Annotated in this window: 43 protein-coding genes, 1 tRNA gene and 3 pseudogenes; 23 read left to right on the top strand and 24 right to left on the bottom strand. The window is 64.2% G+C overall.

Annotated elements, in window-relative coordinates:
• Positions 1–104 precede the first annotated feature (104 nt).
• Positions 105–392 (top strand): GIY-YIG nuclease family protein, encoded by a 288-nt coding sequence (locus FJ546_RS24260; RefSeq protein ID WP_140891713.1) that lies wholly within the window; start codon positions 105–107, stop codon positions 390–392.
• A gap of 103 nt (positions 393–495) precedes the next feature.
• On the opposite strand, the gene FJ546_RS24255 is transcribed toward FJ546_RS24260, so the two are convergent.
• Positions 496–918, bottom strand: coding sequence for a metallopeptidase family protein (locus tag FJ546_RS24255; RefSeq protein WP_140891630.1), 423 nt, complete (start codon positions 916–918; stop codon positions 496–498).
• 134 nt (positions 919–1,052) lie between these two features.
• Between FJ546_RS24255 and FJ546_RS24250 the strand changes: the two genes are divergently transcribed.
• The 4 genes from FJ546_RS24250 (at position 1,053) to FJ546_RS24235 (ending at position 7,239) form a co-directional block, all read left to right on the top strand.
• Positions 1,053–1,328 (top strand): LysE family transporter, encoded by a 276-nt coding sequence (locus tag FJ546_RS24250; RefSeq protein ID WP_281405659.1) that lies wholly within the window; start codon positions 1,053–1,055, stop codon positions 1,326–1,328.
• A 109-nt stretch (positions 1,329–1,437) separates the two neighbouring features.
• Complete coding sequence (locus FJ546_RS31720) at positions 1,438–2,472, top strand: hypothetical protein (protein WP_140891629.1); 1,035 nt, start codon at positions 1,438–1,440, stop codon at positions 2,470–2,472.
• On the top strand, positions 2,414–3,889 hold the full coding sequence (locus tag FJ546_RS24240; RefSeq protein ID WP_140891628.1) for a DUF6504 family protein: 1,476 nt from the start codon (positions 2,414–2,416) through the stop codon (positions 3,887–3,889). The genes FJ546_RS31720 and FJ546_RS24240 overlap by 59 nt, the downstream gene beginning before the upstream one ends.
• Positions 3,886–7,239, top strand: coding sequence for an error-prone DNA polymerase (locus FJ546_RS24235; protein ID WP_140891627.1), 3,354 nt, complete (start codon positions 3,886–3,888; stop codon positions 7,237–7,239). Before FJ546_RS24240 ends, FJ546_RS24235 begins: the two co-directional genes overlap by 4 nt.
• A 185-nt stretch (positions 7,240–7,424) precedes the next feature.
• On the opposite strand, the gene FJ546_RS24230 is transcribed toward FJ546_RS24235, so the two are convergent.
• From FJ546_RS24230 to FJ546_RS24215, 4 genes are all read right to left on the bottom strand, one after another.
• Positions 7,425–7,667: a Trm112 family protein gene (locus FJ546_RS24230; RefSeq protein ID WP_140891626.1), complete on the bottom strand. Its 243-nt coding sequence runs from the start codon at positions 7,665–7,667 to the stop codon at positions 7,425–7,427.
• Between the two features lie 73 nt (positions 7,668–7,740).
• A complete protein-coding gene (locus FJ546_RS24225) occupies positions 7,741–8,412 on the bottom strand; it encodes an LON peptidase substrate-binding domain-containing protein (protein ID WP_027047556.1) in 672 nt (223 codons plus the stop codon).
• Between the two features lie 124 nt (positions 8,413–8,536).
• The gene (trxA, locus tag FJ546_RS24220) at positions 8,537–9,550 is read right to left on the bottom strand and encodes a thioredoxin (protein WP_140891625.1); all 1,014 of its coding nucleotides are present in this window, start codon (positions 9,548–9,550) and stop codon (positions 8,537–8,539) included.
• 81 nt (positions 9,551–9,631) lie between these two features.
• On the bottom strand, positions 9,632–10,129 hold the full coding sequence (locus FJ546_RS24215; RefSeq protein WP_140891624.1) for a prolyl-tRNA synthetase associated domain-containing protein: 498 nt from the start codon (positions 10,127–10,129) through the stop codon (positions 9,632–9,634).
• Between the two features lie 211 nt (positions 10,130–10,340).
• On the opposite strand from FJ546_RS24215, the gene FJ546_RS24210 reads away from it, so the two are divergent.
• Both FJ546_RS24210 and FJ546_RS24205 read left to right on the top strand, forming a co-directional pair.
• A tRNA-Gly gene (locus FJ546_RS24210) sits at positions 10,341–10,415 on the top strand.
• Positions 10,416–11,167: 752 nt separating this feature from the next.
• Positions 11,168–11,425, top strand: coding sequence for a hypothetical protein (locus FJ546_RS24205; protein ID WP_095773424.1), 258 nt, complete (start codon positions 11,168–11,170; stop codon positions 11,423–11,425).
• 43 nt (positions 11,426–11,468) lie between these two features.
• On the opposite strand, the gene FJ546_RS24200 is transcribed toward FJ546_RS24205, so the two are convergent.
• A complete protein-coding gene (locus FJ546_RS24200; protein ID WP_140891623.1) occupies positions 11,469–12,359 on the bottom strand; it encodes a LysR family transcriptional regulator in 891 nt (296 codons plus the stop codon).
• Positions 12,360–12,477: 118 nt separating this feature from the next.
• Between FJ546_RS24200 and FJ546_RS24195 the strand changes: the two genes are divergently transcribed.
• The 5 genes and pseudogenes from FJ546_RS24195 to FJ546_RS24175 all read left to right on the top strand — a co-directional run bounded on the left by FJ546_RS24195 (position 12,478) and on the right by FJ546_RS24175 (position 16,988).
• Entirely contained in the window at positions 12,478–13,434 is a 957-nt protein-coding gene (locus FJ546_RS24195) for an NmrA/HSCARG family protein (RefSeq protein WP_095790249.1), read from the top strand.
• 111 nt (positions 13,435–13,545) lie between these two features.
• A pseudogene (locus FJ546_RS24190) lies at positions 13,546–13,743 on the top strand (alpha/beta fold hydrolase); the annotation flags it as partial.
• A 70-nt stretch (positions 13,744–13,813) separates the two neighbouring features.
• Positions 13,814–14,001, top strand: a pseudogene (locus tag FJ546_RS24185) (NrsF family protein); the annotation flags it as partial.
• A gap of 137 nt (positions 14,002–14,138) precedes the next feature.
• A complete protein-coding gene (locus tag FJ546_RS24180; RefSeq protein ID WP_140891622.1) occupies positions 14,139–15,569 on the top strand; it encodes a pyridoxal-dependent decarboxylase in 1,431 nt (476 codons plus the stop codon).
• Positions 15,570–15,848: 279 nt separating this feature from the next.
• On the top strand, positions 15,849–16,988 hold the full coding sequence (locus FJ546_RS24175) for an epoxide hydrolase (RefSeq protein WP_140891621.1): 1,140 nt from the start codon (positions 15,849–15,851) through the stop codon (positions 16,986–16,988).
• Between the two features lie 782 nt (positions 16,989–17,770).
• Here the strand turns inward: FJ546_RS24175 and FJ546_RS24165 are convergent.
• The 3 genes and pseudogenes from FJ546_RS24165 to FJ546_RS24155 form a co-directional block, all read right to left on the bottom strand.
• Positions 17,771–18,064, bottom strand: a complete 294-nt coding sequence (locus FJ546_RS24165) for an adenylate cyclase (RefSeq protein ID WP_140891620.1) — start codon at positions 18,062–18,064, stop codon at positions 17,771–17,773.
• Positions 18,065–18,456: 392 nt separating this feature from the next.
• A pseudogene (locus FJ546_RS24160) lies at positions 18,457–19,059 on the bottom strand (serine protease); the annotation flags it as partial.
• Between the two features lie 564 nt (positions 19,060–19,623).
• Positions 19,624–20,421, bottom strand: a complete 798-nt coding sequence (locus FJ546_RS24155) for a SapC family protein (RefSeq protein ID WP_140891618.1) — start codon at positions 20,419–20,421, stop codon at positions 19,624–19,626.
• 365 nt (positions 20,422–20,786) lie between these two features.
• Here FJ546_RS24155 and FJ546_RS24150 point away from each other — a divergent pair, with 365 nt between their 5' ends.
• On the top strand, positions 20,787–21,056 hold the full coding sequence (locus tag FJ546_RS24150; RefSeq protein WP_140891617.1) for a hypothetical protein: 270 nt from the start codon (positions 20,787–20,789) through the stop codon (positions 21,054–21,056).
• Between the two features lie 343 nt (positions 21,057–21,399).
• Here the strand turns inward: FJ546_RS24150 and FJ546_RS24145 are convergent, their stop codons facing one another.
• The 6 genes from FJ546_RS24145 to FJ546_RS24120 all read right to left on the bottom strand — a co-directional run bounded on the left by FJ546_RS24145 (position 21,400) and on the right by FJ546_RS24120 (position 39,068).
• Positions 21,400–21,942, bottom strand: coding sequence for a GNAT family N-acetyltransferase (locus FJ546_RS24145; protein WP_140891616.1), 543 nt, complete (start codon positions 21,940–21,942; stop codon positions 21,400–21,402).
• Positions 21,943–21,954: 12 nt separating this feature from the next.
• Positions 21,955–23,235 carry a hypothetical protein gene (locus tag FJ546_RS24140; protein WP_140891615.1) on the bottom strand — a complete coding sequence of 427 codons (1,281 nt, stop codon included), beginning with the start codon at positions 23,233–23,235 and terminating at the stop codon, positions 21,955–21,957.
• A 23-nt stretch (positions 23,236–23,258) separates the two neighbouring features.
• Positions 23,259–23,786 carry a tail fiber protein gene (locus FJ546_RS24135; RefSeq protein ID WP_140891614.1) on the bottom strand — a complete coding sequence of 176 codons (528 nt, stop codon included), beginning with the start codon at positions 23,784–23,786 and terminating at the stop codon, positions 23,259–23,261.
• Between the two features lie 12 nt (positions 23,787–23,798).
• Entirely contained in the window at positions 23,799–24,302 is a 504-nt protein-coding gene (locus FJ546_RS24130) for a tail fiber protein (RefSeq protein ID WP_140891613.1), read from the bottom strand.
• 11 nt (positions 24,303–24,313) lie between these two features.
• Entirely contained in the window at positions 24,314–24,826 is a 513-nt protein-coding gene (locus FJ546_RS24125; protein WP_140891612.1) for a tail fiber protein, read from the bottom strand.
• Positions 24,827–25,028: 202 nt separating this feature from the next.
• A complete protein-coding gene (locus FJ546_RS24120) occupies positions 25,029–39,068 on the bottom strand; it encodes an S-layer family protein (RefSeq protein ID WP_181168065.1) in 14,040 nt (4,679 codons plus the stop codon).
• A 289-nt stretch (positions 39,069–39,357) separates the two neighbouring features.
• Between FJ546_RS24120 and FJ546_RS24115 the strand changes: the two genes are divergently transcribed.
• Positions 39,358–39,936 (top strand): invasion associated locus B family protein, encoded by a 579-nt coding sequence (locus FJ546_RS24115; protein ID WP_181168064.1) that lies wholly within the window; start codon positions 39,358–39,360, stop codon positions 39,934–39,936.
• 149 nt (positions 39,937–40,085) lie between these two features.
• Positions 40,086–41,342 (top strand): Xaa-Pro peptidase family protein, encoded by a 1,257-nt coding sequence (locus tag FJ546_RS24110; RefSeq protein ID WP_140891610.1) that lies wholly within the window; start codon positions 40,086–40,088, stop codon positions 41,340–41,342.
• A gap of 70 nt (positions 41,343–41,412) precedes the next feature.
• Here FJ546_RS24110 and FJ546_RS24105 read toward each other — a convergent pair whose 3' ends face one another.
• The 5 genes from FJ546_RS24105 to FJ546_RS24085 all read right to left on the bottom strand — a co-directional run bounded on the left by FJ546_RS24105 (position 41,413) and on the right by FJ546_RS24085 (position 47,109).
• Positions 41,413–42,849 carry an amidase gene (locus FJ546_RS24105; RefSeq protein WP_140891609.1) on the bottom strand — a complete coding sequence of 479 codons (1,437 nt, stop codon included), beginning with the start codon at positions 42,847–42,849 and terminating at the stop codon, positions 41,413–41,415.
• A 189-nt stretch (positions 42,850–43,038) separates the two neighbouring features.
• Positions 43,039–44,127: a Gfo/Idh/MocA family oxidoreductase gene (locus FJ546_RS24100; protein WP_140891608.1), complete on the bottom strand. Its 1,089-nt coding sequence runs from the start codon at positions 44,125–44,127 to the stop codon at positions 43,039–43,041.
• Positions 44,128–44,202: 75 nt separating this feature from the next.
• Positions 44,203–45,366 (bottom strand): ABC transporter substrate-binding protein, encoded by a 1,164-nt coding sequence (locus FJ546_RS24095; RefSeq protein ID WP_140891607.1) that lies wholly within the window; start codon positions 45,364–45,366, stop codon positions 44,203–44,205.
• Positions 45,367–45,436: 70 nt separating this feature from the next.
• Positions 45,437–46,279, bottom strand: coding sequence for an ABC transporter permease (locus FJ546_RS24090; RefSeq protein ID WP_140891606.1), 843 nt, complete (start codon positions 46,277–46,279; stop codon positions 45,437–45,439).
• Positions 46,276–47,109, bottom strand: coding sequence for an ABC transporter ATP-binding protein (locus FJ546_RS24085; protein ID WP_140891605.1), 834 nt, complete (start codon positions 47,107–47,109; stop codon positions 46,276–46,278). The genes FJ546_RS24090 and FJ546_RS24085 overlap by 4 nt, the downstream gene beginning before the upstream one ends.
• A 304-nt stretch (positions 47,110–47,413) precedes the next feature.
• On the opposite strand from FJ546_RS24085, the gene FJ546_RS24080 reads away from it, so the two are divergent.
• Complete coding sequence (locus FJ546_RS24080; RefSeq protein WP_140891604.1) at positions 47,414–48,355, top strand: MurR/RpiR family transcriptional regulator; 942 nt, start codon at positions 47,414–47,416, stop codon at positions 48,353–48,355.
• A 69-nt stretch (positions 48,356–48,424) separates the two neighbouring features.
• Positions 48,425–50,215: an NAD(P)/FAD-dependent oxidoreductase gene (locus FJ546_RS24075; protein ID WP_140891603.1), complete on the top strand. Its 1,791-nt coding sequence runs from the start codon at positions 48,425–48,427 to the stop codon at positions 50,213–50,215.
• A gap of 33 nt (positions 50,216–50,248) precedes the next feature.
• On the opposite strand, the gene FJ546_RS24070 is transcribed toward FJ546_RS24075, so the two are convergent.
• The gene (locus tag FJ546_RS24070; RefSeq protein ID WP_140891602.1) at positions 50,249–51,484 is read right to left on the bottom strand and encodes an amidohydrolase/deacetylase family metallohydrolase; all 1,236 of its coding nucleotides are present in this window, start codon (positions 51,482–51,484) and stop codon (positions 50,249–50,251) included.
• Positions 51,485–51,688: 204 nt separating this feature from the next.
• Complete coding sequence (locus FJ546_RS24065; protein WP_027047560.1) at positions 51,689–52,054, bottom strand: RidA family protein; 366 nt, start codon at positions 52,052–52,054, stop codon at positions 51,689–51,691.
• Between the two features lie 221 nt (positions 52,055–52,275).
• On the opposite strand from FJ546_RS24065, the gene FJ546_RS24060 reads away from it, so the two are divergent.
• Positions 52,276–52,761 (top strand): hypothetical protein, encoded by a 486-nt coding sequence (locus FJ546_RS24060; protein ID WP_140891601.1) that lies wholly within the window; start codon positions 52,276–52,278, stop codon positions 52,759–52,761.
• Here the strand turns inward: FJ546_RS24060 and FJ546_RS31715 are convergent.
• On the bottom strand, positions 52,758–53,348 hold the full coding sequence (locus FJ546_RS31715) for a peptidase C39 family protein (protein ID WP_246686941.1): 591 nt from the start codon (positions 53,346–53,348) through the stop codon (positions 52,758–52,760). The two genes, FJ546_RS24060 and FJ546_RS31715, sit on opposite strands and share 4 nt — an antisense overlap.
• A gap of 47 nt (positions 53,349–53,395) precedes the next feature.
• Here FJ546_RS31715 and FJ546_RS31710 point away from each other — a divergent pair, with 47 nt between their 5' ends.
• Complete coding sequence (locus FJ546_RS31710; protein ID WP_246686940.1) at positions 53,396–53,866, top strand: hypothetical protein; 471 nt, start codon at positions 53,396–53,398, stop codon at positions 53,864–53,866.
• Positions 53,867–53,881: 15 nt separating this feature from the next.
• Here the strand turns inward: FJ546_RS31710 and FJ546_RS24050 are convergent, their stop codons facing one another.
• The gene (locus FJ546_RS24050; RefSeq protein WP_140891600.1) at positions 53,882–54,517 is read right to left on the bottom strand and encodes an isoprenylcysteine carboxylmethyltransferase family protein; all 636 of its coding nucleotides are present in this window, start codon (positions 54,515–54,517) and stop codon (positions 53,882–53,884) included.
• Positions 54,518–54,875: 358 nt separating this feature from the next.
• On the opposite strand from FJ546_RS24050, the gene FJ546_RS32020 reads away from it, so the two are divergent.
• The 4 genes from FJ546_RS32020 to FJ546_RS24030 all read left to right on the top strand — a co-directional run.
• Positions 54,876–55,037 carry a hypothetical protein gene (locus FJ546_RS32020; protein WP_348641999.1) on the top strand — a complete coding sequence of 54 codons (162 nt, stop codon included), beginning with the start codon at positions 54,876–54,878 and terminating at the stop codon, positions 55,035–55,037.
• A 143-nt stretch (positions 55,038–55,180) separates the two neighbouring features.
• Entirely contained in the window at positions 55,181–55,975 is a 795-nt protein-coding gene (locus tag FJ546_RS24040; protein WP_140891599.1) for a hypothetical protein, read from the top strand.
• Between the two features lie 90 nt (positions 55,976–56,065).
• Positions 56,066–56,749, top strand: a complete 684-nt coding sequence (locus FJ546_RS24035; protein WP_140891598.1) for a winged helix-turn-helix domain-containing protein — start codon at positions 56,066–56,068, stop codon at positions 56,747–56,749.
• The coding region (locus FJ546_RS24030; RefSeq protein ID WP_140891597.1) for a histidine kinase dimerization/phospho-acceptor domain-containing protein at positions 56,746–57,671 on the top strand (926 nt) is incomplete at its 3' end. The genes FJ546_RS24035 and FJ546_RS24030, both read left to right, overlap by 4 nt.

The raw sequence follows: 57,671 nt of genomic DNA, 5'->3' as shown, positions 1-57,671 counted from the left end.
GCGACGCGGCGCAGACCCTAGGATCCATGCCGTGACGTTGGTCGTAGAATGCGGCAGATCAGAACGGCGCTTGTGCGCGCATCGACACTGGCTACGCTAGAATGATGACCGGCTATGTCTACATGACGGCGAGCCAGAAGCGCGGCACGATCTACATCGGCGTTACCAACGATCTTGGCCGTCGCGTGCCGGAGCACAAGGCTGGACAGGGCTCAAATTTCACCAGTCGCTACGGCGTGCAACGCCTTGTCTGGTACGAAGAGTATTTCGATATCACCGATGCGATCCAACGTGAGAAGTCCCTGAAACGTTGGCCACGCCTATGGAAGATCGAGCTGATCGAAAAAGCTAATCCTGAATGGTTCGAACTCTTTCGCGGAACTGGGTGGTGAGCGTTTTGCACCGTCGCAACGCGCCACAGTCACGGCATGGATCCTAGGGTCTGCGCGCGTCGCTTCGCTCCTTGCTTCGCCCTAGGATGACGAAGGTTCGAGGCTATTCCGCAGCTTCTTCGATCCGCTCCATATCATCATCCGACAGGCCGAAATGGTGGCCGATCTCGTGGATCAGCACATGGGTGACGATGTCGCCGAGCGTCTCCTCGTTTTCGGCCCAGTAGTCGAGCATGGCGCGGCGGTAGAGCGTGATGCGGTTCGGGCCTTCGCCGGTCTGCGGGTTCCAGCGCTCGGCGATGCCGCGGCCCTCGAACAGGCCGAGCAGGTCGAACGGCGTCTCCAGCGACAGGTCGTCCATGACCTCGTCGGTCGGGAACTCGGCAATCTGGATGACGATCTCGCCCGTCAGCTTGCGAAAATCCTCCGGCAGATGGGCGTAGGCCTCCAGCGCCAGGAATTCCATCTCCTCCATCGAGGGGGCGAGTTCGCCATGCCAGGTGCGGGTCTTGTAGATGCGGGCCATGCTTTGTCCTTTGACCCGGCATATAGGCTTTCGCACCGGGCGAGGCAATGAAGCGGCAATTCCTGCCGCGGCACCTTTGCCCATGCCGAGGAATCGCGTAGGGGTCGGTTCCGGCCGTCTCCTGGGGAGTTCTCATGCCGGACCTTTCCACCATCGGACTTTTCGTCATTGCCTGCCTCGCTCTGACCGCGACGCCAGGGCCGGACATGCTGCTGATCGCCTCCCGCAGCGCCAGCCAGGGGCGCGCCTCGGGCCTGGCGACCTATGCCGGCATCGCCGCCGGCACTTATTGCCACGCGCTGGCCGCCGCCTTCGGCCTGTGCACGCGGTTCCGGCGGGCGCCGCAGATCCTGCTCGGAACCGTATTCGCGGGCCTGGCTGCACGGCTGGCTTTCGGCGGCCAGCGCTAAAGCGCGCGTTCGCAGGAATAAATTCCTTGTGACTCTGCTTGACTCTTCCGTCACCCTCTGGAATCCTAGGGAACATAACAGGAACAATTGTGAGTGGACACTAACCGTCATGGCGATATCAGCCGTGGCGCGGGAGACTGTTTTTGCCCTGCGCCGCCAGATCGCGAAGATCGAGGGAACGCTGCCCGAACGCCTGCAGGCGCCGGCTGGCGCGCCGCTTGATGCCGACGCCAGCGCCGATCTCACGATCGTCCGGCGCGGTCTTGCCGCGGCCTTGCCGGATGCCTTCCTGCCGATCGGCATCGATCCCCTCGATGCCGCCCTGAGCGGTGGGCTGCCGAAAGCGGCGCTCAGCGAAATCCATGGCCTGGAAACCCGCGATGCCGGAGCCGTCGCCGGCTTTGCCCTGTCGCTCGCCAGCCTGATCCTCAAGCAGGCGCAAGGGCTGCCGGTGTTGTGGATCGGCACCACGGAGATCTTCCGCGAGGCGGGTTTTCCCTATGCCAGGGGACTGCAGGCCTCCTTCGGCATCGGGCCTGAGCAATTGCTGTTTTCCGAGGCGCCGAAACTCGTCGATGCGCTGTGGGTCGCCGAGGAAGCAGCGAGGATGACGGCGCTCGCCGCCGTCATCCTCGAAATCCGCGGCAACCCGCAGCGGCTCGACCTGACCGCGACGCGCCGGCTGCATGCGAGGGCGCAAAGTGCCGGCCGCCCCGTATTCCTGCTGCGGCAGGCGGCCGAGCCGGAACCGACGGCGGCGCCCGTCCGCCTCATCGTCTCGCCGGCGCTGGCCGTGCCGCGCGAAACCGTCGCCGGGCCGCTCGCCGGATCGATCGGCCGCCCGGCCTTCACCATCAGCATCGGCAAGAGCCGCACGGCCCTGCCTGGACAATTCACACTGGAGTGGAACCCCGATGAACGCGTATTCGACGAAAGAAGGGGCGAAGAAGGACGGACAGGCCGGGCAAAGAATCCTGTCTCTGTGGTTTCCCTATCTGGCGGCCGAAAGGATCCTGCGGCAGCGCCTGGGGCGGTCCTGGCGTTCCCGGCCCCAAGAGCACCCGACGCCATCTCACCCGCCACTGGTGATCAGCCACCGCCAGGGCAACGCGCAGCGCATCTCAGCCCTCGACGAGCGGGCTGAGGCGCTGCACCTGAAGCGCGACATGGGCATTGCCGACGCGCGTGCCATGCATCCGTCGATCGATATCGTCGAGGCCGATCCGGAGGCAGACCGGCGCCTGCTCGAAGGCCTTGCCGACTGGTGCGACCGCTACACCCCGCTGGTGGCGCTGGATGGGGCGGACGGCCTGTTTCTCGACGTCACCGGCTGCACCCATCTGTTCGGCGGCGAACGCGCCATGCTGGACGACATCCTGTCGCGCTTCTTGCACCAGGGGTTCGATGTCCGCGCCGGCCTTGCCCCGACGCCGGGCGCGGCCTGGGCGGCGGCGCGCTTTTGCGGCGACCGCATCGTCAATGGCGGCGAGGAGGAAGCGCTGCTGGCGCCTCTGCCGCTCGCCGCACTGCGCATAGCGCCGGAAACCCGCGCCAGCCTGGAAAGTGTCGGCCTGCGCACGGCGGGCGCCGTCATGGCCGCACCGCGCGCGCCGCTTGCCCGCCGCTTCGGCGCCACCTTGCTGCTGCGTCTCGACCAGGCGCTTGGCCGTCTCGACGAAGCGGTCTCGCCGCGCCTTCCCGTGGCGCCGCTTTCGGTCGAGCGGCATCTCGCCGAGCCCGTCACCCTGACCGAGGACATCGAGCGGCTGGTCGGCCTGCTGGCGACGACGTTGAAGAGCGATCTCGAACGCCGCGGCGAGGGCGCGCGGACGCTGGCGCTGCTGCTCTTCCGCGTCGACGGCGCCGTCAGCCGCATCGCGCTCGGCACCTCGCGGCCGATGCGCGATCCCCGGCTGATCCAGAAACTGTTCCATGAAAGGCTGGCCGCCCTCGATCAGGACATCGACGCCGGCTACGGTTTCGATCTGGTGCGGCTTTCGGTGCTGGCGGCCGCCGCCTTCGACATGGCGCAGGCCGATCTGACGGGCGAGGTGACCGATGACGGCGCCGACATCGCGCTGTTCGCCGACCGCATCCGCGCCCGGCTCGGCGAGGGCGCCGTGCTGCAGCCGGTCGCGGTTGAAAGCCATCTGCCGGAGCGCGCCGTCGCCATCGTCCCCTTCAGCGAAGCGCCGCGCCGGACCACGCCGCCGAAGAGACCAGACAGGGTGCGGGCGCCCACAACCATCTTTCCGCCGGAACGGCCGATCCGGCTGTTTCGCGCGCCCGAGCCCATCGAGGTGCCGGCCACCGAAATGCCGGAGGGTCCGCCGCTGCATTTCCGCTGGCGGCGCGCGCTCTACCGCGTCACCCGCGCCGAGGGTCCCGAACGCATCGCCGCCGAATGGTGGCGCCAGGCGCCAGGCGACGCCGCGGCATCGACACGCGACTATTTCCGCATCGAGGATGCCGACGGCCGCCGCTACTGGCTCTACCGGCAAGGGCTTTACGGCGGCTCGCAAGCCGCGCCGCGCTGGTTCATGCACGGGGTCTTCGCATGAACGCGCTGACCGTCATTCCCTATGCCGAGTTCGGCATCCAGTCGAATTTTTCCTTCCTGCGCGGCGCCTCCAAGCCGGAGGAGCTGGTTGTCGCGGCCAAGCTCATGGGTTTCTCGGCGATCGGCCTTGCCGACCGCAACACGGTGGCCGGCGTGGTGCGCGCCTGGCAGCAGGCCAAGGTCGAAAAGCTTGCCTATCACCCTGGCTGCCGGCTGGTTTTTGGCGACGGCACGCCTGACATTCTCGCCTATCCCAGGAACCGGGCGGGCTGGGGGCATCTGTGCCGCATGCTCACCCAGGCCAATCTGCGCGACGAGACCGAAAAGGGCGCCACCCTTCTCCAGCGCGGCGACCTGCTCGAATGGGGGGATCTGATGTCGCTGGCGGTCATGCCCGATCTGGCGGCGGGCGCGCAGGACTGTCTTGCCTTGCTTGGCCAGATCAAGGACCGTTTCGGCAGGGCCCTGCGCCTTGGCGTCTCGCCCTGTTATGCGGGCAATGACCGTTTCCGGATCGAGCAGGCAGCGGCGTTTGCCCAGAGCACCGGCATCCCGCTGATGGCGACCAACGATGTCCTCTACCACACCGCCGAACGCCGCCCGCTGCAGGACGTGCTGACCGCGATCCGCCTCAACACGCCGGTCGCCGAGGTCGGGCTGGAACTCAGCGCCAATGCCGAACGCCATCTGAAGCCGCCGCTGGAAATGGCCCGCCTGTTCCGCAGGCATCCGCAGGCGCTGGCCGAGACTTTGCTGTTCGCGCAAGAGCTGACCTTCTCGCTCAGCGATCTCCAGTACAATTACCCCGACGAGCCGACGGAATCCGGCCTCGGGCCGCAGGCAGAGCTGGAAAGGCTGGCGCGGGAGGGGGCGGCCAGGCGCTATCCCTCAGGCGTGCCTCACGCGGTGATCAAGCGCATCGAGGAAGAGCTCGCCCTGATCGAGCGCCTCAACTACGCCCGCTATTTCCTGACGGTTTACGACATCGTCAAATACGCCCGCAGCCAGGACATTCTCTGCCAGGGGCGCGGTTCGGCCGCCAATTCGATCGTCTGTTTCTGCATCGGCATCACCGAAGTCGGGCCCGATCGGATCGACACGCTGTTCGAGCGCTTCATTTCCGAGGAGAGGAACGAGCCGCCCGACATCGATGTCGACTTCGAGCATGAGAAGCGCGAGACCGTCATCCAGTACATCTACGAGAAATACAGTTCCAAGCGCACCGCGCTCGCCGCCGCCGTCATCAGCTATCGCGGCCGTTCGGCGCTGCGCGAAGTGTCGAAGGCGATGGGCCTGTCGGAGGATGTCCGGGCGTCCCTGTCCGGCTCGATCTGGGGCTGGTCGACCTCGGAACTCGGCGAGAAGGAAGCCCGCGCCGGCGGCCTCGACCGGAGCGACCCCACATCGCGCCATGTGATGGAACGGGCCAATGAGATCATGGGCTTCCCCCGCCACCTCTCCCAGCATGTCGGCGGCTTCGTCATCACCAGGGACCGGCTCGACGAGATCGTCCCCATCGTCAAGACGGCGATGGACGAGCGCAAGATGGTCGAATGGGACAAGGACGATCTCGACGCGGTGAAGATCCTGAAAGTGGATGTGCTGGCGCTCGGCATGCTGACCTGCCTGCAGCGCGCCTTCACTCTGCTTAAGGACCACTATCCAAAAGCCCTGGATCCCTATGGCCAACCCTATGTGCTCGCCACCTTGCCGCCGGAAGACAGGCGCGTCTACGACATGATCGGCCGCGCCGACACGCTCGGCGTCTTCCAGATCGAATCGCGCGCCCAGATGTCGATGCTGCCGCGCCTGCAGCCGAAAACCTTTTATGACCTCGTCATCGAGGTGGCGATCGTGAGGCCGGGCCCGATCCAGGGCGATATGGTGCACCCCTACCTGCGCCGCCGGCAAGGCAAGGAGGAGGCCGAATATCCAAAGCCGGAGCTGAAAGAAATCCTCGGCAAGACGCTCGGCGTGCCGCTGTTCCAGGAACAGGCGATGAAGATCGCCATCGTCGCCGGCGGCTTCAGGCCGGGCGAGGCCGACGAACTGCGCCGCGCCATGGCCACCTTCAAGCGCACCGGCACCATCGGCAATTACCGCCAGCGCATGATCGACGGCATGGTCGGCAAGGGCTACACCAAGGACTTCGCCGAGCGCTGCTTCAAGCAGATCGAGGGTTTTGGCGAATACGGCTTTCCCGAAAGCCACGCCGCCTCCTTCGCCTTGCTCGTCTATGCCTCCTGCTGGTTCAAGACCTTCTATCCCGACGTGTTCTGCGCCGCGATCCTGAATTCGCAGCCGATGGGGTTTTACCAGCCGGCGCAGCTGGTGCGCGACGCGCGCGACCATGGCGTCGACATCCGCGAGGTCGACGTCAATTATTCCGTCTGGGACTGCACCCTGGAAAAAGCGCCGTTCGATCCGGCCCGCATCCTGCCGCGCCATGGCGATATGCGTGGTGTTATCGAGACGAACCATGCGGTGCGGCTCGGCTTCCGGCAGATCAAGGGTCTTTCCAAGGAACGCATGGGGGATTTCGTAAAGCGGCGGGGTTCAGGTTACGAAACCGTCCGTGACCTCTGGCTGCGCTCCGGCCTCGATGTCGACGAGATCGAGCGGCTGGCGCAGGCCGATGCCTTTCGTTCGGTCGGCCTCGACCGCCGTGCCGCGCTTTGGGAAGTGCGCGCGCTGGGCGCCAGGAGTGCGGCCGAAAAGCTGCCGCTGTTCGACCAGCCGGCACTGCGCCTGCGCGAGCTGGAGCCGGAGACGAAGCTGCCGAAGATGCCGCTCGGCGAGCATGTCATCCACGACTACCGCTCGCTCGGCCTGTCGCTGAAGGCGCATCCGATCGCCTTCCTGCGCGAGCGGCTCGACCGCGCCGGCGTCACGCCCAATGCCAACCTGCCTTCGGTACGCGACGGCAGGCGGGTTTCCGTCGCCGGCCTCGTGCTGGTGCGGCAGCGTCCCGGCAAGGGCAATGCGATCTTCCTGACGCTGGAGGACGACAAGGCGGTCGCCAACGTCATCTTCTGGGAGCGGACCTTTAACCGCTTTCGGCCGATCGTCATGGGCGCGCGCTTCGTCAAGGTCACCGGCAAATTGCAGTCGGAATCCGGTGTCATCCATATCGTCGCCGAAAAGATCGAGGATCTGACGCCTTGGCTGACCGTGCTTCTGGAGAAGGTCAGCGGGGCCGGAGCGCCGGGCGCTTCCCCTCCAGCCGCGAAAGCAGAGGCTCCGGATCGCGACAGCCGACCCGCGATACGCAACACGCCGGTCGGACAGGACCTCGCAACGCTGTCGGAAGAGGCGGAAAGCGTCATGCCCAAGGGGCGTAATTTTCAGTAGGGCTGTCGCACTTGGCGATTCGTCGGCATTTTGGCGGCGGGCCAGGGTATGTCGAGATTCAGGTCAGGCCGAGTCGAAAACGGTGGGTTGCGAGAACCGGAGCGGAGCATACTTTTCGTACGTGAGCCCCGGAAGCGCAGCAACCCATTGTTTGCAGGCCGGCATCACCTGAATATCGATATACCCTAAGAAGGCCCACCCAACTTCGGCGGCGCCAGCACATCCTCCGCCGACAGCGTCCGCGCCTCGGAGGGCAGCATGATCGGGATGCCGTCGCGCACCGGATAGGCGAGCTTGGCGACCCGCGAGATCAGTTCGCCGCGCTCCGGATCCCAGGCCAGCGGCCCCTTGGTCAGCGGGCAGGCCAGGAGTTCCAGCAGCTTGGGATCGACACCGATCTTCTTTCCGTCACGCCCATCCGCCGCCACTCTATTGCCTCCTGACCAACTATCGAAGATGTGCTGATATTCAGGTGATGCCTGACCTGAATCTCAACACATCTTACTGCAAGCTCGAGCCGAAATCCTCATTCTCGCGCGCCAGCGCCATTTCGGTGATGGCGATCAGCGTTTCGGCGCGCGTCTTCAGGTCGGCGGCTTCGAGCAGCGCCTGTTTCTCGGCCGGACCGTAGGGCGCCATCATCGACAGCGCGTTGACCAGCATGGCATTTTCGGCGCGGCTGACGCTTTCCCAGTCGGCCTCGAGGTCATTGGCCTGCAAATAGGCGCGAAACGCCTTGAGCAGAGCCGGCCGGTCGATCTCGTTGGCCGCCGGATCGTCGTCGAGATCGGCGAGGAAGGGCGCCGGCTTTGCCTGGCGAAACGGCGTCTTGACCGTCAGTTCATGGGCGATGCGGAAGCGGAACACGCCCTGCAGCGAAATCAGGTAACGGCCGTCGCCGGTTTCGGAGAAGGCGATGATGCGGCCGGCGCAGCCGACATTGCACAGCTCAGGCTCGCCATCCTCGCGCAGCGCGCCGTCCAGACGGGGCTGGATGACGCCGATCAGCCGCGAGCCGGCGACCGCTTCGTCCACCATCTGCAGATAGCGCGGTTCGAAGATGTTGAGCGGCATGCGGCCACCCGGCAGCAAAAGCGCGCCCTCGAGCGGAAAGATCGGGATCGTCGACGGCAGATCCTTGGCCAGCCGGTAATGCGCGTTTCCCGCTTGCACCACATTCCTCCGATCGACTTCATTCACCGCCCGCCGCCGGGATCGTCGGCTTGGCCGAAGTCAGCTTCCTAATCTGGCGCGGTCGCCGCCGACCACAAGCCCGTGCGACGAAACAGCCGCCGGCTCAGGAAAACAGCAGCGCCGACAATTTGCGCCGCGCGGCCAGCGTCGCCTCGTCGGTCATGCCCCAGGCTTCGAAAAACTGCAGCAATTGCGTCCTGGCGCCATCCTCGTTCCAGCCGCGGTCGGCCTTGATGATGGCCAGCAGGTTGTCGGCTGCCGCCGTGCGTTCGCCCCTGGCATTCTGGATCATGGCCAGGTCGAAACGCGCCTGATGGTCCTTGGGGTTTTCGGCCAGGCGGCGCTCGAACTCGGCCGGATTGCCCAGTTCCGCTGCTTGCGCGGCCAGCGCCATCTTGGCGCGCAGCGCGGCGAGAACAGGCGCGTCCTTCTTGGCCTCGGGCGCCGTTGCCAGCAAAGCCTCGGCGCCTTGCGCGTCGCCGGCCTCGAACAGCAGATCGCCCAGCCCGGCGATCGCCTCGATCGTCTCCGGCGCCTGCGCCAGGATGGCGTCAAAAATCTCGGCGGCGGTCTGCATGTCGCCGGCCTCGCGCGCTTCCGTCGCGGCCGCCAGCGCCTCGGCCACGGCCGGGGCGCCATTGCCCTTGCCGCCGACCTTGGTGATGAATTCGGTGATCTGGCTTTCGGGGATGGCGCCCATGAAGCCGTCGACCGGCTGGCCGTCCTTGAAGGCGATGACGGCCGGAATCGACTGGATGCCGAGCTGGCCGGCGATCGAGGGGTGATCGTCGATGTTCATCTTGACCAGCTTGACCTTGCCGCCTGCGGCCCGGACCGCCTTTTCCAGCTGCGGCGTCAGCTGCTTGCAGGGACCGCACCACGGCGCCCAGAAATCGACGAGCACCGGCTGGCGGCGCGATTCCTGGATGACGTCGGCGGCGAAGGCGGCGGTCGTGGTGTCCTTGATGACATCGCCAGTGGCAGCGGGGGCGGGAGGCGCGGCATCGCCAAGCGCGACCTTTGCCGGCGCGGCTGCGGTTCCGCCATACTGAACGGTGGTGGCATATTGGCCGCCACTGCTGCCGAATGACCCGCCAAACGGCTTGTTGTCGCTCATCTCGTCACCCTTTCGGTCGCGCCGCCGGCCCGGGGGTCGGCGCCATGTCATTGGAAGTCGGTTTCGCCATGCATGTGGCGATCATGCCGAGACTTTCAAGATAGCAGCATCATGCCCGGTTGCCTCGACGAATCTGATGAGATCGGCCGACGCGATCGAGGTCGTCGCCTCATTGGTCAGCGGATGGGCGTTGATGACGGCATGCGCCATCAAATCCTCGCCGAGCACCAGCTTGACCCGGTGCGCCGTGTCGTTGATGACGCCGAAGACCGTGACGGCGCCCGGCGAGACGCCCAAAAGCTCCATCAGCATCTCCGGCTTGCCGAAGGAAACCCGGCTGGCGGCGCCGATCAGCTGGTGGATCTGCTTGAGATCGACGACCGCGTCCTCGTCGACGGTGACCAGGAAGAAATTGTCCTTCTTGTCCTTCAGGAACAGGTTTTTGGTGTGCCCGCCGGCGATTTCGCCGCGCAGCGCCTGCGAATCGGCGACCGTATAGAGCGGCGGGTGGCGTTTCGTCGAAACGGCGATGCCGAGTTCGGCGAGAAAGGCAAAAAGTTCGGCTTCGGTCTTCGGCATCGATCGTCTTCTTCGTCGTTTTCCGCCTTGCCGTTTACGGCCAATGCGGTGGCCGACACAAGGCCATCGCACGGCAGGCCGATGAAATCCCCGCGCCGCGGGCGGTTTGCCGGCATCGTTTGGCATGTGGAAAAAAGCCTGCGATTTCCCTGTTGCAATCGCCGCGCTCTTCAGCCATATAGGCGCGGCTTGCGGCCAAGACGCCGTGTGAGCGGGTGTAGCTCAGGGGTAGAGCACAACCTTGCCAAGGTTGGGGTCGAGCGTTCGAATCGCTTCACCCGCTCCAGTTTCCTTCAGGAAGCCAAGTGTCGAAAAGCCGCGGAACTCCGCGGCTTTTTCGCGTACTGGAACCGAGATGGGCGGAGGTAACAGCGACCTGTGTGGGCGCAGTTTTACAGTCAGTTTTACAGCAGCCGTTCATTCTTTGGTCCTGTCGAGCTGGCGAACAATCGCTTGTGTGGCCGCTGAACGCGAGACATATCGACGAATGATCTTTTCCACTCGATCCTCCTCCCAAGCTAGGATTTCGGCGATGACCCTGAACGAGCGCCCCGCCAATAAAATGTAGGAGCCGCCGTTGCTCTTAAATCGTGGAAGCGGCGCAAATCATCATGCAGCCCTGCGTCCGCGGTAAGGATTCAAACTAACCTCGTTCACCTCTGGCAAGGATCTGCTTGCGTCAGGTGCTGACCTTCGGAACGTGCCCCTGTAAGCGACAGCTTTTGGGCCGATTTCCAGACCGTCCGCTTCTGTTCGGATTTGACGATTAGCTGCCGTTTGGCTTGCCTGTAGAACGCTGCGTGCCCGTTAGAGGTGCTCCGCCGTTTGGCATTGCCGTCAGTCTGCGTAGAGGGTGTTCCGGGCTGGAACCCGACCGCTAAACGACATCGGCACCCCTTCGTAAGGAACTCGGCACGAATGGACCTGGCGCGCTCCGACTATGCGCGGCGCCGTAGGATCGAATAATAAACCCGCTCTTGGCCGCACGTGCTGAAAGCGTGCTATCTAACGATCACAGCCTATCAAGCGGAGCGAAACATGCTGAAGACGGACACCCGCCAGGCCAACTGGCGACGGGCCAATCCCGGCAAATACGAAGCCCATCTCGCGGTTCAGCGAGCCCTAAAGGCAGGCGAGATTGATAGGCAAACTTGTGAAGTTTGCGGTGTCGAAGCCGTCGACGCCCATCACGATCAATACGAGGAGCCGTTGACGGTCCGATGGTTGTGCCGCCGCCATCACACCCGGCTCCATCACTACGGTGAAGACATGTTTCCAGTCAGGGAGTGCCGTTGAACGAATACCCGAGACATCTGTCTTTCGCTCGAAATGGCGTGGGTCAGCGGGAGGCGAGATGGATCTGCTCGCGGATCCATTGCTGTCCCTGATGCGCGTGAGTGCGCTCGTGCCAAATGAGCTCCACTTGAAACCGCTCCGAAAGCCAAGGGACGTCTATCCACGCGACTTCAGCTAAACGGTCGCTCATCAGGCGGCGCGGCACCAGTGCAACGAGCTCGCTGCTGGCGACAATGCTCGGAACAACAAGGAATGAGGCAGCGGACGCGACAATGGCGCGGGAGTGACCGAGGGCCTCCAGGGTGGCGTCGACGGGGGTCGTAAATCCGCCTCCAGAAGGCGAGACTATCACCTGTTCAAGCGCGGCAAACCCCGCTGCGGTCGCCCCTTCATTGATACGTGGGTGGCCGGGACGGCCGATAAGGATATAGCTCTCCTCAAACAGGTGCCAGGTCCTCAGGTAAGCTTTCCCGGTGTCTGGCGTGGCGATGGCCAGGTCGACATCGCCATCCGCCAGTTGCTGCGTTAACTTTGCCGGGGCCAAGCGGTGCACCGCAACCCGTATTTTGGGCGCCTTGTCGCGCAGCGCCACGATCAGAGGCGCCACCACCACAGCCTCGACGTAGTCGGTGCAGGCGATCGAGATGGTTAGCTCGGCTGTCGCGGGGGAAAAGCTGTCATGGCCCTGGAGGGTTCCGCGGAGCTGATCCAGGGAAGCTCTGAGCGGTCTGATCAGCTCCAGGGCCTTGGCGGTCGGCACCATGCCACGATGCGCCGGCACGAGCAGGGGATCCTTGAACAGGTCACGAAGGCGGTTCAGTTGGGCGCTGAGCGCCGGCTGGCTCATATGTAGCCGGGCTGCGGCCCTTGTGACGTTGCGCTCGACAAGCAGAGCTTCGAGACTGACGAGTAGGTTGAGGTCGATACGCTTCATATCCATGACATGGATACTAGCGCATAAATCAATCGATTTCACATATGGTCTACAGGGTGCGATTTAATCTCCAGGGAGTGCCGTGCTGCGCTGCTCCAGGAAAGTGATGGAGATACACATGTCGATCGATCAAAAGCCTACCATTGTCGTCGCAGGCAGCCTGAGCAAGCAGGGCCGGAGCGTGACGGAGTCGTTGTTGGGGAGTGGACGGTATCACGTTCGTGCGCTGACAAGTCGTCCAGACTCGCCTGCGGCCCTCAAGCTGGCCGAGCAGGGCGCTGAGCTCATCGCCGTGCCGCTTGCGATCAACCACAGGAGCGATTTTGTGAAAGCGTTTCGGGGAGCGCAGGGCGCCTTCCTGATGACTCCAGTCGTCGCCCCGCCGGAAACCTACGAGTTCGATATCGGTAGGGATCTCGCAGATGCCGCGGTCGAGGCAGGTGTCGAGCACATCGTCTTCAGCACGCTGGAAAACGTCGATGAGATCACCGGAGGTTCGAAGTTCGCGCCGCATTTCACGGACAAGGCGCGCGTCGGGACTTATATCCAGGGTCTTCCTGTTCGCAGCTCATTCGTCGAGCTCGCGTTCTTCTACACGAACCTTCTCGAATATTATACGCCGCGTAAGGAGGGCGACACGCTCGTCTTTCCGATCTATCTGCCGGAGCATTTCCGAGCACCCTTCGTCGATCCGCTGACGGCGACAGGACCAGCCGTTCTGGAAATCTTCGACCATCCCGACATCTATGCCGGGCAAACGCTACCGATCATCGGGGACGTTCTATCACCGGCCGAGATGATCGAGACCTTCAAGCGCGTCACGGGCCGGAAGGCTGTGTATGCATCAGCCTACACCCCTGATGAGCTGGTTCGTCATTTTCCGGAGTTCGGGGAAAATCCCGAGCTCGTTCGAGAAAACATCGGCATGGCGGAATACGCGGTCGAATACGGATATTTCCGGAAAGACCGGGATCTCTCGTGGAGCAGGCGGATCAATCCCTCCAGTCTCACCTGGGAGCAGTTCCTGATCAAGACCGGTTGGGACGGCGAAAAAAGGGCGTTCGGTCTCAGCTAGTGAACCTCGGTCGCTCGCCGCTCGTTTACTCGCACGTCGAGCGCCGGAACCATTATCGGCAAGAGGGATTTCGAACACAGATCCATCTGAAAATCCCGAAAAACGTACTCGATGTTCACAGGCTTCGAGCTCACAACCATCCAAACATCACGCGGTCAGATCCGGCTGAGGAAGGGAGGGGAGGGGCCGCCCGTCCTTCTCCTCCACGGTTATCCGCGGACACACATGCCATGGCGGCAGGTGGCAGATCGGCTGGCTCCGTCGCTCACCGTAATCTGCCCGGACCTACCGGGCTTCGGGCAGTCGTATACCTTCGGCCTTCGTCGAAGCCACTGTGAACGCCGTCATCAGCAAGCGTTTCTTGTGGCCCTTCGGCAATGGAGCGCCGGCTCGGCCGGGAATTGCGGGGGCCGCAGCGGGCCTAGCGTCAGCCGGGATAGCGGCGACGTTCTATGCCGCAAATTGCAACGACGACAGCCCGCTCTTCGTCCTCCTCTGGTATCCGATCGCCATATCGTTGTTACAGGAATTGGCGCTCTGGCCGGCCATAAACTACTGCGGTGGTAGATCTTTGAATTGGTGGCATCACAGTGTTCTGCCCCCTATCCGGCGCGGCCTCGTTTCACTGATTGCCATTCGAGACACGTTCTCCCATAGCTTGGAACATCCAGCCAACTCCGAAGTAAACAACCATAGAGGTCTAAATGACGCCCGAGGAATTCCGACAACGAGGTCACGAAATCATCGACTGGCTCGCGGACTATCATGCGAAGATATCCGACTACCCGGTCCAACCTGCGACACGGCCGGGCGACGTGAAAGCGATGCTTCCGGCCGTCCCGCCGGTGGAAGCTGAGGGTTTCGATCAGATCATCGCCGATCTCGATTCGGTCGTTCTTCCGAATATCTCGCATTGGCAGCACCCGCGCTTTTTCGGCTACTTTCCCTCAAACTCGCTTGGCTCAGGTATCCTGGGCGACCTGGTGAGCGGCGGACTGGGGGTGCTGGGTCTGTCCTGGCAGTCATCGCCCGCTGTAACGGAGATTGAGGAGGTCACGTTGGACTGGTTCCGGCAAATGGTTGGCCTGTCTTCCGCCTGGTTCGGCGTTATCAACGACACGGCATCGACAAGCACCTTGGTCGCCCTGCTGTGTGCCCGGGAGAAAACAACGGGGTTTTCGCTTGCTCGCCAAGGCCTGCAAGCGGAACTTAAGCCATTGACGATCTACACATCGACAAGCGCTCACTCGTCGGTGGAAAAAGCGGCGCTGCTGGCAGGCTTCGGTCGTGAGAATGTCCGCATGGTCGATGTCGACGTCAATTTTGCAATGCATCCAGCGGCGCTCCAGGATGCCATCGATGCGGATATCCGCTCCGGATTCACCCCTTGTGCGATCGTCGCGGCCGTGGGCGGGACCGCTACCGTGTCCATTGATCCGGTATCCAAGATCGCCGACATAGCGCGCAGACACGGTCTGTGGCTCCACATCGACGCTGCCATGGCCGGAAATGCGATGATCCTGCCGGAGCTGCGATGGATGTGGGAAGGCATCGAAGAGGCAGACAGCGTAGTCATCAACGCGCACAAATGGCTCGGCGTGCCTTTTGACTGCTCGCTCTATTTCGTGCGTGATGAGCCCCACCTGCTTCGGGTTATGTCTGCTGATCCAAGCTTCCTCCAATCCCAGGCCGACGAGAAGGTGCGCAATCTGCGCAACACCGGTATTCCCCTCGGGCGAAGATTCAGGGCGTTGAAACTGTGGTTCGCCATACGGGAGCAGGGGGTCTCCGGGCTACAAGCCAGGTTGCGGCGAGACATCGGCCTGGCCCAAGATCTCCGCTCGAAAGTCGAAGCAACACCGGATTGGGAGGTCGTCGCACCCGTCGTTCTGCAAACCGTATGTCTTGTGTATCGTCCGAAGTCTGTGCCGTCCCATCGTTTCGATGATTTCACGCGCGCATGGGCGAATGCGGTGAATGCGTCGGGCCAAGCCTATGTCACGCCCGCCACCGCGGCCGGGCATTGGATGGTTCGTGTATCGGTCGGCACGATATCGACGGATGCACACGATACCGAGGCGGTCTGGGGCGCGATGCAAAAAGCGGCAGCCGCGCTCGTTCCGGAATTTTCGTGAAGGGCCGACGAGGCTCGCCATGGCCGTTGTCTACCGGACGAGCGACGTTCGATGGGCTGATTGAAATTACGATGTGATCGCGAAGCTGCGGAGGTGCGTCCGTCTCCTCCATCTGTCTCCCTGAAGTGGAGAGCATGAGGAATTGTGTGGCAATCAGGCCGCTGCGGAATTGTTGCTGGGTTCGTGATTGTCGTTTGCCATGCCTGGATACCAATTCTCGAAGCAGATCGGTGGACGCCCTTTCCATCGAACCGCATCCCAGCTTAAGCGGAGAACATCATGATTTCACCCTACACGATCAACATCCCTGACGAACGGCTCGCCACGATCAGAGCCAAGGTCGAGGCTTATGACTGGAGCCAGCTGCCGGATGCGGGAGGCTGGTCGGCGGGGGTCGGGGTTGATGACCTCAAGCGGCTCGCCGCTTATTGGCGAGACAGCTACGACTGGCGGGCGGTCGAACGGCGCCTTAACGCACTCCCCAACTTCACGGCCGACGTGGAAGGCGAGCACCTCCACTTCGTTCATGTGAAGGGCGACGGCTCCAAGCCGCCCATCCTGCTTCTCCACGGCTGGCCGGGCTCGTATCTCGAATTCGAGCGGCTCTTGGAGCCACTCGCCGCAGACGGGCACGATGTTGTCGTCCCCTCGCTTCCTGGCTTCGCGTTCTCCAACCCGATCACGGGCCCGATCGGCCCGCGGCGGGCTGCTGCGCTCGTGCATCGGCTGATGATCCAACTGTTCGGCGACGCGCCGTATTTCATTCAAGGGGGCGATTGGGGCCACGCCCTCGCGGTCTGGGCGGCGCATGATCGACCGGACGCTCTGCTCGGCATCCATATCAACATGATGACCGTGCATGCGGAGGATGCCGCTCCGACGACCGACGAGGAGAAGTCCTTCGCCGCCAAGCGGGCCGCGATTGCCGATCGGGAGAGCGCCTACTTTCACGAGCAAGCAACCCGTCCGCAAACGCTCGGCGTCGCGATGGCCGACAGCCCGGTCGGAGCGGCGGGCTGGATACTCGAAAAGTTCGGCAAGTGGGCCGATCTTCCGACAACCGCCGATGGCGCCCCCGACATCTGGAGCAAGTTTTCCGAGGAGGAACTCCTCACCAACATCATGCTCTACATGGCGCCGGCATCGTTCGTGACTGCAACCTGGATCTACTACGGCAGCCGGCTTGAGAAGTCGCGGATGCTTCCGGCCGGCACCCGCATCCAGGTGCCGACCGGCGTTGCGGCCTTCCCCGATCCGGTGTTCTTGCCGTCGCCGCGCTCGTTCGTGGAGAAGACCTACAACGTCGTGCATTGGACCGACATGCCGCGGGGCGGGCATTTCGCCGCGCTGGAAGAGCCGGAACTGATGCTGGCCGACCTGCGCGGCTTTATCGCGACGGTGTCGGGATCGCGCTCCTGAAGGTGGAGATCTCCGTTTCCGAAGCGCGGCGCGTGGCGCTGGCGGCGAAGGGCTTCAATGCCCTGCGTCGTCAAGACCGCATCGGCGCAGGCCAGCTGTGAAGGGCGATCGACCGTCTTGGCCTGCTACCAATCTACAGCGCCAAGACCTGCGTTAACTAACCCGTAACGCCATCTATACGCCGCGACGGCAGGCGTGGCGCGTGCGACAGGTTATGGTGGAACTGTGGCGCTGCAAAGGGCTCTTGGTCGAGTTCTTACTCGCATTCGTCCTGTAGAAAGCAAACTCTCTTGAATACCGCTTTTTGGCGCAATCGCGACCTATAACGCAATCGCCGCCATGTCCGCTTTCGGGAAATCGCAACGCCGGCCTTCGCGACCGAGATTGGGCGCATTGCGGTCCGGCAGCAACGCTCGCGCGATTGGCGAGGGATTCCGCCTTTAGGCCAAAAGGTTTGCTGTGGAAGATCCTCCAGCGCAGTGCACGTCGACCAAGGACTCATTTTTGACGCGGCCGGCAGGCCGAGTCCTGGTCTTAAATGTGCTAGATAGTTTTACACCTGCACGGTATTCATTGAGATATTTCGCGCGGGAATGAAGCGGTTTTGGAGCTAACCGCTTGATTTCAGCGGAAAAGAGCGACCTTGCCAAGGTTGGGGTCGAGCGTTCGAATCGCTTCACCCGCTCCAGTTTCCTCAAGGGGAATCAAGCATCGAAAAGCCGCGGTCCGCCGCGGCTTTTTCGTTTTAGCGGATTGAACCTCGACCGCCCAAGAGCTGGACGTCACTTATGGGACTGCTGGAAGCCGGCAACGTCGTACTGAGATACGCTCTTCGGGTTCTTGGAGTTCTGCGGCTGGGTGCCTGCGTAATGTATTCCCGCATTTCCGTCCGGGTTGAAGGCTGAGCCTGGGGCGGTGCTGGCATTGCCCGGCGTGACACTTCCTGTCTGAGCGGTGCCGATCGTTTGATCGGGTTGACCTTTCGTCCCCGTTACTGAGTGGACGTTGCCTGCCGAAGCCAGGCCGGCGGAGGTCATCAGCAAGCCCAGCGCCATGGGGATGAGGCGATGTTTCATCGTTGTTCTCCCAAAATCGGTTTGATTTCAGGGCGCTCGCGGTCTCAGGAGCACCCGGCGAACAAAGACTGAAACGCTTTTCGGGCCGCCATTCATCCCGAGCATCACGAACCTGTGATGTCGGGCGCCGCCGGCGTGGCCTGTCGCACAGGCTAACCCACGCTTTCCGTTGGGTGCACGTAACATCCGGAATTCCTGCACCGACTTGAGATCGCGCACGAAAACCGATGTTCAGGCGGCGCTGTGCCGGCCTGTCGGCAAGCCGGGGTTCGCCTCGGCTTTTTTCGTTTTGGGCGGGTGGAACCTCTACCGCCAGTTACAAAAGCTTCTCGAGGCCAGGGGTACCGCAGGATACTTGTCTATCATGCGCCCACTGGGATGGCAGTTGAGGGCTATTCTGCAAAAGAGTCGAAATCGGTACCGCTCATATCTAGGCTCCTCGCCAGCCTACCGTCCACCGAGCCTAGCTCATCGATGAACGGGACTATAGCGTCGGTCGGAACTACCGTTCCGTAACCTAGATTGTCGTACTGATGAATCGCGCTGTCCAAGCTATCGCCGTGCTGATGCGCGGAGTCCCTCGAGACAACACCCACATAGTTCCCTCGATTGTCTAGAACCGGGCCGCCTGAGAAGCCGCCGCGCACGCGAGCTGTGATAAGCAGAAGTTCAGTCTTGGCGAATATCTCGAACGGGTTGCTAGCTACCGTGCCACGAGTGGCGGTCAACCGCGATGAAATTGCGGCCTTCTCGGCTGCCAAGGTCGGTACAAATCCGGCAATGTCAGGATACCCAATGGCCATCACCTCCTGAAGAATAGTCGGACGTCCAGCAGTTATTTGCGGTAACGAGGCAAACACCGGTTCCGCAAACCAGACGAAACCGAGATCAAGGGCTTCGTTCGAACTCACGAAAAACCGAGCGCCTCGCAACTGTTCAGGCGTCAGACCCCGGATTGCCAGCCGAGAGGCATTTTCGAGGCAATGGGCGGCTGTTAAGAGCCCCCCGGGGACCTACAACAAATGCCGTACCTATAGACGTTCTGTCAGTGCCTACCGCGACGTGAGAAATTGGCAAAATCGACGGTGTGAAGACGTCGTAGATGCACGGAAACCCGTAGACCGCACAGTCAAGAAGTCTTGAAATGGGGCCAGGGTCCAGTTCAGCTCTTATCAAACAGAAGTATGTGTTCCCGGCGCCATCAACGTTTGCGGGGCGGCTTGTGCCCATGAAGCTGAGGTACCCCATGCCACACAGCCGCTGACAGATCGCATCAACGGCGCCAGGCTGTGGAATGCCGCCTTTGTCTTTAGGAAAGGTTTCGATGAACTCCCAGACAGAATGAGCCTTCAGCGTTCCGTCCGGTTGCTTCGCATTGCTGTGATCAAAAAACTGGATCGCTCTCCAAGGCAGTCCCGGAAAGCGCTTGTAGTAAGTCTCAGTGTCGCGGTGCGCCATCAACCATCGTCCCACGCCATACGCCACGATCCGCTCGCAGACTCGTCGAAAAGCCCGCTGCGGCCTTTCTGCATTTTAGGGTCAGAACCTGCCCTCCAAGCCTATTTCGTCCCATCCGCCTTGCGCAGCGATGCCTGGTGCACCAGCGATGTCCAGCTGTTGGTCGAGGCGAGGTGGCAGTAGAGCAGGCCGAGCGCGCCTGACTTTCTGAGGTCGAGGAAGGCTTCGTCGCTCAGCTTGTTGAAGGCCGGCTCGTCGATCACCTGGAAATCGGTGAGGTTGAGCACTTCGCCGCCTTCCAGCGTCACCTTGCTCTGGCGCGGCGCGAACAGGCCATGCGCGTCGATCCTGTCGATCATCTCGCGCGTGGCTCTGAAGTCGATCTGGAACTGGTCGCAGAAGGCGAGCGCCTGCCTGGTTGCTTCGGTCGGCTCGCCGCCGCTGAAGAACGGCGCGATCTTGTCTTCGCGGAACGGCGCCATGAGCTGGTCGATGACCCGCTCGCTTGCCCTGTCCACGCACAGCGTCAGCCGGCCTGCCGCAGTCGGGTCCTCGGCAAGGATGAAGGGATAGCGGCGGACATAGGCGGGGACGTAATGCGGCGCGGTCCACCGGCCGTCGGCATCGACGAACAGGTTCTCGCCCTGGCGCACGCCGGTGATGATGACAGGGGATTTGGCCGGGCCGATGAAGACGATCGGGTAAGACCGCATCGCCGCCGGCATTTCCGACGCCACCACCGGAATGGCATGCGCGGTGCGCGCGAAGGCAAAGTCGCCGCGCGCGGTCAGCCCCAGCGAGCCGTGCCGCACCGGGTTGAGCGCTTCGGGCCTGGAATAGAACAGCGGCATGGCAGCATCCGCCGGCGCCGCTTGCGTCTTCGCCCCGATATCAGTCATGGTCCCGTCCCTTTCTCCCGCCGGCCGATCAGGCCGGCTCCTCCACATCAGACCCCAGGACTGGCATCTGCTCTTGTTGCGCTGATCTTGGTCGGGCCAAGACTCCGGCGCAGGGACAAAGTACTACAGTGTCCGTGGCGCGCATAAAAGCACGGCCGCCGTGGTATTTTGCGGTTTGCCCCGACGAATTTGTCTCGCCGGCGCTTGGGCTGCTGCCGGCCTATGGACAGCCTGCCGCGAAGCGGCGAGACTGCGCCCGCAAAGCAATTCCAGGAAGTGCTTGGCTGTTTTTCCCGGGAAAAGCGCATGGCGCTTTCCCAAGGGAAGCGCGTTAAACAAGAAGCAAGTGGATTGAGGCGGATGGCATGGCGTTGGTAGCGGATTTCGAACAGGGGCAAGTGTTCACCGTCGAGGCCGGTGCAGGGACGGTCTCGATGGAACTGAGCGCGGTCACCCCCATCGCCGCCAGCCCGCGTCCGGGCGGCGGCTTTTCATTGATGTTCCGCGGCCCGCGCGAAACGCCGCTGCCGCAGGCGACCTATCGCTTCACCGGCGCAAGCGGGGTGCACGACATCTTCATCGTGCCGGTCGCAGCCGACGCGACCGGGCGGCTTTACGAGGCGGTGTTCAATTAGGGTCGCTGGCGTTCAGCGGACCATCGGAAACCCCGAGATTTACCGGAGCCCCCGCCTCGTCATCCCGCAGGGCGGAGCCGGCGCGAAGCGGCGTCGCGGAGAACCTGGGATCCATTCCGTGACGTCTAATCGAAGTGTGCGGCGGGAGCGGAATTCCGCACCGTGGCGGCGCTCGGGAGTCCCGGCATGGATCCCTTGGGCTGCGGAGCAGCTCCAGGGGGTCTGCGCAGCGGCGCTTCGCTCCTTGCTCCGCCATAGGATCACGAAGCGATTGATGTTCGCGCCAGTCGCCAGTATGGGTCCGTCAGCGAACGGTGCTCCCTGCCCTCGGTTCCCCTGCCTGTCACGAACCGACCACACCGCCCCCAGGCGGCGCACGGGCCATCAGATCGTAGACACCCTTGTCCGCGATCACCGCGAAGCCGAGCTCGACATAGAGCCGCCGCGCCGGATTGTTCTTCTCGACATGGATCGAAGCTGATTTGCCGGCTAACCATGCTTCGTCGATGAGGTCGCGCAACAGTGCCGAGCCATAGCCCCTGCGGCGATGCTCCGGCATAAAAGCGATGTCGATGATGCGGTGTTGGCTTGGCCAGCGCTCGATATAGAGGCGGCCAATGTCCTGCCCGGCCCGGCCCACCACCAGCCAGTCGGCTTCGGGATAGTGCTTGCGGTAGTGGGCATGCTGCGCCTGGAACTGCATGGCGAGGAAGGCCGCCTTCTGCGCCTCGCTCCACGAGGTCACGGCGAGTTCTTCCAGGCGCGTCGAGGCGTAGAGAAGCGACAGGAACGGCAAATCCGCCGCGGCCGACGCACGAAAGATGAGCCCGGCCTTGCGCGACCGGGACCAGACCGGAGAAAACGGTTCCAGGCCGGAGTCCGCCACGCTGCCGGCGCGTCAGACCGGCGGCGTCAGGTCGCGCACGACGACGATCTGCTTGAGGTTGTCTTCGGTCAGCAATGTCCAGTTATACTCCCATTCGGAGCTGTCGATAGCCATCTGGCTCACCGTCCCGAGCGAGTTGGTGCCGTTCGGCATGACCATCAGGCTGAACAGAGCGAGCCGGCCGTCGGCATTGTAGTTGAGCGTCAGGCGCGTCGCGAAAAGGGACACGCCGAAATCGCGCCATCCTGACCAATTCTGGGTGGCGGCGTCCCACTGCGCATTGAATGCGAGGACACGCTGCTGGTCGGACGAGACCAGGACGATGTCGCCATCGCCCTGGATGCCGGCGGCAAGCCCGGATTTGGGCACCCTGGAGTAGCCTGTAGTTGCCCATTGCGTCCATGTATCGGAGCCGGCGGGCTTCTGGCGCGTGTGCAGCACCTGGCCATTCTGGGTCAGGGCGAACAGGTTGGTGGCGCCGAGCGGGCCGACCACGGGTGCCATCTCGATGAAACCACCGGTTTGCCCGGTATCGATCTGCGCCCATTGCGTCCAGTCGGCGGCCTTGAGCGCCTGCGCCTTGGTCTGCTGGCAGCGGTAGAGGTGCAGCCCCGAATTGATGCCGAACAGCGCGATGCGGCCGTCGGCCTGGCGGATGGCCGTGATTGCCACCAGCCCGCCGGGAATCTGGATCCAGTCGCTCCACGGCTTGGCGGGCGGCGCAAGCTGATCGACCGTGACGACGATTGGGGTCGTGGTGCCGGGCGGGGTGATGGTTTTCTGCACCTGCGCGATCTGGTCCGGATTCTGGTAGATCCACCAGATGCGGCCCTGGTTGTCGGTGAGGAAGATTTCGATGCGGCCGTCGGCATCGTTGGCCATCGTCAGTTTCTGGTAGCTGGCGACGCCGGGCGGCGCGCCGATGCCGACCGGAGGATTCCATTTTTCGATCGGGCCGATCTGGTTGGCGTCCTCGGTGATGAAGGACAGATTGGTGGTGCCCGAGGGCTGCCCGACCACGGCCACGCGGCCGTCCTTGGTCAGGCCGGCGGTCATGATGATCCAGGCGCCGGGCGCGATGATCGACCAGGCGGAGGGCCACGACCCGTTGGGCGCGGCTTGAGCTTTCTGGATCAGCCGTCCCGCGGCGGAATCGATGCCGACCACCATCAGCCGCGACAGTTCGAAGAACGGTGTGCTGGCCGTCACCTGCTGGGAGGGCGCGGGAGACGCCGCGGCGTCGGCCTTCTTGCCACTGGCCGCTTTCGACTTTGGAGCTGCCGTCTTGGCCATTTGATTGGTCCCGTGGCTCGGCATCAGGTTCTCGGTGGGAAAACGCCTTGCAGCGCGATGCAGAAATAGCAGGTGAGATAGGGTTGCAGATTGTTGTGCGGCTGATCTCCGCCGGCGGGGGCGAGCGCGTTGCCGCTCATGGGCGCTAGATTGGCGTTGGTGGTCGTTTGGTACGCAGCCCCGCCGATCGAGGTGGCCAGGGTGATGTTGGGGGTCAGGGTGCCTTGCGTTCCATCTTCAACGGTTCCCCGCATCGCATGGTTGTGCATGGGCATCTCGGACTCCAGCAGGGACACGGTCTCGGAGCCGCCGGTCTCACCAAGATCGTGGAGGGAGAGTCCCGGCCCTTGCCCCGGATGCATCGGTGAACGACCCTGGAGATCGGGCAAGGCAAAATTCGACTTGCCGTTGCCCCCATAAGTGGTGCCAAGCAGTGAGAACAAAGCCGTGTTCTGCGAAAGCGGCAGCAACTGACCGTCGCACCACGCCCAGCCCGTGGGCGCGAAGTTGAACGGGAAGATACGAATTTCGGCGACGAACGGATCGGCCATGACGGTCCCTCTTCAAGTCTGCGACGGGAAAATGCCGAACAGCGAGATGATGAAATTGACGCAGAGATAAGGTTGGAAATTCGTATGCGGCTGACTGCCGCCGACAGAGGAAATGGCGGATGTTGCCATCACCGCGTCTGCCGTTTCAAGCGCGTAGAGTTTGACCAATGTCGAACTTGCCAGAACATTGTTTTGCGGCGAGGCTTGTGATCCGTTGCCGATATTTCCCAGAAACGGATGGGAATGCGCCGGAATCTGTTGGATTGTCAGCGTGATTTCCTCGGCCCCGCCCGTCTCGGCGAGAATGAAGCCATTGCCCTGGTGAAGCGGCAGACGCCCGCGCAGGTCGGGCAGCGCGAAGGTGCTTTCGCCGTCGCCGCCATAGGTGGTGCCGATCAGTTGGAACAGCGTCTCGTTCTCCGAGATCGGCAGGATCTGCCCTTCGCAGAACATCCAGCCTGCCGGCGCGAAATTGCCGGCAAACATCCGAACTTCGCCAACATAGGGTTGTGCCATGATCGCGTTCCTCAGTTCGGCGAGGGAAAAATGCCCTGCAGGGCGATACAGAAACTGAGCGTCAGGAAGGGTTGCATGTTGAGATGCGCCTGGCTGCCCCCGATACTGGACACGCTTCCCGCATTCAGTGCCGCCAGATTGTTGGCGGGGCCGTAAATATTTCCCGGGTCCTTCGCCAGGACGTTGCCCACATTTGAGAAATTCGGGTTGGTCGAGTTGCCCTGCGTGATGGACGCGTTCGCGACATGCGTATGTTGGGGCAGTTCGCCTATCGAAAGCGTATGCGCCTGCTCCCCACCCCGCTCGCCCAGTGTATGGCCGTTGCCGACATGGGTCGGAATACGGCCCCGAAAGTCAGGCAGGCCGAAGTTCACACGGCCATCACCGCCAAAAGTGGTGCCGAGCAGCGAGAAAAGGCCCTGGTTCTGATTGATTGGCAGAAGCTGGCCGTTGCACAGGGCCCAACCCTTCGGCGCGAACACGAATGACATGATTCTAATTTCGGAAAGAAATGGTTCCGCCATCGCCGCTACCTCGCCTGTCGGTAAGCACAGACAAGCCATATCGCAAGATAGTCTTGCGGCGCGGCATGTCAGTGCTTAAATTTTTCTGCTTGTTAGAAACAACTCGCCTCTTACGCTTATAGAACAACCGATTTTACTACTTTGCAAGCCGATTTTTAGCTTGCTCTACTGTACCCGATTTCGATAGAGATTCGGCCTCGATTCAAGGCAAAGGATTGGTCGTTGGCAATGGCGCGGTACCGGCCGAGAATGTCACCGTTCCAGAGATGCTGAACTTGGTCGGGTCGGTTGAGCCGTTGGCATTGTCCAATTCCGTGGCGGTGTTGCCGGCAGTCGGCGAATCCTGTGTCACCCTCACCGTACCGGCAAGCTGTCTAATGCGCATGAACTGGCCATTGCCGGCCTGCCCTGCCACGTTCGCAAACGAATTACCCTGAACATTGGCCCAGATGGTCGGGAATGGTCCGAAGCCTGGATCCTGGTTGTCCTGGATGGTGATCGCCCGGCTGCCGTTGATATGGTCGAACGTATTGTTGATGATGGTAACGTCGGTCTCGCCGCCGCCGGTGGCTTGACCACCAAGGCCGACATTGACGCTGATGCCGGGGGCAGTCGCGATCTGATAGATCTGATTGCCGTCGATCAGATACTTGCCGTTAATGGCGCCTTCGTTCTGGATGCTGATGCCGTTGCCGAGGGCCGAGCCGGAATTGGTGACCGCATTGTTGCCGATGATGTTGTTCTTGATCGTTCCGTTGACCGTTCTGTTGAAGGGCCCGTTGCCATTGTCGAAATGGTTGATGGCCGTCGACCGCTGCCCAATGAACGTATTGTTCTCGATGTCGAAGGTAAGCGAGGTCGCAGCCGGGTCGGTCGACACGTCGATGCCGGCATTGTTGTTGGTGAATGTCGCTCCCGACACGTTCACCGTCATGCTGGTGCCGCCGGAATTGGCGAACAGACCTGTGCCGGTGATCGTCGCAGGCGGAGAGGCGGCATTCCAATCTCCGGTGAAGCTGCCGCCCGTGACCGTGATCCCCATCGTGGACGTCCCCGTGCCAAGGAAGTTGACAAGGTTGCCATGGGGTGAACTGGCATTGCCGTTGATCGGCTGGCCATCGCTGGAGATCGTGTTGTTGGTGAACTGCAGGTTGGTCAACGTTCCAGACGAATTCGAGATCTGAATTTCGAACTCGTTGTTGTTGCTGATCACCGAATTGCTGATCGACGTCGCATGCGCGCCGTTCGAGGCCGTGCCGGTCAATTGCGTTATGTTGATGCCGGACTCGTCCGTCGCCGCATCATTGCCATTGCCGGAGATGTTAAGCCGGTTCAGCACGAACCCATTGATGCCCGAGCCGCCGATGCCGTCGCCCAGATTGTTGGTGAGGTTCATGTAGGCGAGACGGACATCCTGGGTCGACGCCAGGCTGATGCCGTCGCCGGTAGAATTCTGGATCGTGCCGCCCGAACCATTGTTCGCACCGCCGCCGTCGCCGATGACCGTCAGGCCGCCGCTGGCGCCGGTGTTGTTGAGCACGATGCCGTTGACGGCGCCGTTGGAAGAGATGCTCCGGAACGCCAGGCCCGAGGCACCGATCGTGGTGTTGGCGACGTTGAGCGCGGTCGCGGTGCCTGAATTGATGACGCTGCCCGTGCCGGTAGCGCTGACCGTGCCGCCGCCCGTGGCGCTGAAGCCGGCGACGTTGGTGCCGGTCAGCGTCAGGGTGTTGGTGAAGTTGATGGTCGAGCCGGTGTTGCTGGATAGCGCTATGCCGCCGCTCGAGCCGGTCGCCGAAACCGTGCCGCTGAAGGTCGCCGTACCGCCGGTACGGCCCGAAATGGCGACAACGTTGCCGGCGCTCGTCTTGGCGATCGAACCGCTATAGGTGATGGCCGCCGTGCCGCCGCTGACATTGAATGCCGTGCCAGAGGCGCCGCTCAGCGCGCCGGAGCCCAGGCCCACAGTGCCAGTGACATTGGTCAGGCTGACATTGCTGGTGCCGCCACCCGAGGTGGTCGAGGTGAAATTGATGCCGGCGGCGATGCCATTGAGGTTGACCGCCTGGGCGGCAGTCGCGCTGATCGAACCGGTGGTGACATTGACCGTGCCGCCATTGGTCGCGGTGAAGGCCGTGTTGGCGCCACTCGTCGTGATGGCGAGGTTGGCGAAGCTGATGGTCGAGGCCAGGCCCCCATTGTTGATCGACACGGCGGTGCCGGCGGCGTTGTAATTGACTGCGCCGGTGAAGCTCACCGTGTTTACTCCGGTCGCGCCGGAGATGGCGATACCGCTGCCACCAATGGTGGACGTGACCGTGCCGGCAAAACCGAAGCTGCCGCCGGAGCGGTTGGTGATGCTGACGGCGGTGCCGGCGAGGTTGGCGATCGAGCTCAAGTTATCGAAGCTGAACGCCGCATCGCCGCCGCCGACGGACATACCGCCGCCCCCCGAGAAGTCGACATTGCTGGCGGTGACCGTTCCAGAGGCAGCGCCGAACTTGATGCCCATCCCGGCCGCCCCTGTTGAGAAGAGCGAGAGATTGGTCAGCGTCGTCGTGCCGGTGGCGCCGGCGCCGAAGTCGATATCGGTGGCAGTGACGTTCCTGATCGTCATGTTTCTGATCGTGGCGCCCGATGTCGCGCCGCTGATGCCGATCGCGGCATTGGCAGCGCCGAGGCCATCGTTACCGTTGATGGTAAAGCCGTCGATGATGTTGCCACTGGCGCCGAGCGTGATGGCGGTGCTGCCGTCGGTCGTCGTCAGCGTGGTGGTGCCGCCGGGTGTCTGGTCGGCGATCGAGACGGTGTTGCTGGCGAGCTGGATGGTCGACGGCACCGTCAGCGCCAGATTGATGTTGCCGTTGTCGAAGCCGCGTACCTGCTCGTTGGCCTGCAGCACCAGCGTGTCGTCGCCATTGGTGCTCTGCGCGGTGATGACGCCTTGATCGTTGACCAAGACGATGACGTCGCTTGCGACAGCGTTGAATTCGGCGTCGGCCAGCGTCGCCAGGTTGCTCTGGTCACGGCCACTGCCGTCGCCGGTCGACGTCGCGCCGACGAAATAGACTTTGCCGAGGCCGAAGCCGAGGCCGGGGCTCGACTGGAAGTTGACGTCCCGGACGTTGTAGGTGCCGGCGATCGGCGCGCTGGAGGCGTCGATGCCGACATTGGCGCTGATGGTCGAAAGCTGGTCGGCCGCCGATTCGCCGTCGCCATAGATGAAGGCAAGGTCCGTCGTCGAGCTCAGGTAGACGCCGGTGTTGACGCCGGCAATGCTGGAGCTGGCGCCGCCGGCTACGGCGTCACCAAGCCGTACCGTCTGGCCGCCGGTAGCGCCGCGCAGGTCGACGCCGACCGATGTGCCGGCGGCGGCTGCGTTGGTGACGTCGAAGTCGTTGGCCGTGATCGCCGCGTTGATCGTCGCGCCATTGAGGTCGAAGGCGGTGCCCGTTGTGCTGTTCAGGCCGATATCGAGATCGTTGAAGGACAGCGCGGCGCCAAGCGTGCCGGAAACATCGACGCCGCGCGTGGTGATGCCTTGCAAATTGACCGTGCCAAGCGCGATGGCGCCGCCGCCGGACGGGGCGACGTTGTGCAGCACCATGCCGACTGACGCGCCATTGGCTGAAACGGAGCTGAAATTGATGCCGCCGGTGCCGACGGTCATGCCGTCGAGGCCGAACGCGGTGCCGCTGCCGGTGGAAATCGTGTTGCCCGCGCCGGTGACCGAGACCGTGCCGCCGGCGGTACCGCTGAAGCCGGTGCCGGACGTAGTGGTGATCGCCAATCCACCGGCGAAATTGACGGTGGCGCCGGTGTTGGCCACCAGGCCGACTGCCCTGTTGGCGCCGGTGGAGAGCGTCATGGCCCCGTTGAAATTGAACGTGCCGCCGGTGTTGGTGTGGACATTGATGCCGTTGTCGAAGCCGCCGGTGGCGCTGAGGTTGCCCGACAGCGTGACCGTGCCGCCGGCGACGCTGGAGATGTCGACGATATTGCCGGCGGTGGCCTTGGTGATCGTGCCGCCATAGCTGACGGTCGCGCCGCCGCCGCCGAGCAGGAACCCGACGCCCGCCGCACCGCTCAGCGCGCCGGAGCCGAGGTCGACCGTGCCGCTTACATTGGTCAGGCCGACATTGTTGGTGCCGCCGCCCGACGAGGTCGAATCGAGCGCGATGGTGGCGGCGACGCCCGAGAGGCTGATCGCCTGGCCGCCGGTGGAATTCACGGTCTCGGCGCCGCCGGTGGCGGCGATGGTCATCGCGCCGGCGGTGCCGGTGAGGGCGGTGCCGGTGGTGGTGTCTACGGTCAGCCCGCCGGTGAAGCCGGTCGTGCCGCCGCTCTGCGTAATGCCGGCGCCGCTTGTCGTGTCTATGTTGGCGAGGCCGCTGACATTGAGCGTGCCGCTGGCCCAGCCGATGCCGCCACCCAACGAGGTGAAATTGTTCACTGTCACCGTGTTGAAATTGAACGTGCCGGTGTTGGCGTTGATGGCGCTGATGCCAGTGCCCGACGTGCCGGTTACGGTGGTGGCACCGGTGACGGTGAAGGTGCCGGCGACGCCGGCGAAGATGATGCCGCTCGCGCCACCGGTGGCCGTGACGCTTCCTACCGTCATGTTGACGGTCAATGGGTCGAGATTGACCGCCGTGCCGTTGGTGGTGTCGACCGAGCCGCCGCTGCTGTTCAGCGTGAAATTGGTATTCGCGCCCTTCGTGTCGACCAGGAGACCGGTGCCGCCATTGCCGGCGACGGTGAAGGTGCCGAGATCGAGCGTGCCGCTGGTGTTGGTGAAGGCCAGGCCGTTGCCCTGGACGCGTGCGCCAGTCGTGCCGACATCGAGCGTGCCGACGCTGACCGTGCCGCCGGCTCCAGTGGAATCGAACGTAACGTTGTTGAAGGCAATGCCGCCTCCGGTGCCGCCGGTGACCGTATTGCCGGAGAAGGACCTGACGGCGATCGAGTTGCTTGCCGGGCCGATGTTCTGGCCGGCGAAGGACGCGGCCAGCGCGGCTCCGGTCGACTGCAGCGTGTTGCCATCGATCGAGAGGAGCAGCGTGTTGGCCGGCGCGCCGGTGGTGATGAAATCGAGCGCCCGGCCGCCGGCGGCGATGTCGTTGTCCCTGACGAAGAAACTGGAGGTGGCCGATGCGTTGCCGGAAATGCCGGCGCCGGTGCCGGTATTGCGGATGATGAGGTTCTGGATGCCGCCGGTGATCGTCCCGGCGCCCGATGTCGCCAGGTTGATGACCGAGGTGGCGTTGTTGGTCTGCAGGATGGGCCGCAGCGTATCGATGCCCGCCGGCGCCGAGACGACCGTCGAATTCTGCACCGTGGTGAAATGGAACGCGCTCGACGCGCCGGCGGCGGAAGAGACGCCGAGATCGGCAACGTCGATGGCGGCGTCGCCGCTCTTGAAGGCGAGCAGCACTTGCCCGTCGTCGAGGTTGAACGTGGTGCCGCTCATGTCGATCGTCGACTGGCTGCCGCCGGTGGTCTTGTCGATCAGCACGACGACATTGGCGGTGGACGCCTGGGCACCCGCATAGCTGCCCGGATTGGCGAGGCTGCCATCGCCGGTTCCACCCTCGACGACGTAGTAGACGTGGATCGTCGACAGGTTCGACGTGTCGCCGGTGAAGTTGACATCGTTGAAATTGTAGTCGCCCACCGTCGGCAAGGTGTCGGTGGCATGGATGACCTGGCCGCCGGTGGTCGCGATCGTCGATTCGGCCGGGCCCTGGCCGTCGCCGAACACCAGCTTGGCGTTGGTGGCGCTGGAGAACTGGACGCCATAGCCGACATTGCCGATGGTCGAGGTCTGGGCGCCGCCGGGATTGACCGTGTCGCCGAGCTGGATGATGCCGGTGCCGGTCGTGCCGGCCATGTCGATGCCGATCGTGCCGGCGAAGCTGCCGCCATCGACGTCGAAATCGCCCGCCGTGATGTTGCTGGTGCCGAGCGATGCGCCGTTGAGGTCGAAGCCGACCGCGTTCGCGGCGCCGAGGCCGACATTGATGCTGGTAGCGCTCAACGATGCGCCGAGGGTGCCGGAAATGTCGATGCCGCGAGAGGTGATGCCCTGCAGGTCTACCGCGCCTAGATTGAGCGTGCCGCCGCTGACATTGTTCAGCGCAATGCCGGTCGCGGCGCCATTGGCCGAGATGGAATCGAAGGCGATGCCGCCGGCGCCGATCGTCGCGCCGTCGAGGTTGAGCCCGGTGCCGGTCGTCGTGGTGATGGTGTTGCCGCTGCCGCTGACGCTGATCGTGCCCGCGCCGAAGGTGCTGGCCATGAAGCCGGTACCGCTCGAGGTGGTGATGGCCAGGCCGCCATTGGTGAAGGCCAGAGTGCCCGTGCCTTCGCCCGGCCCGATGCTGGGCGCCTTGACGATGGCACCGTTGGCGCCGCTGCTGGTGTTGAAGATCTTCGACGTGCCGGAGAAAGTGGCCGTTCCCTCGGACGATCCGTCAAACAGGACGCCGATGCCCGTGCCTGTATGATTGATCGTGCTCGAAATCGTGTAGACGCCGTTGGCGTTGCCGCTGAAGGTGAAGGCCGCTGTCCCCAGCGCCGCTGCCGCCGTGGTCGAGTTGACCGAACCGCTCATGTTGAGCACGGTCCAGTCGCCGCCGCCGGCCTGCAAGACGCTGCCGGTGTCGACCTTGATCGAGCCGTTGTAATTCACCGTAGCGTGGACGAGGTCGTTGCCGCCGTTGAGGGCGATGGCCGAACCGGTGGTGCTTGTCGTCTCCCCGATCTTGGCGATGCCGCCATTGCCGCCGACGTTGATGATCCCGCCCTGCAGGCCGGTCGTGACTATGCCGGCCTCGCCGCCATCGATGGCCAGGGTGGATCCCGCGGCATTGGCTATGTTTATGGTGCCGACTAGCGGTCCGCTGATGTCGAAGCCTCTGTGGCTGACGTCGAGATCGGTCGTGCCGGTGAAATTGACCACGCCGGTGCCGCTCAGGCCGCCCAGTGAAGCGCCGATGTAGCCGATATCCCGGAGCCCGCCAATGTTGACGTCGCCGGTAAGGACGGCGGCCTGCAGCAACACGCCGGCGGCATTGACTGTCGATACCGCCGCGACGCTGTCGAAGGTGATGCCGCCAGCGCCGACATTGGCGCCGAACACCACCAACCCGTCCGCGCCGGAATTGATCTTGTTGCCGCTGCCGGTGACCGTGACGGAGCCTGAAGTGAAATCGCCAAGCGCGGCGAAGCCCATGCCGCCTGTCGTCGTTATGTCCAGGCCGCCATTGGTGAAGGCGATGGCGGAGTTCGTGTTGGGGCTCGGCGTGCCGGACGGGTATCCACCGGGGAAGCCGATGTTGACGCCGTCGGTCGCGCCCGAGCTGATCCGCTTGGTGGTGCCCGAGAAGGTGATCGTGGCCGAATCGTTGCCGGCAATGAGGATGTTGCCGCCCGCCGCCGCGTTGCTGTCGGTAAGGTTGCCCGACAGCGTCACCGATCCGCCGGTCAGGCCCTGGATCGAAACGGCGGCACCCGCGCCGTTGGTGGCGATCGTGCCGCCATAGGTGATATCGGCGTTGCCGCCGCTCGCGGCGGTCGCCGAGCCGATATTGAACGACGTGCCCGTGCCGGTGTTGGCCAGCGAGCCAATGCCGAAGTCGGCCGTGCCGGCGAGATTCTGCAGGTCGATGCCGCTGCCGGAGCTGAATGTCGCGCTGGTCGCGGCCAGCGTGATGTTGGCGGTGATGCCGTCGAGCGCAATCGCCTGGCCGTTCGTGTTTGTCACGGTGCCGGTCGTGGTATTGACCGTGCCGCCACCAGTGGCGGTGAAGGCTGTCGCGCCCGATGTGGAAACATCCAGATCCGCGAAGCTGACAATGGAGCCGGTGTTGTTGGTGAGCGAGACGCCATTGCCGCCGATCGTCACCTGGTCGTTGAAATTGACCGCGCCGCCGGTGCGGCCGGTGATCGAGATGCCGCCGCCGGTCAGGGTGCCGGGGCCGGGCGTGACGAGATCCGGCAAGGCGCCGCGCAGGACGGAGATCGTGCCGGTGCCGCCGCTGACGTCGAGCAGCGTGCCGACGACGTCGATGTTGTTGTTGCCGATCGACAGGCTGCTGTCGAGGTTGGTGACCTCGAACGCCGTCAGGCCGACGCCGACATTGCGCACGGTGACGCCCTCGATGCTGACGCCGCCGACATTGTTGTAGCCGCCCGCCGCACCGTCGATGAAGAACACCGAGCTGCCGGCGCCGCCGCCGGTCAGGTCGAAGGTGGTGTCGCGCACACTGTTGTTGCCGAACAGCTGCAGCAGACCGCCGGGGCCGGTGACGACGCCGGCATCGCCGGTAATGGCCGAACCGCCGAGATTGCCGAGGTTGCCATGCACATTGGCCGGCTGGACGGTGCCCGCCGATACCGCATTGTGGTTGCCGAAGCCGGCGATCGACTGGTCGGCATCGAGGCTGAAGCTGCCGCCCAGCGCGGTGAGATCGACCGTGCCGACGAAGGCGAAGGTCCGCGTGCCGGCCAGGGCGTCGGCGGCCGCCACCGAAATCGTGTCGACGTCGGTGCTGAGGTTGCCGGCGGTGTGGGCTGATATGATGCCGCCGTTCTGCGACACCAGCGTGAGCGCGCCGGGCGCCGCCGCGAATTTGCCTTTGCCGGTGAAGGCGACATCGTCGAAATCGTAGTCGCCCGTCGCCGCGAGGCCCACCGTGTTGACGGTGAAATTGCCCACCGCCGCGGTGATCGTCGAGTTGCGGCCGTTGGCGTCGGCGAATTCGCCGTCGCCGAAGGTGAAGCTGGCGTTGGCGCTGGTCGCCGTCGTCTGGCCGGACGACAGGTCGACGCCGATGCCGGCGCCGGAGATCGACGACCCGGTCAGGAGGTTGATCGTGCGGTTGCCTGTTGTCGAGGACAGGTCGATGCCGCGCGAGCTCGCATTGTCGTTTCCGGTGATCGTCGTCAGGCCGAAATCGGCCGTCGTGGCCGAGCCGGAGAAGTCGATGGCGGTCTGGTTGGCGCCAGCGCCCAGGCCGCTGACGGTGGTCGTGCCGAAGGTGACATCGTTGTTGGTGCCGGAGAAATTGATGCCGGCCGTGCTGGCCGCGCCCATGGTCACATTGGTCGTGCCGAAGCTCACCCGGCCGGCATTGCCGGAAATGTCGATGCCGTTGCCGCCGGCGCCGGTGATCGTGACCGCGCCGAAGGCCGCGCTGGCGGTGCTGGTGACGCCCGCGACCGAAAGGCCGCTGCCGGCCGCATTGGTGACCGACAGCCCTCCGGTGGCGCTGAAGGTGGTGTTGGCGCCAAGTCCGCCGATCACCGCGCCGCCGCCGCCGGTCGCCGTCAGCGGACCGGTGAAGCTGATCGTGCCGTTGGTGGGCGCCGTTGCCGTTCCGATGGCGAGAAGGTCGCCGGTTCCGGTCGAGGTGATGCTGCCGCCGAATGCGACCAGGCCGCCGGTCGTGCCGTTGATCGCGACCGCGCTCGCGGCGCCGGCCTGGTTGATCGTACCGTCATAGGTGACGTTGGCCGTCGCGCCGATGATGGAAAAGGCGCCATTGCCGGCCCCCGAAAGCGAACTCCCGGCTCCGAAGGAAAAGGTTCCGCTCGACCCGTTCCGGATGGCGATGCCATAGCCGTTGACGCCGCTGATGTCGAGATCGTCGAAGCTGGCGGAGCCATCGAAATCATTGGCGAACAGCGCGACATTGCTGGCGTTGGCAATCTTGGTGTTGCCGGTGAAAGCGATGGCCGCGTTCGAATTGGCGAGCGCGATGCCGGTTTGACTCGCGGCCTGGACGGTCAGATTGTTGACGGCGATCGTGCCCGAGGCGCCGTCGAACAGGAGGCCGATTGTGCCGCCCAGGACCGTCACGCCGGTGCTGGTGAAGCCGTTGATCGACGCCGCGCCGTCGATCGCCACGGCGGAACTGCTGACGCTGAGATTCGAGGCGATGTTGCCGTTGGCGAGGACAATGGCGTTGCCGGCGCCGTTGTTGAGCGTGGCGCCGCCGAAGCCGGTGGGATCGCTCTGCGTCGCGCCGGTGACGACGTGCGTGCCGGTGACATTGGCGAGCGGCCCGCCCAGAGTGACGGTGCCGCCGTTGGCGAAGGAAAGCAGCGACTGGCCGTTGGCCAGCGTGAAGCCGTCGGCATCGGTGTCGGTGGTCTGCACCGCCGCCGTCTTGACCAGCACGAAGACCGTGTTTGCATTGCTGGTCAGGTCGTCGGCCGCGGCCGCATTGATCAGGTTGGCGGCGCTCGAGCCGTCGCCGGTGCCGGTGTCGGCGGACCCGACATAGACGACATTGGCGACGTCGAACAGTTGCGGTCCGACCAGGTTCGTGTCGTTGAAGGCATAGCTGCCGCTGCCGGGCAGCAGGCCGCGCATGTCGAGCGAGGCGGTGACGCCGGTGATCGACGCGCCGCCGGCAGCGCCGAACGAGAAGACCGTGTTGGCGGTGGTGCCGGCCGCGCCATTGGTGCCCATCTGCACGCCGGTGTCGACACCGGCGATGATGCCGCTGCCGATCGTCACCGAGCCGCCATTGGTGCCCGACAGGTCGATGCCGATCGAGGAGCCGCCGGAACTGCCGCTGATGTCGAGCGTGGCGGCGGTGAAGGTCGAGGTGCTGCCCGACAGATCGAGGCCGGTGGAGCAGTTGCACAGGCCGCTGATATCGATGTCGCCGAAGCTGATGATGCCGTTGCTGCCAACGACGTCGATGCCGCTTCCGAACGGCTGGTCGATGGTGACCGCGCCGCTGAACGAAATGGCGCCGGTGTTGTCTTCCAGCCAGATGCCGTCGCCGGGATCGGTCATGCTGACCGGCCCGCTGAAGGTGAGCGTGCCGGTATTGTTTGTGGCGAGAATGCCCTGGCTGTCGATATGGGCCAGGGTGACCGGCCCGCCGAATGTGACCGCGCCGGCGGAACCCTGGACGACGATGCCGACGCCGCCAGGTGCGGTGACATTCGAAATATCGACGGCGCCGAAATTGACATCGGCCGTGCCGCCGGCGATCGCTACGCCGCCCAGCAGGGTGTTGCTGACCGTCGTTGCGCCGGAAATGGCGAATTTTCCCGATACGCCGGCGAGGAGGGCGCCGAACAGGCCGCCGTCCTGCGTCAGGCTGGTCAGCGTCACGTCGAGATCGGCGCCTAATAGCGCGACGCCGCCGCCGCCGTTGCCGGAGATCGTACCGCCGGTGGTGGTGAACGTGCCGGCGGTGGAAGAGACGTTGACGCCGAGGCTTGAATTGCCGGATGCGTTCAGGGTCTGGAACGCGTAGTTTCCGTCGCCGTTGATGGCCAGGCCGCCGCCATTGCCCGAAAGCCCTGTCGTGCCGTTGAAGGCATAGGTCCCGTTGCCGTCGATGCGCAGGCCGGCGCCGCCATTGCCGGTCGCGGTCACGTTGTTGGCCGCGACGTTGCTGGCACCTTCGAACAGCAGCCCGTCCAGGCCCGCTCCGCTGACATTGACGCCGCTTATCGTCACGCCGGTGACGTTGTTGCCGTGGATGCCGTTGCCGCCGCCCGGATTGGCGTTCGAGACGTTGAAGTCGAGCAGCGAGGTGCCGTTGGCCAGCGTCACGGTGTCGGCGCCGGCCGAACTGGTCAGCGTCGCCGCGCCGCCGGCGTCCGAGATGGCGCTGGTGTGCGCGACATTGTCGCCGGTCACGTTGACCGGGATGCCGCCGAGCGAGAAGGTCCGCCCGTTGCCGAACGAGGCCAGCGTCTGCCCGGCGCTGAGCGAGAAGCCGTCGGCGTCGTCGATGGCCGTGCCGCGATTGACCAGCACGAAGATCGCCGTGCCGTCGGTGTTGGCATCGGCGGTGGCGATCGAGGCGAGGTCGAGCAGGGAGGAGCCGGTGCCCGAGCCGGTCGCCGTGGCGCCGACGAAGATCACATTCTGCACGTCGAACAGCTGCGGACCGCTGAAGGTGGTCGAGCCGAACGCGTAGTGACCAAGCGTCTGGTTCAGCCCGCGCGCGTCGAGCGAAGCGGTGACGCCGGCGATCGAACCGCCGCCGAAACTGAATTCGGCATTGGCCGAATGGGCCAGCGAGCCGGCCATGCCGAAGCGCACGCCGGTGTCGACGCCCGAAATGGAACCGCCATTGGTGATGATGATCGAGGCATCGCCGCTGGTGTCGGCGAGATCGATGCCGATGGTGCCGGCCGCACCGGTGCCGGTGATGTTGAGCGACCGCGCGGTGAAGTTCGTGTGGCTGCCGGAGAAGTCGAGGCCGGTGCCGACGCCGAGGCCGGAGATGACGATGTTGCCGGCGACCACCGCAGCATTGACGCCGGCAAACGAAATGCCGTCGCCGCCGGGTGCCGAGATGGCGACATCGCCGAAGCGGATCGTCGCCGGCGAATCCGAAATGGCGATCGCCGGTCCCGTCGTGTTGGAAATCGTCGTCGAACCGTTGACGGTGAAGCTGCCCGAGACATGGTCGAGCACGACACCCGACGTGCCGCCGGTCTGGCTGATCGAATCCAGCACCACATGGGTGGTGATCGGGTCGATGAAGACGGCCATGCCGCCATTGCCCGACACGGTGCCTCCGGTGGTGGTGAAGCTGCCGGCGATCGACGTGCCCTGCACGGTTATGCCGCGATCGGTGTTGTTCAGCGCATTGACGGTGGCGAAGATGTAGGTGCCCTGGCCTGATATATCGAGGCCGTCGTCGCCATTGCCTTGCAGCAATGTCGTGCCGGTGAAATTGTAAGTGCCGTTGTCTTCGATATGCAGGCCGTCGAGGCCGTTGCCGGTCGCGGTGAAACCGGACGCCTTGACGTTGGTCGAATTGCCGGTGAATGCGGCGCCGTTGCCGCCGGCGCCTGTCACCGTGACATTGGTCAGCGTCGTGCCGGTGGCGTTGTTGCCGAAGATGCCGTTGGCGCCGCCGGTGATGGTGATTCCGTTCAGCGTGTTGCCGGTGCCGAGCGTGATGACGTTGTTGGCGACATTGGTGCCCTGGATCGTGCCGTCGCTGCCACCCAGGTTGAAGGTGGCGGTGCCGCCGCCGGACAGTTTCGCGGTGACGCTTTCGCCGCCGCCGATCACGGTCTGGCCATTGGCAAGTGTCACGCCGGCAGTCGTCAGATTGCCATTGCCGCCCAGCGCAACGACAAAACCGCCGCTGCCGGCTTTGGTGACCGCGTCGTCCAGCGTCGTCGGGTCGGTCAGCGTGCCGGCGCCGGCCAGCCCGCCATCGGCGAAATAGAACTTGCCGAACGCCGCATTGGTGGCGGCGTTGATGGCGACGCGCGTCGTCGAGCCGCCGTTGACCTCCTGCGACTGGATCCTGACGCCGATATCGCCGCGCACGCGCTCGTTGACGCGCTTGCGCAGGCCTTCACTGACCGGATAGACCGGTTCGGCGCCGATGGCCGCGGTCTTGTCCGAACCGTGGCCGGGATTGAACGGGATGTTCAGCCGCACGCTGCCGGCGAACTGGGTGTCGTCGCGATTGTCGTTGCGGACCTCGCCGGCGAAGACCAGTTCGGTGCCGCTGCCGAAGACATCGCCGATCGTGTATTCGAACCCGGCCTTGGCGCCGGTGACGCTGCCGTCGTCGCCGTGCGGGTCCTCGAAATGGTAGCCGCCAATGTCGAGCCGCAGCGAGTGCTTGTCGGGCAGGTTGACCGGAACCTGGGCGCCGATCTCGCCTTCGATGCCCCAGGCCGCGTAGTCGCGGTGGTCGAGCACCGATATCCGTTCGATCAGCTGGTTCGAGACCATCGACAGGGTCGAGCTGGTCGAATGATCGGTCGAGTCGCCCTTGATCGGTACGAAGACGTTCACATGCGCGTCGAAGTTCGGCGTGATCGCCTCGACGCCCAGCGTGGCCGCGGCGAACTGCGTGCTGTCGTAGTTCTCGAGGTTTATATAGGCGTAGCCGCCGAGCATCAGGTCGGGATTGACGATGCGGCGAATGCCGAGGCCGATGTCCTGGCCGGAAGCATCCTTGAAATCGTGCTTGGCACGGACATCGAGGAACAGCACCGACTCGGCCGTCTGCTTGATCGGGATGAAGCCTTCGAGCGCGGCGTTGCCGCCATTGTTGTCGGCGCCGACGATGGCGCGGATCTGCGGCTGCCAGAGCCCGTCGGGGTCGGCATGGGCAACCACGCCCGAAAGGCCAAGCGCCAGCGTCGTCAGCGCCGTCGTTTTCCAGAGATGGCTCGCAATGCGCGAACGGCGATAGCCAGCGCGCACACGCAAAGCCTCCCCGCGCGCTACCATCCCACCAACCTGCCGAGACGTCTCGGTAGTTTCCATCCCTGGCGAGTCCCTTCAGGGACTACACGTCCCGCGTGTCAATTCTTACGCGAATTCTATTGTATAGCGAGTCCGGAAGGTTATGAGTGTTGTTGTCGAACCGCAAAGTTCTGTCCTGTGACCATATTGCCACAGTAGATTTGCCGGCTTGCTTGACCCGGGACTCGGCCTTCGGAGCAGTCGCTCTTGTTGTATCAAGCCTTTTCCGAGAGAATACCTGCCGGGACAAGGAAAATTGTGGGGCGTCAAGAACATGGCAAGTATTTTAGTGAAAGCTAATCTAAAGGGCGTCGCGGCATTGGCTGTCCTGTGGCTGTTGTCGGCCTCTGTTGGCCCGGCGCTTGCCGAAGACGCCGCCAAAGGGTCCCAAACCAAACAGTCGCAACCCAAGGAGGCCGGACCCAAGCCGGCCGACGCCAATGCATGGGCGGTGAACTGCTCCAGCGGCTCGGCGACCAACGAGCTTCAATGCCAGGTGTCGCAGAACCTCACCGAGGCCAAGACCGGGCAGCGCGTGCTGACCGTCACCGTGCGCCGCGACAACGCCAATGGCAGCTTCGCCATGCTGCTCGCTTTGCCGCACGGCCTGTTCCTGCCGTCCGGCGCCAGCTATCAGGTCGACCAGGGGCAAAAGGTCGTCATCGCCATCCAGACCAGCGACCAGAACGGCGCCTATGCCGCCACGCCGCTGTCGCCGGAACTGCTCAAGACGATGAAGTCGGGAACCAATCTGAACATCTCCATGGAATCGGTCACCCGCAAGCCGGTCACCATCCCGGTCTCGCTCGCCGGCTTCACCACGGCCATCGCCAAGCTGGAATCGATCAAGTAGCGGGTTCGCCGGCAACCATTGGCCGACATCCTACCCTTCGTGGGGGTTCCGCTCCGCGCTCAAGCTATGCGGTGCGTCAATACGAGCAACCCGCTTGATTGTCCGCACCCGCAGTGCTCCGTTGTCGCTTCGGACATCCGGAGAAACCCATGACAGGCTTTGTCGACCGCCAACGCGCCGCGCAGTTGATGGAAGGCGCCGGCATCGGGGCGCTGGTGCTCTGCGCGCCCGAGGCCTTCCACTATGCGACCGGTGCATGGATCGGCCCGGCGGGGCTGTTCCGCCGTGCCGGCGGCGGCTTCGTGATCATCCCGGCCGGACAAGACCTGCCGATCGGTGTTGTCGTCGCCGACTTCAACGCCGCGCCGCTGCGGCTCGCCGCGCCGGAAGCAATCGTGCGGTCGCACCCGATCTGGATCGAATCCGCGCCGGTCGAGATTGGAACGAACGGGCTCGCCCTGGCCGAACGCATCGAGGCCGGCCTTGCCTCGCTTGGCCGCGCCCCGGATTTCTCCCGCCCCGCCACTTTCGATCTCGCCGGCTCGGTGCGCCAGCTGCAGGCCTTGCTCAAGGAATTCGGACTGGAGCGCGCAACGCTCGGCATCGACCTCGACTTCGTCCCGGCCGCCGATTTCGCGGCCATCCAGGCGCTGCTGCCGCATTGCCCGATGGTCGATGGCTCGCCGGTGCTTGACAGGCTGCGGGCCGTCAAATCCCAGCGCGAGATCGATCTCCTCCAGCAAGGCATCTTTCTCTCGGAAGCCGGGCTGGAGCGCTTGCAGGTGGACGCGATGGCCGGCATGCGCCAGGCCGATCTCATCGCGCTCTACCGCAAGGGCGTCGCCGAAGCGGCAGCCGGGCTGTCGCATCCGGTCGTCACTGCGGAATATGTGACGCTGGGCGCCCGCGCCAAGGGCGCCGACGCCAGGGCCGTGGCCGGCGATCCCTTGAAATGCGACATGGTCTGCACGGTCGGCGGCTACGCCTCCGACATGTCGCGCAATTTCACCTTCGGGCCGCCTTCCGCCGACCAGGCCGAGCTGCACACCATCGCCGAGCGCGCCTTCGAGGACGGGCTGGCAGCGCTGATCCCCGGAAACACGCTCGCTCATGTGCATCGCGTCACCACCGAGAGCCTGGCGCGGCAAGGCCTGCGTTCCTACCGCCGCGGCCATTTCGGTCACAGCGTCGGCCAGTCGGTCTTCTCCGAACAATGGCCGTTCATTGCGGCCGACAGCGATGTCGTCATCGAGGCCGGCATGGTGCTGGCGTTCGAGATCCCGCTCTACATCGACGGCCTCGCCAGCTTCAATCTCGAGGACCAGTTCCTGATCACGGCGGAAGGGCCGGTGCCGATGAACCGGCTGGCGAGGCGGCTGGAGATGGTTGGGCAGCGGGGGTTCTAATCTGCAACCTGAAGAATAGCCGAGCCCCTCCACCTTCGGAAAGGTTTTCCCGCGGACCCTTGCCGGCTAACTAAGCGCTCACCTGCGGCCGCCGATCCCTCCACGGCATCTCCTGCTCCAGCTGCGCCGACGCCGCCAGCACGGTCGCCTCGTCGCCATAGCGGCCGACCAGTTGCACGCCGATCGGCACGCCGCCTCTCGACCAGCCCAGCGGCAGCGAGATCGCCGGCTGGCCTGAAATGTTGAAGGGGAAGGCAAACACCGCGTCCGTCCATTTGGCGTTGTAGCGGTCGATGTCCGTCTCCGACATGTCGTAATAGCCGAAGGGACGCGGCAGCTGCGTCAGCGTCGGCGTGATGAAGAGGTCGTAGGCGTCGAGATCGCCGACAATGTCGCGGCCGATCTGCCTCAGCTGCTCTACATCGGAGATGTGCCTGACACCGCTGGTGGCACGGCCGCGCGCGATGATCGCCCAGGTCACCGCCTCGACATCGCCCGGCGTCACCGGCCGGCCGGTCACCGTTTCAAGATAGTCGAAGGTCGCCGCCGTCTGCACGCAGGTCATGTTGGTGTAGGTCGCCCAGACGCCGTTGGCGTCGAGCGGCATGTGGTGCTCCTCGACATGGTGCCCCAGCCGTTCGAGCGTAGCCACCGTCGCCAGCACCGCCGCCTTGACCTCCGGATCGATGGCCGTGCCGTTGGGCGGCGTGACGGTGAAGCCGATGCGCAGCGTCTTCGGTGCCCGCGCCGACAGGCTGAGCCACGAGGCATCGGGAACCGGCGGCGTATAGGGATCGCCCGGCAGCGCGCCGGCGACGGCATCGAGATAGGCCGCGGTGTCGCGCACGGTGCGCGAGCAGCAGAGAAAATAGGCGCCGCCGTACCAATAGTCGCCGAACGGCGCGAGGCTGACGCGGCCGCGCGACGGTTTCAGGCCGACAATGCCGCAGCAAGAGGCCGGAATGCGGATCGAACCGGCGCCGTCGCTGGCTTCGGCGATCGGCACCATGCGCGAGGCAACGGCCGCGGCCGCGCCGCCGCTCGAGCCGCCGGGCGTGATGCCTTCCTTCCACGGATTCTTCGTCACGCCGTAGAGTTTCGGCTCGGTCGTGATCGACCAGCCGTTCTCCGGCGCGTTCGACTTGCCGACCAGCACCAGCCCCGCCGCCTTCATGCGGCGAACCACTTCGGTGTCGGAGTCGGCGACGACGTCCTTCAGATAGAAGCAGGAATTGGTGTTCGGCGCGCCGGTCCAGGACGAGGCCAGCTCCTTGAGCAGGAACGGCACGCCGGCGAAGGGCGCGGACCTGTCGACCGTCTGCGCCTGCGTCCGCGCCATGTCGTAGAGGCGATGGATCACCGCGTTCAGCGCCGGATTGAGCCGCTCGACCAGCGTGATCGCCGCCTCGACCAGTTCGCCCGGCGAAACCTGGCCGCCGCGCACCAGCCGGGCCAGATCGAGCGCATCGGAGTCCGCATAGGTTTTCAAAAGACTGTCGGTGACCATGTCTCTCTCCCAAATTTGCATGCCTCGACACCGCGCTTAACAATGCGCGAGCTGTCGCTACCCGCTAACTGCAAATGCAAGCGCCGCCACTCATCCGCCTGCCGGCGCCTTCTCTCCGTATGGTGACGGGGAGAAGGATGAAACTCCTGCGCTGCCGGTGCCGCCTCCAGCCCCAGCAGCCGGATTGCGTCAGGCCAGCTCGACCGTCCGTCCCAGCGCAATGCTCTGTTCGGCGGCGAGCACGATGCGCAGGCTGTTGACCGCCGCGTCCATCTGCTCGGCCAGATCGAGGTTCTCGCGGATGGCGCGCAGGAAGAAGGCCTGCTCGCGGTCGCACAGCTCCTGGTGGCCGGGCTCGTCCTCCATGCTGACGATCTCGTCGGGCTTGGAAAAGTTCTTGTCGCCGTCGACTTGGGCGTAATGGATCTTCAGCGCATCGGTCTTGGTGTGACGGTCGATGTCGGCCGAGTTCGACACTTCGGCGTCCGAGGCGGCGCTGGCGGCCTGGCCGGCGACGATCGACACGGCGCCCTTCGGACCGACCACGTCCTTCACGAAATAGGCCGTCTCGCTCATCATCGGGCCCCAGCCGGCCTCGTACCAGCCGACCGAGCCGTCATCGAAAGTGACATGCAGATGGCCGTAATTCTGCTTGTCGGCTTCCGCCCACAATTTTGCGCCGATGCCATGCACGCGCACCGGCTTGGCGCCCGTCAGCTGGCACATGACGTCGACATAGTGCACGCCGCAATCGACGATCGGGATCAGCGAATCGATCAGGTTCTTGTGCCAGTGCCAGGCGCTGCCGCTGCTCTGCTGGTTGAGGTTGAGGCGCATCACCAGCGGCTTGCCCAGCGTCTTGCCGACCTCGATGAATTTGATCCAGGACGGGTGGACGCGCAGGATGTAGCCCAGCACCAGCTTGCGGTTCTTGGCGCGCGCCGCCGCCACGACCTTCTCGGCATCCTTGATGTTGGTGGCGAGCGGCTTTTCCATGAACACATGGCAATTGGCCGCGATCGCCTTCAGCGCATATTCGGCATGCGTGTTCGGCCAGCTGTTGATCGAGACGGCGTCCGGCTCCGTCTCCTTCAGCGCCTGGTCGAAATCCTCGTAGAGCGGATAGCCGGCTAATTCCGCCGGTATCTTGCTGTTGCTCTTGATCGAGCGGCTCATGATGCCGACGATCTGAAAACCCTCGGAGCGGTGATAGGCGCTGGCGTGCGACGCGCCCATATTGCCGAGACCCACCACCAGCACTTTTACCTTGTCGGCCACCGCCACCTCCCACGCTTTTCTTCAATGGATTGCGGGCGGCAACGCTGTCGCCGCCCGGTTCTGCCGCCGGCAGCCCTACTTGACGGCCGAATCGAACAGATGCGCCTTGATCTTCTCGACATCGAGCGCGGCAAAGCCTTCCGACAATTTGACGCCGTCGGCATCGGCCTTGACCTTGGCCTTGTCGAAATCGTTGGCGGCCGGGATCAAGTCGTTGGTGCAGACATCCTCGGCCTTCACCGGATTGGTGATCTGGCCGATCTTGTGGATCTCGTCGAAGAAGCCCTGCCAACTCGCCATGTCGTGCGAACCCCAGCCGCCGCGCTTGTCCATGTCGCCGCGGAAGACGTTGATCTGCTGCAGGATCGAGGTGGTGCCGAGCTCCGGCCCGAGATTCTTGGCCAGCGTCGGGAACTGCTCGAACACCGCTTCGACCGCCGCGCGCGGATTCTGGTAGCCGAATTCGAGGCCCATCGCCCAGCCGCGCAGGTACTTTTCCAGGAACGCCTTCTTGTCGGCATCCTCGAGGTCGGCGCTGCGCACGACAAAGGTGTTGGCCGGCAGCTTGGAGTTCTTCACGCCGAGCCAGTACTCGAAGTCGAGGCCCTTGGCGATCCATTCGGCGCGCAGCCCTTCCCACGACAGCGCGGCATCTCCCTGGCCGCCGGCAAGCGCGGTGCCCCAGGTCGGCCAGCCGGCCTCGACATACTTTACTTTCTTGATGTCGACGCCTTGCGCGGCGAGCAGCGGATCGGTGATCGACTGCCAGGCGGCGGAACCGAGCAGGATGGTCTTGCCTTCGAGCTTCTTCAGATCGTTCGATCCCTCGCCCTTGCGGAAGGCGATGCTGAACGTGTCGCGCGCGCCCATGTGGAACACCGATTTCAGCTTCATGCCGTTCTGGATGGCGAAGGAGAACACGCCGGGCGAGGGGAAGCCCATATCGGCCTGGCCGACATCGACGAACTTGACCGTCGCCGTGCCGTCCGACGGCCCCGGCTGCATGTCGGTGTCGAGCCCGTCGAAATAGCCGGCTTTCTTGGCCGCCCAATAGGGATAGTCGTCGAGCACTTCGAGCGTGCCGCGCGGCGAGATCCAGGTGAACTTGCCATAGGCCTCGGCCCTTGCCTTCAAGCCGGTGGCGCCGAGCGCGGTTGCCGTCACCAGGCCGGCGCCGGTGAGCTGCAGGAAATAGCGGCGGCTGATGCCTGGCTGGTTCGTCGAATGGTCTTTGGTCATGGCATTCCCCTTTTTGTTTGACGTCGGTCTGCCGCCCGCCTCCCGGGCGTCTTGCTTTAAATCCTTGTCTTCAAGCCTCCCAGCTCGCCCATTTCTTGCCGATGAGGAAAAACAGCACGTAGATGAGGATGCCGAGCGTCGACAGGATCAGCACCACGGCGAAGAACTGCGGCATCTGGATCATCGACGAATAGGTGGTCAGCCGGTTGCCGAGGCCGAAGCCGCCGCCGACCATCTCGGCGCCGACGGCGGTGAGCAGGCCGAAAATGGCGCCGATCATCAGCCCGACCAGGATCATCGGCAGCGCCATCGGCGCGCGGATCTTCCAGAAGATCTGCAAGGTGCTGGCGCCGTAGGAGCGGGCGAGCGCGATCTTGGCGCCGTCGACGCGGCGAAAGCCGGTGGCGGCGTTGATCATCACCATCGGCCCGGCGGCCAGCGCCACCGCGATGATGCGCGGCGTGTAGCCGAAGCCGAAGCGCAGGATGAGCAGCGGCACCAGCGCCAGCATCGGCGTGGTGACCAGCAGCAATATGTAGGGCGCGACGATTTTTTCGGCAAAAGGGAACTGGGTGATGACGGCGGCCAGCACCAGCCCGACGACGGCGCCGATGGCAAAGCCGGAGACCAGCTCGACCAGCGTGTAGCCGAGATGCGGCGCGATCAGCGGGAATTCGTCGAACAGCGCATAGGCGATCGAGCTCGGCGGCGGCATGATGTAGAGCGGCACATGGAACAGCCGCAGCGCCAGTTCGATGCCGCCGATGATGACCACGGCGACGGCGATGATGGCCGCCACCTCCTTGCCCGACTTGACGCCGGGGCCGCTGGCGAAGGCCGACAGATTGGTCAGGCTGACCTCCTGGCCATCACCTGATTTGGACTTGGAGAATTCCGGGATGGCGTCGCTCACGGCCTGATCCTCACGATCTCGGCGCTGGCGCGCTCCTGTTCCGGCGCCGTCGGCCTGGCGCGCTCGCCGACAATGTCCATCTTGATCCGGTTGGTGAGATCGAAGACTTCCTTGGTCGCCATGATCTCCAGCGAGCGCGGCCGCGCGAACGGCACGCGATACTCCCTGGCGACCTTGCCCGGCCGGGCGCTCAGCACCACCACGCGGTCCGACAGAAAGATCGCTTCCTCGATGCTGTGGGTGATGAAGACGATGGTGGTCTTGGTGTCGAGCCAGATCTCCTCGACCAGCCGGTTCATCTCCTCGCGGGTGAAACTGTCGAGCGCGCCGAACGGCTCGTCCATCAACAGCACCGAGGGCTTCAGCGCCAGCGCCCGCACGATCGCCGCGCGCTGCTGCATGCCGCCCGAAAGCTCGCGCGGGAACTTGCCGCCGAAGCCGTCGAGGCCGACGCGGTTCAGCAGGTGCGCGATCCAGGCGCGGTCCGGCTTCTCGCCCTTGATCTCGAAGGGAAAGCGGATGTTGGCGTCGAGATTGCGCCAGGGCAAAAGGTTGGCTTCCTGGAAAACGATGCCGATATCGGGACGCGGGCCGGTGATCCTGACGCCGTCGAGCCGGATCTCGCCGCTGGTCAGGCCATGCAGGCCCGACATCGACCACAAGAGCGTGGTCTTGCCGCAGCCGGACGGGCCGACGATCGAGACGATTTCATTGGCTCTGACATCGAGGCTGCAGCGGTCCAGCGCCAAGAGGTCGCCTGACGCCGTGTGATAGATCTTGGTCGCTGCCTGCACGCCAAGCTTCGGCGTTGTTGTCTCGCCCGCGTTCATCCGCCCCTCGGAGATTGCGTGATGATCCAGTAGGTCATCTGCCAAAAATCAGTCTGTAACTATCCTACTTTGCTGTCAAGCGCTTGCGGTGGTAACCGTATCATGAAATTTCCGTTCTTGGACCAATACATTGTTTTTGCACAATTTTCCTAGCCTTGAAATTCGTGTTGCTTTCCTACATACTCTGAAAAGAAGGCGCGAACTTATCGTCCAGCACGCAACGGTTGCAGTGCGGCGGCGCATGGAACGACGGCGTGCAAACATGGTAAGAGGTCAGGTCGAAAAGCCAGGGAAGACCGACTTCATGACCGAAGCTGACAGCCAGCAAGAGCCTGTTGCAAGCCACGAGCCGGAGGGACGCGACATCAGGCGCATCCCCGACATCATCTCGCTGGTCAAGGATTCCTATGCGGAGTTGAGCCCGGCGGAGCGCCGCGTCGCCGATGTCGTGCTCGACGATGTCAAATACGCCGTCGACGCCTCCAATGCGGCGATTGCCGAACGCGCCGGCGTCAGCGAACCGACGGTCACCCGCTTCTGCCGCGCCATCGGCTGCGAGGGCGTGCGCGATTTCAAGCTGAAGCTGGCGCAGAGCCTCGTCGTCGGCGCGCTCTATCTGGCCAAGCCGCCGGCCATCAGCAACGACAATGGCATGCCGTTCTGGAACGCCGTCTTCGGCGAGGCGCGCCGGGCGCTGCAGGAGGCTGAACGCCAGCTCGATCCGGGCGAGCTGCAGAAGGCGGCGGAGCTCATCGCCAAGGCTCGCCAGGTCACCGTTTTCGGCCTCGGCGGCAGTTCCTCGGCGCTGGCGCAGGAGACGCAGTACCGGCTGTTTCGCTACGGCATCACCGTCAGCGCCCAGTGCGATCCCTATCTGATGCGCATGACCGCCTCGACGCTGAAGCCGGGCGATCTGGTGATCGCCATTTCGGCGACCGGGCGCACGCGCGAGGTGATCGAGGCCGTGGAACTCGCCAAGCATTACCGCGCCAACGCCATCGCCGTGACCGCGCCCGACACCGATCTGGCCCGCGCCTGCGATGTCCGGCTGACGGTGGCGGTGCCCGAATATCCCGACACGCTGAAGCCGACCGCTTCGCGCTTCGCCTTCCTGGCGGCGATCGACCTGGTGGCCGTGGCCTGCGCCTACAAGCTCGACGGCTCGGCGCGCGAGACGGTGCGCCGCATCAAATACAACGCCCAGATCCACCGCACCGGCAAGGAGATGGAGCCGCTCGGGGATTAGAGCATCTCTTTTGCTTTTCCCCTCGCGGGAGAAGGGAACCGGACAGCGCCAACGCAGGAAGAGGAACACATGCTCGAAATGGCACCGACGAAACAGGCAGCCGCATGGCTGGAATCCCTGGCGCAGGCGCTCGCAGCCGGCGATGCGACCGCGGCAAGCCATTTGTTCGTCGACGACTGCTACTGGCGCGATCTTCTGACCTTCACCTGGAACGTCACGACCATGGAAGGCCGCGAGGCCATCGCCGACATGCTCGAGGCGACGCTGGCGACGACGAAACCCACCGCATGGCAGCTCTCCGGCGAGGCGACCTCGGACGAGGGCACCATCGAAGCCTGGTTCACCTTCGAGACCGCTGTGGCTTCCGGCCAAGGCATCATGCGCCTGCGCGACGGCCGCTGCCGCACCCTGTTCACGGCGATGACCGACCTCAAGGGGTTCGAGGAGCGCAAGGGCCTGGCACGGCCGCTCGGCGTGCGCCACAAGGCCGACCCCGAACGCGAGACCTGGTCGGAGGCGCGGGCGCGCGAGACGCGCGAGCTCGGCGTCACCGAGCAGCCCTATTGCCTGGTCATCGGCGGCGGGCAGGGCGGCATCATGCTGGCCGCGCGGCTGCGGCAGCTCGGCGTGCCGACCATCGTCATCGAGAAGAACGCCCGGCCCGGCGATTCCTGGCGCAACCGCTATCGCACGCTCGTGCTGCACGATCCGGTCTGGTACGACCATCTGCCCTACATTCCGTTCCCGGAAAACTGGCCGGTCTTCACGCCCAAGGACAAGATGGGCGACTGGCTGGAAATGTACACGCGCGTCATGGAGCTCAACTATTGGGTCGCCACAAAGTGCCTCAGTGCCTCCTATGACGAGGCACGGAACGAGTGGACCGTGGTGGTCGATCGCGTCGGCCGCCACATCACGCTGAAGCCGAAGCACATCGTCTTCGCCACCGGCGCCTACGGTCCGCCGCGAAAGATCGACCTGCCCGGCGCCGCAGCGTTCAAGGGCGAGCTGCTGCATTCCAGCCAGTATGCCAGCGGCGACAAATTCCGCGGCAAAAAGGTCGCCGTCATCGGCGCGGCCAGCTCCGGGCATGACGTCTGCGTCGATCTCTGGGAAAGCGGCGCCGACGTCACCATGATCCAGCGCTCGCCGACCACCGTGGTCAAGTCGGACACGCTGATGGAGGTCGGCTTCGAGATCTTCTCGGAGAGCGCGCTGGCGCGCGGCATCACCACCGAAAAGGCCGACATGATCGTCGCCTCGACGCCCTTCGCGCTTGTGCCCAAGGGCCAGCGCGCGCTCTACGAGGTGATCAAGGCCCGCGACGCCGCCTTCTACGACCGTTTGCGCGCCTCCGGCTTCGCCATCGATTTCGGCGACGACGAGACCGGCCTCCTGATGAAGGCCTATCGCACCGGCTCCGGCTACTACATCGATGTCGGGGCTTCCGACCTGATCATCGACGGCAAGATCGGCATCCGCAGCGGCGTCGCCATCAAGGCGCTGACGCCGACAGGCATCCTGTTCGAGGACGGCAGCGAGCTCGAGGCCGACGCCATCATCGCCTGCACCGGCTACCAGTCGATGAACGAGAATGTCGCCGCGCTCGTCTCGCGCGAAGTCGCCGACAAGGTCGGCCCCTGCTGGGGCCTCGGTTCCGGCGTCAACGGCGACCCTGGCCCCTGGCAAGGCGAATTGCGCAACATGTGGAAGCCGACGGCGCAGGAAGCGCTGTGGTTCCACGGCGGCAATCTGGCGCTGTCGCGTTTTTACTCGAAATACGTGGCGCTGCAGATCAAGGCACGCATGGAAGGGATTGCCACGCCGGTTTACGGCAAGCCGAGCAATTCGCACCGATGAAGCTGCCGATTTCCCCCACAAGGGGGAGATCGGCTAATCGTGCCGGTGCCCGAAATGCCCGGCCGCCACCTCGACATGCGTATGCCGCTCCCGCGCCTCGAAACGCTCGGTCTCGCTGACATCGTTCACCGCCTCGTTCGGCCACCAGGTACCGCCGATGACGATGCCTTGCGACACCAGTCGCTGGTCGGCGACCAGCGAGGCGCCGACCGCGTCGACGAAGGTGAACCGGCCGGACAGCTGGCGCAGGACAGCGACGTCGCCGACGCTGCCGACGGCCAGCGTGCCGAGGTCCGGCCTGGCGATCGCCCGCGCCGGCGCTTGCGTCGCGGCGCGCAGCACCTCGACCAGCGGCATGCCGAGCGCCATCAGCTTCGACATGCAGACCAGAATGTCGAAGGCCGGCCCGTCGACGCAGTAGAGATGCACGTCGCTCGAGATGACGTCCGGCGCCAGCCCCTCGGCCAGCATGGCGCGCGCCACTTCGAAATCGAACGAACCCATGCCATGGCCGAGATCGAAGATGACGCCGCGCTCGCGCGCCAGCCGCATGTCGGGCCGCACCGCGCCGGAAGCGAAGACCGGTGCGTTGGGGAACGGCCGGAAGCAGTGGGTTAGGATATCGCCGCGGCGCAGGCGCGGTAGCACTTCCGAGCGGCCGGGCGGCGGCTCGTCAATATGCGCCATCAGCGGCAGCCCGGCCTTGTCGGCCGCCTCGAGCGCCAGATCTACCGGCGCGATGCCGCTGGTGCCGCCGGCATGCTTGCCGGAGCGGACTTTCACGCCGACGACGACATCGGCATGCTCGCGCGCCGCGGCGACCACCTCGCGCGGCTCGCAGAGCCGCAGATCGCTGCATTCGCCGACCGAAACCGACTGCGAGAAGCCGAAGATGCCGGCAAAGGAAATGTTGACATAGGCCAGGATGCGCGCCCTGGATCGCTCCATGACATGGCGGCGGAAGCCGAGGAAGTTGCCGGCGCCTGCGCTGCCGGCATCGATGAAGGTGGTGGTGCCGCTTTTGGCAGCGAGCCGGTCGGCGTCGACGCCGAGCGAGGTGCCGCCCCAATAGACGTGGCTGTGAAGGTCGACCAGGCCAGGCGCGACGATGCAGCCGGCCGCGTCGACCACCTCTTTGGCGCGATCCGCCGGGATATCGGCGTCGACCGCCGCGACCCGCCCATTGGCGATGGCGACATCGCGCGCCGCATCGATGCCGGACGCCGGATCGATGAGCCGTCCGCCCTTCAGCAGGAGGTCGAATTGCATGAGGGGAACCTCCGGTTCGTTGCTTTGCCTTCTCAGAGACTGTTTCGAAATTCGCGCCGGCGAGTCAAATGGTGGTGGTTTCGAGAACCGGAGCGGAGCGGACATTTGGGTCCGTGAGCTCAGTTCTACTGCACGCAGTAGAACGGGGAAGCGCGGAAAACCCCGCTAGATGGCCGCCGGAGTAGAATTTCCAAACGGTCTCTCTTAGACGGGCCTGTAGGCGACCGCCTCGACCTCGATCTTGATGTCGATCATCAGCCGCGATTCGACCGTGGTGCGGGCCGGCGGGTTCTTCGGGAAGTGCCTGGCGTAGACCGCGTTGAAGGCGCCGAAATCGCGCGCGTCTTCCAGCCAGACGGTGGTCTTCACCACGTCGTCCAGTGTGCAGCCGGCCAGGGCCAGCGCCGCCTTCACATTGGCAAGCACCTGCTCGGTCTGTTCGGTGATGCCGCCTTTGACCACGATGCCGTCGCTGCCGACCGGAACCTGGCCCGAGACATAGACGAAGTCGCCGGCCCGCACGGCGGGCGACAGCGGCACATGGGATGTTCCAAAAGTCTGCTTGGGCAAGGGATGGCCTCCTCTGTTGACGCGGCAGGGGCACCAGGGCGGCGCCCGCTTCCGCGCAGATTTACCGCGATCGGGGCGGTCCCGATAGGGCCCCTGTTGGAAAGCAACATTCTTCGAAATCCGTGTTGCTTTATTACAGAAGCGCTTGCATCGTGCGCACCGGCCGGGCGGCCTGCGCGCCGCCACGGACACATGCCTGCGCGACACCGGAGAAACCGAGAATGACCTTCGACAAGAACCCGTTTCCTTCAGGCGATGCCGACCGCCATGCGTTGTGGGAAATGCTGGTGCGGCGCGACATCGACGCCTTCATCGGCCAGGACTGGTCCATGGTCGAGCACGATTTCATCGCCGAAAGCTTCTTCGGCATGCACGCGCATTTCCTCGCCAATGCCGATGCCTGGCGGCTGCAGTTCCCGCGGTTGGAGATCTATCGCGACGAGTGGCTGCGCCAGGCCGGGGAGACGGCGGCGACCCAATTCGCCGAGCCGCTGCGCGAAGCGCTGTTTCGCGTCACCAATCTGCGCGACATCGACGTCGACGGCGACCGCGCCGTGCTGCACAAGAAGTTCGACGGCTCCGTCGCCAAGGCGGATGGCAGCGTCGACCGGCTGAAATGGCAGACGCTGTATTTCTGCCGCAAGGTCGAAGGCAGCTGGAAGATCGCCGGCTTCGTCGGCTACATGCCGTATCCGCTGGGAGCCTAGCGCTTTCGGGTGGCCGGACCCGGCCCAACAAGAACCGCGGCGCGATAGGCCGGATTGCCGTACCAGGCCATCCGGTCGAGTTCCGCCGCCCGAACCGGGAGATCCACGACGTCCATCTTCTGTTCGAGCCGGTCTGGCTCGATCCAGGGATCGTTGAGGAAATAGACGCCGTCGCCATGGCCATGGACGAGCACCCAATGCGGGCAGGTGTGGCCCATCATCGGCGCCTGGTCGATCAGCACCAGCGCCGACAAGCCGCGATCGAGCGCCTGGCCGATTTCTTCGACGGCAAAGGCGCGCGTCTCGATCGGCAATGACGCGGCTTCGGCCTCGCGCTTGAAACCGGCCTGCACGAAGCGCATCAGCCCACGCCTTTCCTCCGAGCTGGCCCGGTCGAGGAAAACCGGTTCGGCATTGCTCATGAATATTTCGGTCCGCAGGCCGCGCCGGTGCGCCGCCAGCGCCAGGCCGTAGGGGTCGCAGCCGCCCGGACCGCTCGGGCCGATGATGGTGGTGGCCTCGCGCCAGAGCTCGACCTCCAGCGCCCGGTCCGGCAGCAAGGCCGCATCGATCCCGGCCATCGCCATGGCCAGCGCCGACGGCCCGCACGTAAAACCCGCCGTCTGCGGCCAGGATGGCGGAACCTGCCCTGCCGACGGGCCGGTTCGCTGCCGATCCAGCGTTGCAGGAACCCGTCGCGGCGCTGCCACTGGCCGCCGATGCGCTGCACCATATTCTCGTCGGCACGCAGGCAGAGCGCGCCTTGCGCCAGCGTCTCCTTCTCCAGCGCCTCCAGCAGGCGCGGGCCGTCACCCGCGATGAAGTTCGGGGCAGACCAGAACAGGGCGATGCGCATCATTGCTGCCGCCGGCCGTCGCTGGCCGACCATGATCGCCTCCGGGCGGCCCTCGCTGTAGTGCGCCACGCCGGTGACCCCGGCGATCTCCCGCAGTGCCGCCAGGCGATCGCCGGCCTCGGCCGGCACCGCCGCGATCAGGTCGGCCCAGACGGCCGCGTGTCCGGCCGTGAAGACCATCACACCGGTCCCTTCGCCTTCAGCCGATACTACAGGCTCCTCGAAGTGCTGCATGACCCGCAAAATTAGCCGCACAATGGCCGATCAGTACAGCGTGACGAAGGCCGGGAACAGCAGGCCCGTCTGCCGCAAATACTCGATCAGCTCGATGGCCGGGAAGATGGCGAGGAAATAGAGCCCGTCATGGAAGGTGCGCTTGAGGGCGCGCGTCGAGAACTGCAGCTGGTCGTCGTCGCGGTAGAGCAGCGGGTTCGGCCAGAAGCGCGGCGTCGTCTTGATATAGGCGGAATAGGCCGGGCCGAACTTGCCCAGCAGATATTCGGCTTCCTTGCGCGCGGTGACGCGGAAGATGAGGAAGCTGGCCACGCCAAGCACGGCTGCCGCCACCAGCGAGCCGTAGAGCAGACCGATGCCGACCGCACCCACTGTCGAGAAGAAATAGAGCGGGTTCTGGCTCATCGAGAACGGCCCCGTCGAAACCAGCTCCTCGTTCTTCTTGCCGCCGACATAGAGGATGCTCCACAGCCGGCCGGCAACGCAGGCGAGCACCAGGCAGAAGCCGAAGAATTCGAGCGTTTCGTGACCGTTCGAGCCCTCGGCGAGCGCCGGCTTGGTGAGGAACAGCAGCAGCACCGCTAGCACCGCCGCCACGCGCACGAAGATCAGCCGCTTGCGCTGCACGAAAGCCTGTGAAACCGGCTTGAGGGAGGCATGGCTCATTCGTGTTTCCTGGAGCACGGATTGCGGGTCCGCCACTGGGGCGCGCCATTGATGGCGGATACAAGGCGGTCACCTTCTATCAGCGCAGCGCGCGGTGTTCGTAAAGGTCTTTTGCGCCAACCAGCTCCATCTTACGAATTTGTATGCCCCGGGACAGGCTGGAGTGAAGTCGTTTCCTTATCGTTCAGATGCCGGTCCGCCAATTAGGGGCCGGCTTCAATTACCGCAGCCGGACCACCGGCATCAGATAGGGAATGGTTTCATGAGAAGACTTTCACTTGCCATCACAGTGGGGACCCTCGCTGTCTCGGCCGCGATGTCCACCGCTTATGCGGCCCCCGCGCCTTGTGAGGAAAGTTTGAAGGCCCTTCGTGCCGCTGAAGCGACAGCCAAGCTCAACGACGCCGACAAGAACAAGGTCTCGGAGCTGGAGACCAAGGGGATCGAACGCTGCAATGCCGACGACGACAAGCGCGCCGACGACTTCTTCGCCCAGGCCATGAAAGTCATGGGCAAGTAATCCATGCCGTCCAAAGCGCCCTCGGGCCTTTTCCGAGGTGTGCAGCGATTGAGACACGACGTGCATGAAATAGGGGCGAATCATATGAATCCCTCGCGATGCGCGTTCGTCCCGCCGCAACCATCAACCTCAGGACTTCAGCCATGCTCCCGACCAACAAGCAGCCTGCCGGACCGAGCCAGAACAGGGTTCCGGAGGTCACGCTCGATTTCTGGCTGATCAAGCTGATGGCGGTCACCATGGGCGAGACGGCGGCCGACTATCTCGCCGTCAATCTCGGGCTCGGGCTGACCGTCACCTCGCTGATCATGACCGGCGTGCTGATCGTCGCCCTTGTCCTGCAGTTCGCGCAGAAGCGCTACGTACCCTGGGCCTACTGGCTGGGGGTGGTGCTGATCAGCGTCGTCGGCACGCTGATCACGGACAACCTCGTCGATAATTTCGGCGTGCGCCTGCAGACGACGACGATTGCCTTCTCGGTCGCGCTCGCGGCGACCTTCGCGGTCTGGTACGCCAGCGAGCGGACGCTCTCGATCCACACCATCTTCACCACGAGGCGCGAGATCTTCTACTGGCTGGCGATCCTGCTCACTTTCTCGCTCGGCACCGCCGCCGGCGATCTCGTCTCCGAGAGTTTCGACATGGGCTATCTCACGTCTGGCCTCATGTTCGGCGGCGTCATCGCGCTGATCGCGCTTGCCTATTATCTCATCCATCTCGACGCCATCCTCGCCTTCTGGCTGGCCTATATCCTGACGCGCCCGCTCGGCGCCTCCTTCGGTGATCTTCTGTCGCAGCCGGTGGAATATGGCGGCCTCGGCTTCGGCACCACATTCACCAGCCTGATCTTCCTGGGCTGCATCGCAGCACTGGTTCTCTACATGACGCTGAAGAGAACCGCCGACGATGCCGACGAGATCCTGCTGGAACAGGATTAGGCTTCGGCGTCTGGCCGTCTGTGCCATCCTAGGAACCGGACCATGCCGGTGATAGCCTGTGCGCGATATCGGCGATCAACCGGAACAGCGATGCGACTTCTTCTTGTCGAGGACGACCACAAGACGGCGGACTATATCGTCAGGGGACTGACCGAGGCCGGGCATGTCTGCGACCTTCTGCGCAACGGCCATGACGCGCTTTTCGCCGCCACCACCGGCGGCTATGACGTGATCGTCGCCGACCGGATGATCCCGGGTCTGGACGGACTGTCGATGATCAAGGCGGTGCGCGCGGCCGGCGTGCGCACGCCGGCGATCTTCCTCACCTCCATCGGCGGCATCGACGATCGCGTCGAGGGACTGGAGGCCGGCGGCGACGACTATCTGGTCAAGCCTTTCGCCTTTTCCGAGCTGCTTGCCCGCATCAACGCGCTTGGACGCAGGCCGGCGGCGCAGGAGCAGAAGACGACGCTGCGGGTCGCCGACCTCGAAATGGACCTCATCATGCGGCGCGTCACGCGCCAGGGCCAGCAGATCGACCTGCAGCCACGCGAATTCAGCCTGCTCGAGGTGCTGATGCGCGGCGAGGGCCGCGTGATCACCCGCACCATGCTCCTGGAGCGCGTCTGGGACTTTCATTTCGACCCCAAGACCAGCGTGGTCGAGACCCATATCAGCCGGCTGCGGGCCAAGGTCGACAAGCCGTTCGAGGCCCAGCTCATCCATACCATCCGCAACACCGGCTACAGCCTGCACGCGCCGCTTGCGCCATGACTGGAAGCTGGTCTCGCCTGCTGCGCAGCACGCCGTTCCGGCTCGCGCTGACATTCGGCTTCCTGTTCATGCTGGCCTTCGTGCTGTCGGGCGCCATCGTCTACCAGATGATGAGCGCCGATCTTGCCGAACGGCTCGACGAGAGCATCAAGGAAACCTATTCGGTCGTCGCCGCCACCTATGCCGCCAACGATCTGGAGGACCTTGTCGCCACGATCGAAAGCCATGCAAAGCTGAGCCCGAAGAAAGAACAGCTGTTTTCGCTGACCGACCGGGCCGGCAACCACCTGGCCGGCAACTTCACCGCCGCCGGACTTCCCGACGGGTTCTCGGCGTTCGACGCGGTGTTGCCAGGCGTGCCTCCGCATAAGGAGTATCGCGCCTTTTCCGGTTCGGTCGGCGGCAACAATCTGACGGTCGCCTTCAGCCTTTCCGAAACGGAGGAGCTGGAAACAGTGGCGATGATGAGCTTCGGCTGGGCAACCCTGATCATCACCGGCCTGGCGATCACCGGCGGCGCGCTGCTTGCCTCGCGTGTCCAACTCCGTCTCGACGGCATTGCCGCCACCATGGTCGACGTCTCGCATGGCCGGCTCGATGCCCGCATCCCGCTGACCGGCACGGGCGACGACATCGACATCGTTTCCAGCCAGGTCAACGCGGCGCTCGATCGCCTGTCGAGCCTGGTGGACGGCATGAAGCAGGTCAGCGCCAACATCGCGCATGATCTGAAGACACCGCTCAACCGGCTGCAGATGATCCTGGAAGGCGCCGCCGACAAGGCCGCGCGGGATCAGGACGTCTCCGATGATCTGGCCGACGCGCGCGCGGAGGGTCATCAGATCAATGAGACCTTCGATGCGCTGTTGCGCATCGCTCAGATCGAGGCGGGAGCCCGCAAGGCGCGGTTCACCGATCTCGA

Source organism: Mesorhizobium sp. B2-4-19, assembly GCF_006441315.1.
Taxonomy (GTDB): Bacteria; Pseudomonadota; Alphaproteobacteria; order Rhizobiales; family Rhizobiaceae; genus Mesorhizobium.
Note: the sequence above shows the minus strand (reverse complement) of the source record. Positions and strands in the feature narration are given on the sequence as shown.

What these genes read in the sequence shown, in the direction of transcription:
- FJ546_RS24260 (WP_140891713.1), top strand. Translation starts at nt 105, where the DNA reads ATGACCGGCTATGTCTACATGACGGCGAGCCAGAAGCGCGGCACGATC.
- FJ546_RS24255 (WP_140891630.1), bottom strand. Translation starts at nt 918, where the DNA reads ATGGCCCGCATCTACAAGACCCGCACCTGGCATGGCGAACTCGCCCCC.
- FJ546_RS24250 (WP_281405659.1), top strand. Translation starts at nt 1,053, where the DNA reads ATGCCGGACCTTTCCACCATCGGACTTTTCGTCATTGCCTGCCTCGCT.
- FJ546_RS31720 (WP_140891629.1), top strand. Translation starts at nt 1,438, where the DNA reads ATGGCGATATCAGCCGTGGCGCGGGAGACTGTTTTTGCCCTGCGCCGC.
- FJ546_RS24235 (WP_140891627.1), top strand. Translation starts at nt 3,886, where the DNA reads ATGAACGCGCTGACCGTCATTCCCTATGCCGAGTTCGGCATCCAGTCG.
- trxA (WP_140891625.1), bottom strand. Translation starts at nt 9,550, where the DNA reads ATGAGCGACAACAAGCCGTTTGGCGGGTCATTCGGCAGCAGTGGCGGC.
- FJ546_RS24215 (WP_140891624.1), bottom strand. Translation starts at nt 10,129, where the DNA reads ATGCCGAAGACCGAAGCCGAACTTTTTGCCTTTCTCGCCGAACTCGGC.
- FJ546_RS24205 (WP_095773424.1), top strand. Translation starts at nt 11,168, where the DNA reads ATGCTGAAGACGGACACCCGCCAGGCCAACTGGCGACGGGCCAATCCC.
- FJ546_RS24200 (WP_140891623.1), bottom strand. Translation starts at nt 12,359, where the DNA reads ATGAAGCGTATCGACCTCAACCTACTCGTCAGTCTCGAAGCTCTGCTT.
- FJ546_RS24195 (WP_095790249.1), top strand. Translation starts at nt 12,478, where the DNA reads ATGTCGATCGATCAAAAGCCTACCATTGTCGTCGCAGGCAGCCTGAGC.
- FJ546_RS24180 (WP_140891622.1), top strand. Translation starts at nt 14,139, where the DNA reads ATGACGCCCGAGGAATTCCGACAACGAGGTCACGAAATCATCGACTGG.
- FJ546_RS24175 (WP_140891621.1), top strand. Translation starts at nt 15,849, where the DNA reads ATGATTTCACCCTACACGATCAACATCCCTGACGAACGGCTCGCCACG.
- FJ546_RS24165 (WP_140891620.1), bottom strand. Translation starts at nt 18,064, where the DNA reads ATGAAACATCGCCTCATCCCCATGGCGCTGGGCTTGCTGATGACCTCC.
- FJ546_RS24155 (WP_140891618.1), bottom strand. Translation starts at nt 20,421, where the DNA reads ATGACTGATATCGGGGCGAAGACGCAAGCGGCGCCGGCGGATGCTGCC.
- FJ546_RS24150 (WP_140891617.1), top strand. Translation starts at nt 20,787, where the DNA reads ATGGCGTTGGTAGCGGATTTCGAACAGGGGCAAGTGTTCACCGTCGAG.
- FJ546_RS24140 (WP_140891615.1), bottom strand. Translation starts at nt 23,235, where the DNA reads ATGGCCAAGACGGCAGCTCCAAAGTCGAAAGCGGCCAGTGGCAAGAAG.
- FJ546_RS24135 (WP_140891614.1), bottom strand. Translation starts at nt 23,786, where the DNA reads ATGGCCGATCCGTTCGTCGCCGAAATTCGTATCTTCCCGTTCAACTTC.
- FJ546_RS24130 (WP_140891613.1), bottom strand. Translation starts at nt 24,302, where the DNA reads ATGGCACAACCCTATGTTGGCGAAGTTCGGATGTTTGCCGGCAATTTC.
- FJ546_RS24125 (WP_140891612.1), bottom strand. Translation starts at nt 24,826, where the DNA reads ATGGCGGAACCATTTCTTTCCGAAATTAGAATCATGTCATTCGTGTTC.
- FJ546_RS24120 (WP_181168065.1), bottom strand. Translation starts at nt 39,068, where the DNA reads ATGGTAGCGCGCGGGGAGGCTTTGCGTGTGCGCGCTGGCTATCGCCGT.
- FJ546_RS24115 (WP_181168064.1), top strand. Translation starts at nt 39,358, where the DNA reads ATGGCAAGTATTTTAGTGAAAGCTAATCTAAAGGGCGTCGCGGCATTG.
- FJ546_RS24110 (WP_140891610.1), top strand. Translation starts at nt 40,086, where the DNA reads ATGACAGGCTTTGTCGACCGCCAACGCGCCGCGCAGTTGATGGAAGGC.
- FJ546_RS24105 (WP_140891609.1), bottom strand. Translation starts at nt 42,849, where the DNA reads ATGGTCACCGACAGTCTTTTGAAAACCTATGCGGACTCCGATGCGCTC.
- FJ546_RS24095 (WP_140891607.1), bottom strand. Translation starts at nt 45,366, where the DNA reads ATGACCAAAGACCATTCGACGAACCAGCCAGGCATCAGCCGCCGCTAT.
- FJ546_RS24085 (WP_140891605.1), bottom strand. Translation starts at nt 47,109, where the DNA reads ATGAACGCGGGCGAGACAACAACGCCGAAGCTTGGCGTGCAGGCAGCG.
- FJ546_RS24080 (WP_140891604.1), top strand. Translation starts at nt 47,414, where the DNA reads ATGACCGAAGCTGACAGCCAGCAAGAGCCTGTTGCAAGCCACGAGCCG.
- FJ546_RS24075 (WP_140891603.1), top strand. Translation starts at nt 48,425, where the DNA reads ATGCTCGAAATGGCACCGACGAAACAGGCAGCCGCATGGCTGGAATCC.
- FJ546_RS24070 (WP_140891602.1), bottom strand. Translation starts at nt 51,484, where the DNA reads ATGCAATTCGACCTCCTGCTGAAGGGCGGACGGCTCATCGATCCGGCG.
- FJ546_RS24060 (WP_140891601.1), top strand. Translation starts at nt 52,276, where the DNA reads ATGACCTTCGACAAGAACCCGTTTCCTTCAGGCGATGCCGACCGCCAT.
- FJ546_RS31715 (WP_246686941.1), bottom strand. Translation starts at nt 53,348, where the DNA reads ATGGCGATGGCCGGGATCGATGCGGCCTTGCTGCCGGACCGGGCGCTG.
- FJ546_RS31710 (WP_246686940.1), top strand. Translation starts at nt 53,396, where the DNA reads ATGGCGGAACCTGCCCTGCCGACGGGCCGGTTCGCTGCCGATCCAGCG.
- FJ546_RS24050 (WP_140891600.1), bottom strand. Translation starts at nt 54,517, where the DNA reads ATGAGCCATGCCTCCCTCAAGCCGGTTTCACAGGCTTTCGTGCAGCGC.
- FJ546_RS24040 (WP_140891599.1), top strand. Translation starts at nt 55,181, where the DNA reads ATGCTCCCGACCAACAAGCAGCCTGCCGGACCGAGCCAGAACAGGGTT.
- FJ546_RS24035 (WP_140891598.1), top strand. Translation starts at nt 56,066, where the DNA reads ATGCGACTTCTTCTTGTCGAGGACGACCACAAGACGGCGGACTATATC.